This is a genomic window from Terriglobales bacterium (assembly GCA_035567895.1).
Classification (GTDB): domain Bacteria; phylum Acidobacteriota; class Terriglobia; order Terriglobales; family Acidobacteriaceae; genus Gp1-AA112.
The window spans coordinates 1-57,671 of record DATMPC010000076.1 but is presented as its reverse complement, the minus strand read 5'-3'; the positions used below and the strand labels follow the sequence as shown (position 1 = coordinate 57,671).

Sequence of the window (57,671 nt, the reverse complement as noted above, 5' to 3'; positions counted from 1 at the left end):
CAGGTTTTTAATCCAGTTGTAGGCTTCTCCCTTATTGGGAACACCGCGAATCCGTCGAAGTATCCCTACAATCCTTTTTACGGATCATTCAGTCCCCGTGTCGCTGCCGCCTGGAACCCGCACTTTGGTAGCGATAGTTGGATGGGGAAGATCTTTGGCGACGATAAGAGCGTTTTCCGCGCAGGCTACGGTCGAATCTATGGTCGTTTGAATGGCGTGGACTTAGTGCTCGTTCCGCTGCTGGGTACCGGCCTCATTCAGCCGGTTCAGTGCAAAACACCCAACCGGAACGGACAATGCGCTGGACCGCTTGATCTGACTAGCGTTCCGAATTGGCGTTGACGGGAACAACGCTCCCTTGGGCGTAGCTAAACAGAACCTTCCCCAACCCGTATTTCCCGGCATCAATGATATTGCTGCCGGCGCTGGCGAATCGCTGGATCCTAACTTCCGGCCCAACGTCGTGGATTCGTTTGACGTCACCATCCAGCGTCAGCTAACGAATCGGGTGACGATGGAAGTTGGATACATTGGGCGTTTGATTGACCACGAGTATCAGCCCATCAACATTAATGCAGTTCCCTACATGATGACAAAAGGTGGGCAGACCTTTGCTCAGGCCTATGCAAACGTTGAGACCGCCATGAAATGCAACGTCTCAGCAGCGGCTTGCGGCGCAGCTGGTGTGCCAACCGTAGCGGCACAACCGTTCTTTGAGGCAGCACTTTCTGGTACCGGTTTCTGCACCGGCTTTGCAAACTGCACAACTGCTGTCGTCAACAAGCAATTCGGCAACTTCCAGAATCAGGCAGTGTGGGATTTGTGGTCTGCCCTGGACCAGGGAGGAACGAGTCCAGGATTCAACTTTGGCTGCAGCATGCTTAACTGCCCAATCGCCACTTCTGCCTCGGGTCAGCTCACCAGCGGCGTTGGCGTTAACGCCAGCATCGGCCACGGGAATTACAATGCCGGTTTCGTTTCGCTGCGCATGAATGATTGGCGTGGACTTACTTTGCAGCAGAACCTCACTTACAGCAAAGCGCTGGGAACTGGAGCTTTCGTCCAGGCCACGAGCGGCTACACCGCGGACGATCCCTTTGATCTCGACAAGATGTACGGCGTACAGGGATTCGATCGCACCTGGGTCTACAACATTTTTGCCGTATATCAACCGCCGTTCTACAAGAACCAGCAAGGCCTGGTGGGACACCTTCTAGGTGGGTGGGACATTGGCACAATCTTCACCGCAGGCAGTGGAGAACCACTGTTCTGCAACACTCTCACCGGAGCTGACTTCCAAGGTGGGTCCGGAGCCCAGGGCTTTGGGGGAGCCGACAACGTTGACTTCAACGATACCGAGAACTGCATTTTCACGGGCAAGTCCAGTCCGAGCAACTCGGTCCATAAGAATGTTGCAGGCGGCACCGATTCATTCGGAAACAATGTGGGAACATCTACGGCGGGCACCGGCAATGCTGCGCTCAACATGTTCTCGAATCCCGTAGCGGTCTATAGCCAGGTTCGTTCTCCGATTCTGGGAATCGACAACCGGGCTGGAGGCGTGGGATCGTTCCGCGGCATGCCCTACTGGAACATGGATCTGAGCTTGAAGAAGAAATTCAGAATAACGGAGCGGTTCAATAGCGAATTCCAGGTTGTGTTCACGAATGTCCTGAACCACAACCAGTTCTTTGACCCGTTGCTCGACCTCCAGACACCGAGCGCCTTCGGCGTCCTCAATTCTCAAGGCAACAACCCGCGTCAAATGGAGTTTGGTTTGAGAGTCAGCTTCTAACGAAGGCCTCTTCTCCAGCAAATGGCCGGTATCGGAAGATTCGATACCGGCCTTTTTCTTCCGGGTACCTGCCTCACGCCCGCTCTGGATCAAACCCATACCGGGGACGAGACCACAGAATCTAGGGACTTATTGTTGTTACAGATACGACTTATCCAAATTTTGACGCCTTTCGCCCCTTTCTGCCTCGCTTAGTCCCTGACAGCCACTATCAGCTTGTGCTAAGCTGCGCGACCAAATAAAGAAGCCAAGCCTTGTTGATCGGGTTTGGTTGAGGCCCCCTTCATAAGTCGTCTGGAATTTTGCTCGGCGCCACAAGCCGTCCGAGATTTTCTGGAGGGACGCATGACAAGCCAAGTCTCGCCATGTCAGAGGCCACTTCTGACAGGCAGAGGAGTTTTTTACACCCCAGTCACGTTTAAAGACGAAGTATCTAAAACGATCGTCCGATTCCTCGCGTGGGCAGGTTTCCTACTTGCGCTTTGCGCGATGCCGCTGTTCGCTCAAGTCGGCTCGTCGGGCACCATCGTTGGCGTCGTAACCGACAACTCAGGAGCGGTACTCGTCGGCGCCAACATCACGGCCACCGACACTACGACGACCGAGAAACGCGCCACGTCCACCAACACCGCGGGTCGCTATGTGTTTGCGAACCTTCCGCCCGCAACGTACGAAATCACTGTCACTCAGCCCGGCTTCAAGGCTGTAAAGATCAGGCAGGACGTAAACGTTGGTTCCGTTGCAACTACGAATATCTCGCTCGAAGTCGGAGCTGTCAGCACAGTGGTCGAGGTGCAGGCTAGTGGCGCTCAGCTGCAGACGATGAACGCCACGATCGGCACCACCATGAACTTCGACATGGCGCAGGCGCTGCCGGGGCTTAGCCGTGATGTTTCCGGTTTGGCACTACTACAGCCTGCTACAACGCCTGTTAATGGAACTGCCGGACAAGCGGGTTCAGTGGCTGGTTCCAATGCGGACCAGAACATGTTCGTGCTCGATGGCGGCAACAACTCCAGCGATATGGACGGCACAAACACGGTTTACCTAAGCGGCTTCGCCGGCAATCCGATCACTGGCGGCGGCAGCGCAGTCCCCAACGGGGTTGTGCCCACTCCGATCGAGAGTATTGAGGAGTTCAAGGTTGGCATCGCCGGACAAACCGCCGACTTCAACTCTGCGGCAGGCAGTCAGGTCACGATGGCGACTCGACGCGGCACGAACACGTGGCATGGCACAGGTTACGAGTACTATTACGGAACGAATTTTTCGGCCAACAGTTGGGCGAACGGCCATACACCCTCGACCGATCCCGCTACCGGCGGCACTCGAGGTTTCACACCGCTACCTTCGCGTCACCAGAATCGCTTTGGCGCTTCTGCGGGCGGACCAGTTCTGCCTTTCAACTTTCTTGGTGGAAAGACTTACATCTTCGGCTTCTACCAAGGGGTTCGCTTTCCCAACATCACGACTTTAGAGAAATCAACTCCTTCTCCCCTACTGCGAGCGGGTGTTATACAAATCCAGAACAGTAGCTCCAACCCGATCACTCTGAACGGGGTGAGTTTCGCGCCGAATGCCTGGATGCCGTTCAACCTCAACCCGAACCCGGTTACGGTAAACGGCGTCACCTACCAGCCGGCGAACGTATGCGGCTCTGGTGGCAATCAGCCGTGCGATCCACGCGGCATCGGAATCAACCCAATCGTCAACCAGATTTGGTCGCAGTTCATGCCGGTAGGCAACGACCTTGCTCCGACTTCAACGGTCGGCGATTCGTTTAACACGATTGGCTACAGAAATACAATCAGACTGCCGCAGAGCGACAACAACTGGGTTGTCCGCCTAGATCACGACTTCGCAAAGAACTGGCATTTCATGGGCAGCTACCGCTACTACAAGCTGAGCCAGGCAGATCTTGCTCAAGCTGACGTAGGCGGCATTCTGGGAGGAACCAAGGGCCAATATACTTCGACCCGCAACTTGCCGTCGTATCCGTCGATCCTCGTCTTCGGGCTCAACACCACGATTGGCTCAAACCTGACAAATGACTTCCACTATAGCTACACCTACAACTGGTGGCAGTGGGGCGATGCGGGAGCTCCTCCCCAGCCCATTGCTGGTTTGGGCGGCGCTGTAGAGATTGGTGGCGAGACCACGGCAGCCGGAGGTGGCCGCAATGCCTTGATTCCGTACAACGTCAATACGCAGGACGTCCGTACGCGCTTCTGGGATGGCCAGGATCATATGTTCCGCGACGATTTGAATCTGCTGAAAGGCAACCACCTGTTCCAATTTGGTGGCCTCTATCAGCGCAACTTCGATTGGCACGATCGCAATGACAATGGCCAGGGAACCATGGCCGCGAATGTGTATCAGGTGACCGATGGTGCGGGAATCTCCTGGTCGGGCTTCCTGCCACCGACGAGTATTGTGCCTTCATCGCAACAAAGCAACTTCCAGACGCTCGTCGCCGACGTGCTTGGAATCGTGAGTCAACCGCAGACCCTCTACACCCGAGCTGGATCGGATCTTCATCTGCTTCCGCTGGGTACGCACGCGCAAGACAAGAGCATCATTCCCTATTACCAGGGCTATTGGAGCGATACCTGGCACATGAAGCCCAGTTTCACCGTTACGTATGGCCTCTCGTACGCGGTGGAGATGCCACCATACGAGACATCCGGCAAACAGGTGATGCTGACGGATCAGGGTGGGAACGCAATCCGCATGACGGACTACCTTGCCCAGCGAAAAAGCGCCGCTCTCGCTGGACAGGTTTACAACCCGGTTCTCGGCTTTGCTCTCGTGAACAACGTGACCGGCGGGCGCAAGTATCCGTACGATCCGTTTTACAAGGGCATAAGTCCACGGGCCTCTGCAGCCTGGAACCCGCATTTCACCAGCGGCATCCTTGGCTCACTTCTCGGTGACGGCAAGAGCGTCATTCGTGGCGGTTACAGCCGCATCTACGGCCGGCTCAACGGCGTAAACCAAGTGCTGGTTCCACTTCTGGGTACCGGCATCATGCAGGCAGTTGCTTGCGTGGGGGCGTCGAGCAACGGTCAGTGTTTAGGAACGGGTGGCGTAAATCCATCGACTGCGTTCCGAATCGGGACCGACGGCCTGGTCGCACCTCTCGGCGGCGCTCCTTCCAGCACGCTAGCGCAACCTTACCTCCCTGGCGTTAACGGCAATTTAGCGGCGGCGCCGGGCTCGGGACTCGATCCAGATACGCGACCCAGCGTTAACGACTCGTTTACTTTGTCCATCCAACGCGAGGTCTCATCAAAGCTCTTTGTTGAAGCTGGGTACATCGGAAAGATCATCAACAACGAGTTCCAGGAGATTAACGTTGATGCGATCCCGTACATGACTACGCTCGGCGGACAGACCTTCGCTAACGCTTACGCCAGTATGTACACGGCGATTTGCGGACTGAATGTACAAGTATGTCCCGCTGCGAACGTGACCACACCTACGCCGCAGCCATTCGTTGAGCAGGCATTAGGCGGGCCAACTTCTAACTTCTGCAAGGCAGCGGCCAGTTGTACCGCCGCGCTAATTGCAGCGCAACGTTCATTGATTGCCTCGAATCGCGTGTATGAACTATGGAATGCAATGGCGACCTCTACTTCATGGACGTTAGGCAGGACCAATCCGGGAATGAATCCACCGGGCGGGTGTGCGGCCAATGTCATTGTTTGCCGCCAATTCCAGGCATTTGAGTTCGACACCAGCAACGGCTACGGCAACTACAACGGGCTGTTCGCAACTGCTACTTTCCGCGATTGGCACGGAATCACTGCGCGCTCGAACTTCACCTGGGGCCGCTCGTTCGGAACCGGTGGAGAGGTTCAGGCCCGCAGCACGCGCACGGTTCTCGATCCCTGGAATCTGGAAAGCGAGTACGGACCGAACGGATTTGACGTGAAGTTCATTTACAATATGGCTCTCAATTACCAGCCATCGTTTTACAAAACCCAGCAGGGAATTCTGGGACACCTGCTCGGTGGCTGGTCGATCTCACCATTATTCACTGCGCAGAGCGGTTTCCCGCTGAATGTGGTCCAACAGGATGGCTCGGGAACGAGCACGAGCCGGGAAGCGTTCGGTCAATCTGATCCGAGCCAAAGCTCCATCTACAACGTGGTCCTCACCAACGGTAGCTTCAACGGCGGCAACTCTCTCAACTACTTCAAGACGTCGCCAACCGGAACAGTTGGCACGACGGCAACGTCGAAGGGCGCTACCGGCACCTCTACGGAGTGGCTCAACATGTTCGGCGATCCAACGGCAGCTTATGGCCAGTTCCGTCGGCTCATTTTGGGAGTTGACGAGCGCGGTAACGGCTTTGGCATCCTCCGGGGATTCCCGCGTTGGAACCTCGACATGACGGTGACCAAAGACATCCGCGCAACTGAGCGGGTTGGTCTCACCTTCACTGCGATGATGACTAACGTGCTGAACCATTTCCAACCGGACGATCCGTCGATGAATCTCAACAGTCCGGCAACTTTTGGCCGAGTCAGTGCCCAGGCAACGGGATACGACTCACGCCAGATTGAGTTCGGGTTGCGCTTAAGATGGTAGAAATGTTTGAGTCTAAAAGGAGGGCTTATCGGCCCTCCTTTTCTTGTTTGAGATCTAGAATTCGTGAGTGGTGCGGCTCACTTCGAAGTCGTGGTCGTGGGTGACGATCCTTTGTTTCTGCACAAGGTATTCGTCCACCAGCACGGCAACCAGCGCGGCTGTTGGAACTGCAACCAGCGCCCCGAGAATCCCGGCCATCGTGCCTCCGATCATCAGGGCCGTAATCACGCCAAGTGGAGGCAGGTCGATGGTGCTCTTCATGATTCTCGGCGCGAGGAATGCGTTCTCCAACTGGTAGTAGATGCCGTAGAAGATCAGCACGCCAAGTAGCTTGTGCCAGGAATCGAAGGCAGCCACCATGCTGGCTAGCGCGAGTGAACTCAGCGCTCCCACAACGGGAACAATGTTCGCCAGCGCTGCAAACGCAGCAAGCACGTAGTAGTATTTCACGTGCATCAAACCAAAAACTACGAAACTGCTCGCTCCTATACTCATCATTAGCGCACCCTGGCCTACCAGCCAGTGCCGCAGCCGCTCCTCAGCCCGCAGCAGCGTGCGCGAGAGTCGCTCGCGCTGATCGAGCGGGAATAGTGTGATTGCCCAAGTAAATACACTTTCCCCATCGATGATGAAATACGAAGTGAGCACGATTCCGGTGAACAGGCCAAACATGCTGCCTGCGAGCCCGGTGAAGAATCCGAATGCGCCACCTGATGCGGCTGCGATGTAGTCGTCGATTTTGGTTATGTCGATGCTTTCCACGAAAGGCACGTTGCGAGCGCGGTTAGCAAGTTCGGCTAAACGACGCGGCCACTCCGAAGCCATCGAACGGGCATCATGAAAGATCGGTGGCAGAGCGAAAACCAGAAACAGAGTCAGGACGGTGGCGAGTCCCACGATCAGGATTAGCAACGCAATGCCATGCCCCGGACGCCATTTCCCAATGTGAATTCTCGCAATGAGCTGAATCAGAGGTGAGAGTACTACGGCAAAGAGAGCACTTACATAGATCAACAACAGCATGTGGCGAACGACGTAGGCAGCGTATAGTCCGCCGAGCACCGCCACGGTAAAGAGGATGTCGGCGCGACGATTCGGAGTGGCATGGAGAACGGGAGACATGGGTATCGGGTGATCGGGTCATCGGGTGATCGGGTGAAGTAACAGCCAAGACTTCTCCGCGTTCGGCCTGCCAGCGTATAAATGCAAACCGTTTACTGGAGGAAGTGGATAGCCAATCGCTTCTACTTCACCCGATGGCCCGATGGCTCGATTCTTCTAGTCTCGCACGACCTCCAGGCCGGAAGCTGAGGCCGCGATTCTCACGACCTTTTGTTGATCGTCGATGTAAACCAGAACGTTGCTTTCATCGGTGTGAAGGCGAAAGCTGTTGCACTCGACATCCTTCCCTTTCAGCGAGATCTTTTCTTTGCCTTTGAAGTCGACCGTCACTATTTCCGTTGCGTGCTGAGTCGGTATGAGCACGCCAAACTGCTGGGGAGCGGGGTTGCACCTCAATCCTTCCGGCTTCAACGTACATCCGAGTGCAAGATATCGCCAAATCAGGATCTCGCGATGCAGGAAGAAGTTGTCGTCGAGAATTGGCGTCGAGTGCGGCATCAGATGGGGCACGTTAAACGACTTTTGGTTTGGCCCGGCATTGATGATCTCGCTCAGGAACTCATCTTTCGGCACTACGGAAAGCTCGGCTTTAACCGGTCTATCCTGCTGCCAGCCGTAACGAACAATCTCCCCGCGGTCCGTGAGTTCCATTTCGGAACGCTGCATGGAGCCGTCTTCGACCTTCAGCTCAGATTTCGCCGTGCTTCCCCCTGCGCGCTGTTCGATCTTGAAAGTCTCGGTGGCGACCCTCCGGCCGTTCACGAAGACTCCGAAGCTCCCTGAATCAACGATTTGAGCGCTCGGAGCTTTCGCCTGCAAGGCGCAGACAACTGTCACCGTGAGAACGAAAGTGCTGAGGGTAAATTTCATTCCGCCTCCTGATTTCCCGGACTCAACTGCAAAGTCGAAGCAATCTCCTGAGCAACCGCTAGCGGCGTTTTTCCGTCGGTCCGCACCGTCGCATGCGCGGTGCGATAAAACGGCAGCCGCTCTTCGTACAAAAACGTAATCTGATCGCGGTCCTGCAGGAGCGGACGGTAACCGGGAGCTGAGGCGCAACGGCGCAATGCCTCTTCCAGGCCCACGTCCAGATACACCACAGAGGCGGAATGGTCGCGGATAATCTGCCGGATTGTTTCCTGCACGAAGGCGCCGCCACCCAGAGCGATAGCGGCCGGCTCGTCTTCGAGCGTTTTGAGAAGTTCACGCAGCGATTGGGCTTCTAACTTGCGAAAACCTGACTCGCCTTGCTCGGCAAACAGCGCTGGAACCGTCCGACCAGTGCGGCCTTCGATGAGCGCGTCAAGATCGTAAAACGACCAATTCAGCACTCGAGCAAGTTCCCTGCCGACTGTAGTCTTGCCGGCCCCCATGAATCCGACGAGTACAACTAACTCCGATTCACTCGTCATATCCGGACTCTGCGGCTGCTAGTGCCTACTTTCTCAGCTCGCCTGAGCTTAGAAGACCACAGCACTCATTCGCTTCTCGGGCGGATTCTATCACCGAAGGTCAGTGCCCAAGCCCACCGACGGGGTATCTGCGAAGGTGCACCTTGGTAACGCGGGGGACAGGTTACAGGGGACAGGGAACAAGGAAAACCGGGGGGGGTGCAAGTCAGACGCGCGTAGGAGCGCACAAGGAGTTTCCGATTTATTTTGTGACGATGGGAAGCGTTACTTCACATCGTGATCTCGTCGTGTGGCAGAAATCGATGGACTTGGCTGTTCTCGTCTATCGGCTGAGTCAGAAATTTCCTTCCAGTGAGGCGTATCGTCTTGTCTCTCAAATGACGCGCAGTGCGGTATCAGTTCCAGCCAATATTGCAGAGGGGCACGCGAGGAGCAGCAGGAAAGATTATTCGCACTTTCTTTCGGTCGCCAAAGGTTCCTTGATGGAAACCGAAACCTACCTGATGCTTTCAGTTCGATTGAGATACATTACTGAAGATGACGCAGGATCAGCGTTGAGTATCATCACAGAACTCAGCAAAATGATTACCGCAATCCGATCGAAACTAGCCGATAACTAACGCAGGAGACCGAATTGGGGCCGCTTGAGCTTCAACGCCCCCTGTAACCTGTCCCCTGTTCCCTGTCCCCTGAGATTTCAGCTACTTTTTTTTTTCCGGCGCTATGCGCCTTGGCTTGTGGGCGAACTAAGCCTTCCCGTTCCAGCGAATCCTGAATGTTGTCCCAAACCTTAGGACTGGGATCGCGTAAGGGCAGAAGCAGCTTTGCCTGGTCGGCGATGTAGCGCAGGTCCTGTACCAGATCGGAACAGATCTGGCAGGTCTTCAGGTGTTCCATCTCCCCAGCGTCCCCGCCACCGCTCTCGAACGTGTATGGCAGGACTTCTTGAAATTCGGCGCATGTCATTTTCTTCCGCTCTCCCGTCCCGCTCATCGCCGCACCGCCTTCTCTGCCTTGCTCTGCTTTAACAGGTCGCGGAGCTTCATTCTTGCCTTGTGCAGCTGTGATTTGCTGTTGCCGATGGAACATCCCATCATCTCCGCGATTTCATTGTGCTCATATCCTTCGATGTCATGTAGCACAAAAATGATGCGATACCCCGGGGGAAGATTCTCGATTGCGCGCTCCAAATTCACGCGGTCAATCGATCCGGCGAGCACGTTATCTCGAGCGCCAATGTCCTTCTTGGGCCCGTCTTCCTGCTGCGGCTCCAGCGTTTCTTCCAATGAAACTTCGGGCAGCCCCTTCTTCCTAAGGTGCATCAGCACTACGTTTACAGATAACCGATGCAGCCAGGTGGAGAATGCCGACTCACCGCGAAAGGTTCCGATCTTGCGGTAAAGCTGAAGAAACGCCTCTTGCGTCAAATCCTCGGCCTCAGCGGTATTTCCCGTCATCCTTAAACACAGTGAATATACCCGGCGCTTGTGAAGTCCATAAAGCAGCTCAAAAGCATACGCGTCGCCGCCCTTGGCCTGCTCGATAGCTTCGGCTTCGTTGAATCCTGCCGCAGCTCTCTTGGCGGTAGACTTCGGCTGCGGCGCGGGCTTTTCTTTTAACTGTGCTGGGGCTGTAATGGATTTTTCCTCTCAAACTTCGATGCGCCCGAACTGCTGTCCGTTGTATCAGCTTGGAATGATTGGAGATACCTGTGGAAATCTCATGAGGCCCGCCCTTCCACCTTCAGGTTTCGGGAAGGACTTTCCAGAATCTGCCATGCAGATACGCTAGCTTACAAGACGCTCCCGGACGAGCAGGGAGAATAACAGGGGAGCTTCCGAATTCGAGCTCGAAATCGTCGAATTCTGCCCGAAATGCGCAGATTTCGTTCTAAACCAGGGAATTAACAGCGAGTTCTGTGGATTTCTCCCTACGCCGCTGTCAACAAAGCGCTTAACGCTGTTTAGCCCGGGACTCAAAAAAATAACAAGGAACGATCAGGGATCTTCCGTTTTTACGAAGGCATTTTCCGCAGTCTTGTTCCGTCCAACTCAGTAGCGAACTCTAGTCTCTTTCTCCTTGCTATAGTCGGGGCAGTGGAACCAGGCACTCCCAGTCCAAGCCCAGAAGAACCGACGTCGGATCCCCGCCGCTCTCTCTTCTGGATGTTCATCTCATTCATGGGAATCTCCATCCCGAAACCAGGGCAGGAGAATCGTGCCCTGCGGCTACTGATCATTGGAGTGATTCTGGTGCTGATCTTTGTTGCGGCAGGAATGCTTACACTCTTTCGGCTCTGGTGAAAGCCGGAGTAGCTCTGTTCCGATCTAAATCTGGATGAAACGATCCGGTCCTGGCAGAGCATCACAGCCGGGCACACGCGCTGTGGAACTGAGATTACTCAGGTTCTCCCGAGTCACGAGCCTCAGCGCATCCTGGACTACCTCTCTGAGCAAATGCAGTTGTCCACTTCTAATTAGTCGGGACCGCTTGCGGGCATTTTGAAGCGCTTCATTGCTCTCCCTCTCCGGCCTCTTCTATGATTGAGAGTTCGGCTTCCATACGTGCGTGAACGCCGCGAGGTGCGGCACTGGGGATCTATGTCCGCTGAAAAGCAGAGTAAGAAGAGCTCTCGAAGCCTCGCTGAGAGCCCGATCCACGACACATTCGACCAGCGCCATCCCTCTCCCGCCGAAAAGGAATGGGCCGAAGAGACACTTCTTCCCGCCCTGGAAAAGGCGCCAGAACAACCGATCGGAGCAGCGTCCGGCGTAAACCTTGACGAGAACGGCAACGCCCGCTTCACGACCATTTCGGGAATGCCGGTGCGGCGCCTACATACGCAGGCCGATCTCCCTGAGGACTGGAGCGCAGAGAAGTACCTCGGCTACCCAGGACAGCCACCATACACGCGCGCGATCCACGCCTCCGGTTATCGCGGCAGGCTATGGACGATGCGCCAGTTCTCCGGCTTCGCATCTCCCGAGGAAACGAATCAGCGTTACAAATATTTGCTCGCCCATGGGACTGGCGGACTCTCGGTTGCCTTCGATTTGCCCACGCTGATGGGATTCGATTCCGATGCTCCCGAAAGTGAAGGTGAAGTCGGTAAGTGCGGCGTCGCCATCGATTCACTCGAGGACATGGAGATTCTGTTCAACGGTATCGATCTCGAGAAGACCACGGTCTCGATGACCATCAATTCGCCCGCTTCAGTGTTATGGGCGATGTATCTCGTGGTGGCGGAGAAGCAGGGCGCCAACTGGAAGAATATCTCGGGAACGATTCAGAACGACATCCTGAAAGAGTACATCGCGCAGAAGGAATATATCTATCCGCCGGCTCCTTCCATGCGCCTCGTGATCGATACCTTCGAGTTCGGCACGCACTTCACGCCAAAGTTCAACAGCATATCCATCAGCGGATACCACATTCGCGAAGCCGGTTCGACCGCTCTTCAGGAACTCGCCTTCACAATTTATGACGGCGTCGAGTATGTCGAGTGGGCGCGGCGCCGTGGACTTAACGTCGATGAATTTGGTCCCCGACTGAGCTTCTTCTTCAACTCGCACAACGATTTCTTTGAAGAGATCGCCAAGTTCCGCGCTTCACGCAAAATCTGGTATCGGCTGATGAAGGATCGCTTTGGCGCGAAGAATGCCCGCACCTGGCTGATGCGCTTTCATACGCAGACGGCTGGCGTATCCCTAACCGCGCAGCAGCCATTGAACAATATCGCCCGCACAGCTGTTCAGGCCCTCGCCGCGGTGCTCGGTGGAACTCAGTCTTTGCATACCGACAGTTACGACGAAGCTCTGGCCCTCCCAACCGAAGACGCTGCCCGCATCGCGCTGCGCACGCAGCAGGTGATCGCTTACGAATCGGGAGTCGCGCAAACGGTCGATCCTCTCGGTGGTTCGTACTTCGTCGAAAAACTCACGCTCGACATGGAGAAAGGCGCATTCGACTACTTCGACAAACTCGACGCGATGGGCGGGATGGTGAAAGCCATCGAGCGCGGATATCCGCAAAAAGAAATTGCAGAGGCCGCATATCAGTACCAACGTGCCGTGGAGAACAAAGAGAAGCTGATCGTCGGCGCTAACGAGTTCCTGATCGAAGAAACCCTTCCAAAAATCCTTTACATCGACCATGAGGAAGTGGCCAATCACCAAACCAGAAAGCTCAATGCCCTCAAATCGCGCCGCTCAAACGAACAAGTAAAGCGCTGCCTCGAAGCGCTGAAAAAGGCTGCCGCACAGGAGCCCGTAGTAAAAGCCGACGGCAGGATGTCCGACGCGAACACCATGCCGTACATCATTGACGCGGTGCGAGCTTACGCAACGGTAGGCGAAATCTGTAACTCGCTGCGGGAAGTTTATGGGACGTATGAGGAAGTGAGCGTGACGTAAGACTGCAGCAATAAGCAATAGGCGATAGGCAATAAGCACTTCGCCTTCGCTAACAATTCAATCGTCCATAACCAACAAACGGGGCGAGGGGCGCCCGGCGCTCCGCTCTTAGCCTATTGCTTATCGCCTATCGCCTATGGCCCCACGGTTCGTGGTACAACTTTGCTCATGAAAATCCGGTTACTCATCCTCTGCACCCTTCTTCCCTGCTTGGCTGCCATTGCTGCTGACCTTCCACAAAAAGAAGTTCACGGAGGTCATGGAATTACTCTTCCGGCACCGCCGCCAACGGAGGCCAAGCCAGTGACCGATACCGTTTCGGGACACTCGCTCACCGATCCGTATCGCTGGCTTGAAGATCAATCGAGTCCGGAGACGCGCGCGTGGATCGACTCGCAGATGCGCTACACGCAGCAGTACTTGTCGCAGGTGAAGGTGAGGCCAGAGCTTGTCAAACGGCTCACCGAACTCGAGCACGTCGAGACGATTGGGATCCCAATCGAGCGCAATGACACGTACTTCTATACCAAGCGGCTGCCCGACGAGAACCAGGCATCAATCTACATCCGCAAGGGTCTGCATGGAAGCGATGAACGGCTGATCGATGCGACGAAGTTGAGCGCCGATCAAAATACGTCGGTGCACGTGAATGACGTTTCCGAAGATGCCTCGCTGCTCGCGTACGGAGTGCGTGAGGGCGGAGCCGACGAACAAACCGTTCACTTGATGGACGTACCAAATCGCAAGGAGCTCGCCGACGTTCTGCCCCGCGCGCGTTACAGCGGCGTGAACCTGTCTCCCGACAAGCAGGGACTGTACTACGCAAAATATGAACCCACGGGCACGATCGTCTATTACCACCACATCGGGAGTCCGCTGGATTCCGATCAGCTTGTCTTCGGCAAGGAATACAAGGGCGAGAAGTTCGGACAGATGGAACTCATCTCTCCCGACATCACCGAGAACGGACGATATTTACTAATTTCTGTAGGTCACGGTGTGCCAGCCAAGCGCGTGGACATCTACGCCAAGGATCTGCGCAAGCCCGATTCTGAACTTCGCGAGATGATCCACGGCATCGACAGCCGCTTTACGCCGGTGAACTATGACGACGATCTATATGTCCTGACCGACTACCAGGCCGAGAATTATCGAGTTCTCAAGATAACCATGAGCGATCCGGTTGCCGACAAGTGGCAAGTCATCGTTCCCGAGGGCAAGGATGCCATTTCGGGAATCTCGATCGTCGGCGGCAAACTCTTTGTCACCGGACTGCACGACGTCGTCACCGAGACGCGCATATTCACCCTTGACGGTAAGCAAACCGGCACCATTACATATCCTGCTTTGGGCTCGGCATCGGAGGTCTTCGGGCGCGAAGATTCCAAACACGGTTTTTACACATTCGATTCCTTCAACATCCCTCCTGTGATTTATCACTACGACATTGCGACTGGAAAGGCTGATGTTTTTGCCAAACCCAAGGTCCCGTTCAACTCCGACGCATACGAAGTGAAGCAGGTCTTCTACAACTCGAAAGACGGCACGCGCGTGCCCATGTTTATTTCGTCGAAGAAAGGTCTGAAGCAGAACGGGAGCGTACCGACCTTAATGTACGCATACGGCGGTTTTCTGCTTTCGCAAACTGCGCATTGGAATCCTGAGTACGCCTGGTGGATGGAACAAGGCGGCTTCTACGCGCAACCTAACCTGCGCGGTGGAGGCGAGTACGGTGAAGCCTGGCACAAGGCGGGCATGTTCGAGAAGAAGCAAAACGTCTTTGACGATTTCTTCTCCGCGGCCGAGTACCTGGTCACAAACAAGTACACCTCGCCTGCGCGTCTAGCCATTCGCGGACGCTCCAATGGCGGCCTGCTGATGGGGGCTGCGCTCACGCAGCGTCCATATCTGTTCGGAGCGATTTGGGTCGGCTATCCGTTGCTCGACATGATTCGCTTCCACAAGTTCCTCGTCGGGCGCTGGTGGACGTCGGAGTACGGCTCTGCTGAAGAACCTGAGCAATACGCATACCTGATCAAGTACTCTCCGTATCAGAACGTGAAGGCGGGCACGAAATATCCAGCGATCATGCTGAATACCGGCGATTCGGATACGCGTGTGGCTCCGCTGCACGCACGTAAGATGACTGCATTGCTTCAAGCCGAGGACGGAAGTGATCGCCCTGTGCTGCTGCATTACGAGCTCAAAGCGGGACACAGCTCCGGAGTCTCGCTTCAGCAACTGGTCAACGACACAGCAGACGAGCTGGCTTTTCTCTGGAATGAAACCAGTGGGAAGTAGCCAGCCAAAACTCGTCTAGTTTCCAGCGATGTGTTTAGGGAGGGGCATCGGCTTTTAGCCGTGCCGTCGAGGGCACCGCCAATTTGTCCGGCTTTAGCCGCTGAGGTAAGTCTTTCGTTTGGTCCGAAGTATTCGCTGCCCGACGGAACCAGCGGCTAAGCCGGAGTCTTGATTGTTCGTTAACGGCACGGCTGAAGCCGATGCCCTTTCCTACTGCCTCAATCCTTGTAGCACTCTTAAGGATGGATTCTCGCCGCCCAGCCTCCGCCGGGTGCGAGCTTGATCGTCACCTTTGTGCCTTTATTCACGCGCGTCGTCTTCTTCTTGTAGTCGCTCGCCCATCTATCCGCGTTGATGCCATCCTGGTAGGCGTCCATTGTGAAACTTCCCTCGGGCAAGAAGGACAAGTCAATATCAAGGCTGCGCGGAGTCCAGTCAGTCATCGCCCCGATATACCAATCGAGTCCGTTTCGTTTGGCGACCACAACGTAGTCGGCGATCTTCGCATCGAGCACTTTCGTGTCATCCCATTCCGTCGGAACCGCCGCGAGGAATTCCATCGCTTCGGGCTCTCGCAAGTAGTTTGACGGAGTATCCGCCAGCATCTGCAATGGGCTCTCGTAGACGACGTACATTGCGAGCTGATGGCAACGCGTACCGAGCGACATTGGCTGGTTGTGGATCGGAGCAAAGCTTTTCTTCGATGCGTTGCGCATCGCTCCGGGCGTGTAGTCCATTGGGCCGAGGAACATGCGCGTGAAAGGCAGCGTAACGTTGTGCTCTGGCTCGGTCTCGGCGCTCCACTTGCTCCACTCAAGCCCACGGACACCCTCCGCGTTGATCAGGTTGGGCCACGTGCGCGTCATCGAAGCTGGTTTCTGGTCGCCATGAAAATCCACCAGCATCTTCCGCTTGGCAGCTTCCCTACACACCTTTGCGTAGAAGTTCATTACAGGCTGATCGCTACGCTGCATGAAGTCAACTTTGATCCCTTTGATTCCCCATTTTTCGTATTGATCGAGCGCCGGAATCAGTTGATCGTCGAGCGTCTTCCAGACGACCCACAGAACGATTCCGACGTTCTTCTGTTTCGCGTAGGTGGTAAGTTCCTCCATATTTATTTCAGGAACTACGTCTAGCACGTTACCCCGCTTGTACCAGCCCTCGTCGAGGATTATGTAGGGAATACCGTACTTAGCGGCGAAGTCGATGTAGTACTTGTAAGTCTGAGTATTAATTCCCGATTGGAAATCGACACCAGAAATGTTGTTGGCGTTCCACCAGTCCCAAGATACTTTTCCCGGCTTGATCCAGGAAGTGTCCTGCAGTTCCGACGGTTTCTGCAGCAACCAGACCAACTCGTTTGTCAGTAGATCGCCATCCTTCTCCGCGATACCAATCACTCTCCACGGGAAGGTTCGCGTCCCGGAAGTGACCGCGATGTAGTCGGCACTCTCGACAACCCGAAAGTCACGGTCACCTTCCAGCTTTTCTTTCAATGGATACGGCGGAAAAGCCGCAGCGAGTCCGTTGCCGCTAGTGCCTCGCAACCACATGCCCGGGTAATCTTCTACATCGGATTCCGCGATCGCTACCTTTGTGCCTCCTGCGTCTACAACGGCAGGCAGACTCGCCAGCGATCCTGTCCCAATTCCGCTCAGGAACTGCGGCAGATATTTGCGTTCATTGTGGGAGAAGAAACTGTCTTCCTGCGGATAATAGGCCACCAAATTACTGGGGAAGTTCCAGTTGTCCTGCTCGCCATAGACCTTCACCTGTTGCGTTGCCTGAGAGGTTTCGAGGCGATAGGCGATGCCTTCGTCGTAAGCGCGGAAGACTACCCCGTACCCGCCCTCCATGCTGAGGCGCAATTCCTTGTAGTGGTCACGAATCTGCGCAAACTTTTGGCGTACCGTGGGCTTGATTATCTGATCGTTCTCCCGCTCCTTCGCCTCGACCACCTTCGGCTGCAGACCCAGCGGTTTATGCTCGACATCGAGCGAAAACGTGCTGTTCTCAAGCAGCGTTCTCCCGCCTAACAGCACGTCATATTGGATCTTCTCGCCGACACGAATCTTGATTTGGATTCGACCATCGGGTGAACGCAGCTCGTGGTTCGACTGTGCGCTCATCATTCCCCAGAACCAAAACTGCAGCGTGAATAAGAGGAGGCTCTTTGCAAGTTTGCCCAAAAGGGTTCACCTCTTTGTCGGCCATGTGCCGGAATTGAAAAAGATCAACTATCCAGTTTTTGATGGTTTTGAGAGTTTGCCATCATAGTCGGCGGCAACAGGAATCCGCGCTCAATCAGTTGGCGGACCAAAGGCATGATTGCCGGAACGAGCCGCTCGACCGCAACTCCTAATCCATCGCCCATTTTGGTCATAAGTTCGGCCAGGGTGGCCTGTCCGTCGCAATGGGCAATCAGGGTTGCAACTGGAGCATCGATATTTGCGGTGTAGGACAATTCCTGAGCCAACGCGATTTTTGATTTCACAGTCTGCCATCCATTCGGCGACCACTCGGCTTCCCGCAAAAGACGCGTTTTGGGTGAAGCTTTTAACTTCGTTTGCAGCAGAGCCTCATCACTGCGCGTGACTTCGAGGAAGTCGCGGGTTGCGAATCCTAACTCGATCGACTCCCCCGAGTTGTCAGCGATGTCCCCAACCGGATCATCGACCCGTACCCAGTTAGGCGGCCCACCTGTGCGATGGAGACAAATGAAGCCGGTGCTGATGGCCTCAACATTCTCTTTACGGTAAAACTGACTCCACTCCTCGCAAAGGCGCACGGCGGTCGTATGGTCGTCCTGCTCCGTGGAGCGAATCCAGGCTTCCGCGTAGACGGGCGGAGCCAGCGTTTGCTGGCGAATGATCCAAGCATCACAGCCGGATCCTTTCACCCAGCCTGAAAGCCGTTCCTGCCAGTTGCCTCCCGCGAGGTGCACCCAGTCGCACTGGCATTGAAAAAATCCACCTTCCTCAAGAAACTCCGGCGCACGGCGAACCAGTGCTTCGGCAAATCCATCCAAGTGCATTCCGCTGTCTCGATAAATGTATCGCCGCTCAGGAGTAACGGCGAACGGCGGATTGGCAACGATGAGGTCAAAACGTAGTCCCCGGACTGCGTCGAATCCGTTGCCTTCGATAAATTCAATATTCGAGATGCCATTCAGTGCGGCACTGAAGCGCGCAAAATTCAACGCCCGACTGGAACAATCAACGGCGTAAATATGGTCGCTGTGCGCAGCGGCCAGAAACGCCTGAATCCCACTGCCAGTGCCGAAGTCCAGCGTCTTCCGTGATGATCTTCGTATCGTTATGTTGCCGAGCTCCAATGTGCTTTGAGTCATTCCCATGACTAGGTCGGAGGGAGCTCCGTTGTAAACTTTCTCGTGTAGATCTACTGCCACCACAAGATTCCCGAACGGCACAAGTGAAACCTTTGCAGTAGCAACCCCTCCTTCTACCTGCAACAATCCCATCTGCTCGAGCGTTTCCAGTGACACCGGGTGTACCGCCTCGCGTGCCGCCGCAGTGTCGGTTGGCATTCCAAAGAGAAACATGAGAACGAGGGTCTTAAGCTGCGATTCGGGCGCCGAGATTCGCACCAGGTGAGGCAGATTTCGCGGTGCCACGAGTTCAAACGGTGTAAGAAACTCCGTGTGACGAGGACCTGTATAGTTCGCAGCCGAAAGCACTTCCCTGAATTGACGAAGGTCTTCAGCCGAGGTCGCTTTCAGTTCGCCGCTCTGGAGAGTCGTTGGCATGCGTCAGCGTTCCACGTTGGTTCCCTCGATTTCGACAACGACGACGGTTGCCATTGGATCCAAAATGGGACGAGACAAGACGAGCTGCTTCTTCCCGCTTTCCTCTTTGATCTCCACTGCCTTACCGTCTGCGAGTTGATAGGCACGCTTCACAGTGTTCTTCATTGGCGGCAGCTCAAATGGCACGCGCGGCTCCTGGAAAAACGTGAAGTAAACTTTTCCTGGCTTGGTAGTTGCCCGCCATTCGTTGTGCGGAAGCACAAGCGGCTGGCCGCGCAGGTCCTTGGTTCCCCTGCTGCTCGGCTCGCCCATCTCGTCGCCCCACGGAGATGGTCCGGCTCCATACACCGCCTGGCCGTTTGCCTTCAGCCAGCGCCCGACGGTCCTTAGATTGTCTTGGCTCGCCTGTGGAATCACTCCATTCGACATCGGTCCAACGTTCAGCAGATAGTTGCCGCCCTTGCTGGCGATGTCGACGAGCTTGAATGTGATTTCGCCGGGTGACTTCCAATCCTGATCGTCCTTGCGAAATCCCCAGGTGTGATTTGTGGTGGCCGGCACCTCCCAGTACTCAGTCTGAACGGCCGACGGAATCACGTTGTCGCCGGTAGAAACATAGTCGCCGGCCGCACCGAGGCGGCCATCAATCAGTGTCTTCGGCTGCACAGTGCGCAGGATGCTGGCGAACCGCTGAGCGCGCTCAGGAGTCATCATTCGCGGCGTGTCGAACCAGATAAGCGCAACCGGACCATAGTCTGTGAGCAGCTCGCGCACCTGCGGCTCGGCTTTGCCGCGAAGGTATCCGTCATAGTCCTTTAGCTCTTTCTTATCGGGTCCCTGATCCGGACCGAAGTCCCAATCATTGCCTGCGCCGCCCGGCTCGTGCCAGTCCTGCGATTGGGAGTAATAGAAGCCGAGCGGCATTCCACGTTTCTGGCAAGCTGCGGACAGCTCTTTCAGGATGTCGCGATGAAACGGCGTCGCCGCCACCACGTTGTAGCGGCTCACTTTGGAATCGAAGAGAGCGAAACCGTCGTGGTGCTTCGAGGTAATCACGATGTACTTCATGCCTGCGTCCTGGGCTAGCTGCACCCAGGCATCGGCGTCGAACTTCACCGGATTCCACTGCTTCGTCAGTTGCTCATACTCTTTGACCGGAATGTGGGCGCGATTCATAATCCACTCTCCCAATCCGGGAATTTGCTTGCCCTTCCATTCACCGGCAGGAATGGCATAGAGCCCCCAATGGATGAACATCCCGTACTTGGCTTCCTTGAACCAGGCGAGCCGGGCCTGCTTGGCCTCCGGCGATTCTGGATCTGCAGCCTGGGTCTGTGCAATCACACGGACAGTACTAGAAGCGAGCACAAACAAAACAATGAGCCTGGAAAGGTGTCGTTTCATGGGTGCTCATATTACAAGACCGCAATCAGATTTCATTGGATGAGACGTATGGGCGATGCGGCGAGCACCACAGCCGCAATCGGCCTTAGCTGGTGGATCCCGGCAGCTCAACTCGACGCGCAACATGGTCTTTGATCCAGTGCGCGTCCCACCACTCCTTGGGATCGATCTGAATGCCTTCTAGCTGCATGCTGAAGTGGATGTGATCGCCTCCGGCCATGCCGGTCATGCCGCTCTTGCCCATTACCTGGCCGCGCTTCACCATGTCGCCTTCGTGCACATCGATCTCGCTCAAGTGGCCATAAATCGTCTGCAGACCATAACCGTGATCCACTACGATGCAGTTGCCGTAGATTCCCAACGGCGCGGCCCAGACTACACGCCCGTCATTCGACGCCTGCACGCCGACATGCTGGGTGCTCGAAAGATCGTACCCAAGGTGCGTCTGCTGGTCGATCTTCTTGCCGTTGTGGATGTAATTGCGCACATCGGCGAAGTTGGCCTCAACCTTGGTGTTGGGCTGCTGCTGAAACGGCTGCGACCACAGAAACCTTGGCTCTGTCTTGTTTTTTAGATCAGCAAGCGTCTGATTGTTCGATTTGCGCATCTCGCTGTTAATGCGGACAAAACGCTCAACCATATCGCCGGAGCCGTTGGGATCCAGTTCGTTCACGACCTTCTCTATGAACTTATCGTCGATCTGGAGGTCGCGCACGCGATACTTCGGTTGCTCCCGTTTCGGGAAGTTGATCAGCATCTTCCCATGCGCCTCGTCACCTCCGGGCCCTGTGGCATAGACCACCGGCTCGGTGTTCAAGGGCATGTTCCAGGAGAAAGCGAAGAGAGAGAACTGGCCCGGCTTGCCACCCGGCATCGGCCAGCCGCGAAAGGTCTCGTCACCTACGCGTACGCCCGAGGCCGTCGGAGAGCCCGACACGTTATAGGTGACTAGATCCGCCATGCCGACGTACAAGTAGTGCTGGTCGGAATCGACGCTCACCTTCACCGGCTGCGTCACCACAGTCACATCGCGGGCAGCCTCGACTGTCGCGCCGCGAAAATCGTTCGACGTGGCTTCAACGATCAAGCGAGCGCTGCCGTCTTTCAGCTGCGGAGTGCTTTTCACTCCAGCCGTGAACTTCAGGGTGTGCTCAGGCGCTCTACGCAGCCAGCGAAAGCGCCGCGCCGGATGTTCCACATCTGCGAGCTTGTAGCGCTCGCCGTTCTGCTCTACGTATGCAACAGCCATGCGGATGCCATGGGGAGCAGCGATCGTCGCAACAACCGGCGTCGCCTGGCCGATCGTGTTGAGCGTGGTTGGAAGCGTTACAACCGGAGTCGCGGAGAATGTCAAGAGAAGGAGCAGCGCAACAACAATAAGAAGGAGGAGGATTCCTATAAAAGCTCGCATGAGAAAAATCAGAATAGCAAATGCAAAACCCTACCCAGACTGATCCTCAGGTCGCTCACCCCTTTAGTAACTATGGCTCTCTAATCTCTCGGGGTTAAACTTCTGGAAGGCTGAATTTCGACTCGTCACGACGGGAGAGACGCATGTCAAAACAATGGTTCGGAACGATCTTGCTCTTCGGCGCCTTCGCGATTGCGTTACCGGCCGCAGCCGACCACGGCAACGGAAAAGACAAGGGCAACAAGCACCAGAACCAACAGGGCGACGACCGCGATGACGATCGTTGGGAACACCGCGGCGATTACGAATATCGCACCTACGACAAACACGATGGTCCACCGCCGGGATGGAGCAAGGGCAAAAAGACTGGCTGGGGAAATTGCGGAATGCCTCCGGGACAGGCGAAGAAGTACGGCTGCCAGAGCTACCGCTACCAGGGACGCGACTATTACTATTACCACGACGACGCCGGGCGCATCGTGATTCGTCGGCCAGTGATTCACATTCACGGCGGCGTCGACATCCACTGACAGTTTTCGGGTGCAAAGTGACGGCCATTCGTCCCACTGGGTTACGCTTCGCTTAGGTGAGCGTCAAAGTGTAAGCTGAAGTTGAAGGACGAAGATTAATTGCCGAGCGAAGTTGATGCACCTGGGCTGCCGGTATCCGTCAAGCCGTCCATTCTGACGCGCGTTTTCAAGGCATTTTCCTATCGCGATTTCCGTCTGATGTGGTTCGGGGCCTGCATCTCCAGCATCGGGACCTGGATGCAGATCGTGGCCCAGAGCTGGCTGATCTATCGCCTCAGCCATTCCCCATTTCTGCTCGCACTCGATCAGTTTCTCGGCGGAATCCCCATCTTTCTTTTCTCCCTGATCGGGGGCGTTGTCGCCGATCGCGTGGAAAGAAGACGAATTCTTCTCGGGTCGCAGTACGTGCAGCTCGCAAGTGCGGGCCTGCTGGCGATTCTGGTTGCCACGGGCGCGGTCCACATTTGGCACATCCTCTGTCTCTCGGTCGTCTCCGGCTTCGCCCAGGCGTTCGGAGGTCCCGCCTACCAGGCGCTGATTCCCACTTTGGTCAAGCGCGAAGACATGCCCAACGCCATCGCGCTCAATTCGATTCAGTTCAACATGGCAGTGACAATCGGACCGGCGCTCGCCGGACAGGCGCTGGCACGCATCGGCGAAACCTGGTGCTTCGGGCTGAATGCCGCTTCTTTCATCGCACCCATTATCGCCCTGCTTCTCATCTCCAACCGCTTTGTGCCTAAGAGCGCGAACGAATCCGTACTCACCAGTCTGAAGCTGGGTATCAAGTTCGTGCGCCGCCAGGAGTCCATGGCCGCGTTGATTGTGCTGGCCTTTTGCATGACCGCGCTCAGCATGCCACTGCGTACCTACATTCCCGTCTATGTGAACGACATCTTCCACGCCGGCCCACGAATCTATGGCGATCTGCTGTCGCTCATGGGTGTGGGTTCCATCTGCGGATCGCTAGCCATCGCGAGCCTCGGCAACGCATCGGGGAAAGGACGCCGGGCTCTCCTCATGCTGCTTTGCCTCGGCGCCACGATCGCCGGCTTTGCCATCTCCAGGTCATTGGCCTTCAGCTGTGCTGTTTTGGTACTGTTTGGATTCGCGATCATGGCAGTGTTTGCCAGTGTGAGTTCGCTGGTGCAGCTCATCACCACGGATGAAATGCGCGGACGCGTGATGAGCGTTTACAACTGCGCTTTTCGCGGCGGCATGCCGTTCGGCAATCTCGTATCCGGCTGGATGGTCCCCGTGTTCACGGCTCCCGTCGTGCTTACGGCCAATGGTTTGTTGCTGATCGGCGTAGCTCTTTATTTCCTGCTGGTCCACAGACGAGTGACAGCCTTGTAAGCCGACCACGCGAACCTTCGCGGGAATTGCAAAGCATTGGGCCGATCCATCCTCATTTATTGGCGGCGATTCGCCCGAACTTCCAGAATCAGAAGATGGTGGAGCTAGTCGGGATCGAACCGACGACCTCATCGTTGCGAACGATGCGCTCTCCCAGCTGAGCTATAGCCCCACGTTAGGCAGGTAGGCCGATTTTATCAGTGCTCTGGTTGGCCTGCCAGCGCGATGCTTTATGCCACGCGACGCGTTGCGTCTTCGAGCACCGATCGCAACTTCTCCTTATCTGGCACTCCACCTTGGGCGAAATCTTTCCCGCCTCCGCCACGGCCGCCGGCTGCTGTGACCAGTTCACGCAACAGGCTTCCCATATCGGGAGTGAGATCCGAGGAACGCGCGAATACCAGCGCTGGAGGTGTCTGTGCCGAGGCTAGCAATGCGATCATGCCTGCCGTGCTTTTCGTCAGCTTTTGTGCAAGCAGCTTCGCGAAGTTCGCATCCCGGTCTTCAAATACCTGCACGATCACTCTGGGGGCAGGCTTATTGGCTGTCTCATGAATCAACTGCGCGGCCTTGAGCTCCGCGAGTTCTTCCAGCAGCTTCCCTTCCCGTTTCTGAACTACGCGCGCCTCTTCGCGTTGCTTGCCTATGTTGGCAGGCAGGTCTCCTGGAGCGCAGGGATAGAGTGCAGACGCTTCGCTCAGAATCTCGAAATCGCGTCGGGCTACCTTGGTTGCGCGCAATCCACAGACGAACTCGATCCGCAGACCCTGCTTAACTTTCTCTGTGCGACGAATAAGCAGCCCACCGATTTGTCCGGTGCTTTGCGCGTGGGTTCCCCCACAGGCATTGAGGTCGAAGTCCTTGATATCGATCAAGCGAATCTCGCCCTCGCGCTCCGGGAGCTTGCGGACGCCCATCTGTGCCGCCTCCTCGCGCGTGGCATAGCGAACAGCGATCGCACGATCCTGAGCGATAACTTCGTTCGAAAGGCGCTCAACCCGCACAAGGTCGTCTCGCGAGGCAGTCGGCAGATCGATGTCGATTGTCGAAATTTCCTCGCCGAGGTGAAATGAAACCGTCTTCGCGTTCAGCAACTGGACGAACGCTGCTGACAGCAGATGCTGACCTGTATGCTGTTGCATGTGGTCGCGCCGGCGTTCAGCGTCGATCAGCCCGCGCACTTTCGCGCCGGGTGGCAGAACTTTTGCCACTCGGTGCCAAACTTCACCCTCTTCTTCGTCTTCAAAGACATCGTCAACGGCAACTTCGAGGGGCACTCCCGATTTGGATTCGGTCGTAAGCCGTCCAGTATCGAAGGGCTGGCCACCGCTCGTCGGATAAAACGCTGTCCGGTCCAGCTTCACCGCCCATGTGGACTGGTTGCCGTCGCGCTTGAGTTCCCGCGTATCGAGAACGCTGGCGCGAAAATCGTAGAGGAAGGAGTCGTTATAGTAGAGGCGTTCGGTCATCTTCTGTCGATCGTCAGCGCGCGTTTATTCTGTCATCCTGAGGCCCGGTGTTGGCCGAAGGATCTCCCGTAATGTTTCAGATGGACTTGCATCGTCGCGGCATTTACACGAAGAGTCTCGTGTAAGAGCCTGGACCGTGCAACGGAGCCCTAAACATCGCGGCAGATCCTTCGGCCAACGGTGGGCCTCAGGATGACAGTGCTTGCCTGATTGACTCCTCACATAGGGCAGCTGGAACCGGAGCTCTTAGTACGGCCCAATAATTCCCCCGATCTTTCGCTCCCCGGAGTTCTGCGACCCTGTCCCGTTCGTCGAACGCGTAATCCCCATCGCCTGCGAGATCACATCGATGTATTTCAGACCGGTTCCGGTGTTGAAGATCACGACTTCATCACTGGGTTTCAAAAATCCGCTGGCCAGTAACTTGTCGTACGCTGCTGTGGCAGCGGCTCCTTCAGGGCATAAAAAGATTCCCTCATCGCGAGACCATTCCAGCAACGAAGCCAACATCTCCTCGTCCGAGATGGCGATGGCCGTTCCTCCACTGCGGCGAACAAAATCCAGGATCAGGTAGTCGCCATAGGCCTTGGGAACGCGTAGTCCGGAAGCGAACGTGTGAGCATCCTTCCACGCCTCAGAAACGTTCTTCCCTTCCTCCAACGCTTTCGGAATGGGCGCACACCCGCTCGCCTGGATCGCTACCATTTTGGGACGCTTCGAGCCGGTAGTGAGCCAGCCAAGCTGCTCCAACTCATCAAAAGCCTTCCACATACCGATTAATCCAACTCCGCCGCCAGTGGGATAGAAGATCGCATCGGGCAGGCGCCATCCAAGCTGCTCGGCAACTTCCAGCCCCATGGTCTTCTTCCCTTCCACCCGGAATGGTTCTTTCAGTGTGGAAATATCGAACCAGCCTTCAGCCTGCTTGCGCTCGCTGACGATGCGCGCGCAATCACTGATCAGCCCATCCACCAATGTGACATTCGCTCCGTAAGCCTTGCACTCAACCAGATTCGCCTCAGGTACGTCCTGGGGCATGAAGATGTTTGCCTCGATTCCGGCAGCAGCCGCATATGCGGCCAGAGCTCCCGCGGCATTTCCCGCCGAGGGAATGGCGAGCTTCTTCAGCCCATAGTGCTTTGCCATGGTCACAGCCATGCAAAGGCCACGCGCTTTGAACGAGCCCGTGGGATTTGCGCCTTCGTCCTTGATCCACAAATTGGGACGCTTGCGACTGGCAAGCATCGGGGTGAAGCCTTCGCCCAGCGTTACCGGTTCGGCGTCGGGAAGCAGTTCGCGGTAGCGCCACATGGTGCTCGTGCGCGAGGCAATCTCATCGCGATCGGCGCGAGCCCGAATTTGTTTCAGGTCATAACGAACCCACAGCGAACCGGCGTCCTTAGGACAGAGCGTCTGTGGAACCTTAGCGTCGAGGCGTTCGCCGCATTTTGAGCACTCGAAGTAGGCGATAGGAGTACCGGAAGGCTGGCTGACAGGTGCCGGCTGGACTTGAGGAACAGGCATACCTTGAGTCTATCAATCCATGAAGCCTGTGCATGGCCCGAAGCCTCAACCACCCCCAGTTCAGGCCGGTTTTCAGCCGCGAAGATACCCAGAATGATTAGGAATAAGGTCCAATTTCCGCCTAAAACAGTGGAAATTGTAAGCTTTAAGGGGTACTATCGCATCCCTCTGAAAAGCTGACACATCCAAGGTTGCAGAACAACGGCACAACGGTGCCGAACGGGGATGTGGGAAACACATCCCAGGAGTTTCAAATGTTCCGTAAGGTTCTACTCTCGCTTGCCTTAATTACATCTCTGGCATGCTTCGGTCAGATCACAACCATGGGTGGATACGCGACAACATCGAGCGCGCCAATGGCTCCCGTTGCTCCGATCATCTCCACTCCCGATATCGCTCTTCCCGGCAGCGGTCCGGCCGTGGGGGCGCCGATATCGAATGCGAACGATCCGAGGACGTCCACCGGCCCCTCGGTCTACGATCCGAATTATGTTTCCCCGGTTTCCGGGAGTTCCGAAGGAGCTTCCTTTGGAACTAACACTTCCGCCAACAGCAGCGAGAGGTTCGAGGTCGGCATCCAGCAGTTCGCGTCAGGAGCACCCGCACCTGCAACTCCGACAAAGAGCCTTGCTGAGATTGCGCGGCTCATCAAAGCGCAGACCCGCAAGGCATCCAAGTCCTTCGACAACGAGACGATTGCAAAGCTCAATGCCGCCGGAGTCAGAACGGGAAATCTGGGGCCTACCGAAGTAGCGCAGGCTCCCGCGGAAGAGAACACGCTGGTAGCCGAGAACCGCATGCCTGCGTTGCCACAAAGCGATCAGCCGGCGGCTCGGGTGAACCCGAGAGAAAACAGCGCCACCGCGGCCCAGCAGCGTCAGCGAGTTGAGGCCCCGTCGGAAACCTCAACGGCGGCTGTGCAGCCGGAACCTGCTCAAGCGCAGGCTTCAGTTCCTGCTCAACAGCCCGAAAGCAGTGCAAAGTTGCCGCAGACCTCCTCTTACCTCCCGCTCATTCTGTTTCTGGGAGCGCTTGGGATTGCTGGAGGAGCACTTTACTTCCTGCGTCGCTAGCAATACTCCGCGAAAAATCTGGTAGGCTTTGAATCCCGGTCGTTAGCGGCCGGGATTTTATTTGCGGCTAGTCGGAGGCGCAGAGCTTGGCCCATCCCCATCGAGAAGTCATTTCACAGCTTCGCCGTGTAATGGGCTTTTGGGATGTTCTCCTCTTCAATATCGCTGCCGTTCTCGGACCTCGCTGGATCGCTGCTGCGGCCCATAACGGAACGTCCTCTCTCAGCTTGTGGGCGCTGGCCGCCGTCTTCTTTTTCTTCCCCACGACGCTGGTAATCACCGAACTATCGACACGCTTTCCTGCAGAAGGCGGCCTGTACGTCTGGACCCGCGAGGCCTTCGGCGACTTCCATGGCTTCGTCGCTGGATGGTCGTACTGGGTCTACTCCTTCTTCTACTTTCCCGGACTGCTGGTAGCAAGCACAGCGATGAGCGCATACATCGGAGGCGCTGGACGTGGCCACCTGGCCAACGATCGCGGATTCCTGCTTACCGGCTCGCTCTTGCTGCTGGCGGTTGCCGTGGGCATGAATATCGTGGGCCTCAACATCGGCAAGTGGCTGCAGAACGCCGGCGGCGTGGGCACGTATACCCCGTTGCTGATCCTTGTCGGAGTGGCTGCGCTGGTCTTTGTGCGGCATGGATCGCAGACTCATATCACCTGGCATAACACGCTCCCGGTTTGGAACTTTGATACCGTGAACTTCTGGTCGCAAATTGCGTTCGCATTCACGGGCATGGAACTCGTTTGCGCCATGTCCGACGAAGTGCGCGATCCGAAGCGAACCTTTCCTCGCGCTATCCTCGGTTCAGGAGTTCTAATCGCGGCCATCTACATGCTGGGCACGATCGCGACGATGGTGCTTGTGCAGCCGGGCGACGTCGATCCCAAGAGCGGAGTGTTTCAGGCGATCGCCCACGGCTCCAATCTGGTCGGGCTTGGCTTCCTTGGAGTTCTGGCGGCGCTGCTCGTAACGGTGGGAAATGCAGGAGGCGTAGGCACCACGGTTGCCGGAGTCGCCCGCGTGCCGTTCGCCGTCGGTATCGACAGCTATCTGCCGTCCTTTTTTGGGAAGATCCATCCGCGCTGGAAGACGCCTTACATTTCCATTCTGATTCAAGCCGTAATCTCGGCTGCTGTGCTCGTCCTGGCACAGTTCTATGAGACTGTAAACGGAGCCTATCAGGTGCTCGTGGATGCGGCCATTATCCTTTACTTTCTGCCCTTCCTTTATATGTATGCCGCTGCGATCAAGCTCGCGTATCGCGGCGACCGCGAGCAGAGCCCAGACGCAGTGCTAGTCCCAGGCGGACGTACTGGCGTCTGGATCGTGGGTTCGCTGGGATTTTTGATCTGCCTGCTGGCCATGGGGATCTCCATGATTCCCCCGGGCGAGACCACAAGCACCGCCGTCTTCGAACTAAAGCTGATCGGCGGAACGGGCCTCGCGATCTTGATCGGGCTGGCGCTTTATTGGCGCTCGAAGAAGACCCGACGCGATTTCGCATAATGGTGCGAGAAGTTTCAGTACGCACTCTCTTTCAAAGACTGTCATCCCTCGCGCGCTTTTTGCGCGGGGGATCTGCTGTTCGCTGTTACATGATTGACGCAAAGAAAACAGCAGATTCCCCGCTCCGCATCAGCTGTTTCGTGTTCGAAAATGCATCGCGGCGGAGCGAGGAATGACAGTTTTTAAGGGTCTCGAATACGCCCATGTCATCAATGCCTTGGAATTAACTGGAAACCCATGCTCGCCGAATGGACAGTCGAACTAGGCGCCGACGATCCCCAACTCGAGATTCCCTGGAGCCTCGAAGATGGCTCTTCACGTTTCCTCGACCTCAAGCGCCAGCCCGAACTTCTGTTGGAGATTCCTGAAGCCTGCGCATACTCTGACCTCGCCGAATTCCTGAAGTGGGCCAACTCGCCGGACTCTCCTTTCGAGACCGCTAAGTGCGACGCTTGGACAAGCCGCGAAATCAATGCGGATGACGAAGTCTTCGGCGAACCCTGCAAGTTCGGATCGTATGTGGATTTATTGTTTGCCGACAAAGAACGCCGCACCCAATTCTCCGAAAATGAGCACTTCGTGCAAGCACTCGCAAAGTTATTACGGCACGCGCCGGAAATGGCAAGTGCTGCTGAGTTTACTGTTCGCCACTGCATCGATCGTCGCGTCGAAGTGCGGGAGTGCTTCTACATCACGTTTTACCTCAATGGATATGGCGAGGATGAAGGTCAGGCCCGGAAACGGTGGGCTATTGCCATGAAAATGATTCAACACGCGATCATCCAGTATTGCTCCCGAGCAAGGTAGAGACGCAGCTTGCTGCGTCTCTACCTTACAACCGAAGCCACTATCCTCTACTCAGGATTCAGGCGAAAGACATAAGCCTCCCCACCGGGATAGCCCTCCACCGGGGGATGCTGACCATCGGCTCCCACGATGAGGGTGTTGTCTTGAATCGCGACGCTGGCGCCGAAGTCTCCTCCTCCAATAGCGTCACTGGCAAAGAGCTCGTCGGTCTGCTGCCATCCGCCATCTCTGTGACGAAATACATATGCCGCGCCGCCCGCTGTAGCGTCTGCGACCGGCGGCGTGTGATTGCTTGCGCTCACAAGCACCGTTCGTCCGCTGACGGCGATGGTGACTCCAAACTGGTCGAAGTCCTGCCCGTCGTTGGAGATAAGCTTGGCTTTCTGTCGCCAGGAATCTCCTTCACCAGCAAAAATGTAAGCTGCGCCCGACTGCGACGTAGCACCCGGTGCGAAGTTCGCGCCAACGACAATCAAGTTGCCGCTGAGGCCGACTCCGTTCCCGAATTGGGCTCCGGACGTCGCATCATCGGCAGCCAAGGTCATTGGGGCAGACCATTGACCGTCGTTGAACTGGAAGACGTAAGCCACTCCGGCGAAAGGAGCGGTCAAGGTATCGCTGATGTTTGAGCCGACCGCCAGCGTCTTTCCATCAAAGGCCAGACTGTTGGGAAAGAACGAGAAATCAGCCGGTACGGTCAGCTGAGTGGTGAAGGTCCAGGTACCGTTTATGCGGTTAAAAACATCGATGCCCGCGGGGATGTTGTTGAACTGGAAGTTGCCGGCATCTGCCACGACGATCGTGTTCCCGCTGATGCCGACGCCTCCTGCAAGGGAGTTGCCCTGCTGACCTCCAAAATTGTCGTGGACATTAGGATTTGGTGAGAACAGCTCCGCTTGCTGAGTCCAGACGCCATTCAGACGCTGAAACACGTAGACAGCCCCGACTCTTGCAGAGGGTCCCCCTATGCCGGGATGGATGTGATCCGGAGCACCGACGACGACAGTATCTCCGCTGATTGCAACGCTTAAACCGAACGAATCAGACTCAAACTTGCCCGGCTCGCTTGGCAAAGGTTGCGCGTGCCCATCGGCCGCGAATATCCTCGCAGTCTGCACCCAGTTGTCGCCGATCTTGTCAAAAATGAAGGCAGCTCCCGCACCAACCTCATTTCCGTCGGCGTTTTCGGCGCCGATAACCATAGTATTGCCGCTAATCGCGACGCCAGTCCCGAACGTGTCGTGCTCGACCGTGTCGCCGCCCGGTTGGAGGATCTGCTCGCTTTGCTGCGTTCTTGTCGCCTGCGCATGAATCAAAGACGAACCGACTAGGAGAAAAAGGAACATGATGGTCGCAACGCCGGCCCTTCGCGAGACCACCGGAAAAGTTTTGTCGTGATGACTGACTAACTGATTCACAATCGCCACTTGCCACCTCCTGGCATTTAGATCGCGTCCTGTCCCAGGCGCGTCGTTTCGGAGGCTACTCGCTTCGTACTCCTGTGATTGTCACCACGCTGTAAAAGTTGAATTACAACCAGTTTGCAAATCGGCAAATGCGATTGGCGCCAATTTTCTAAAACCGGAATGTCCATTTCGGCCCGGTTGAGACGTCGATTTTGTGAGAACGCAGAATATCTATGAACGTGGAGGACGAATGAAGTACCTGTGCACAGTCTTTTTTGATGAGAAGAAACTGACTGCCTTATCGAAGCGCGAGTCGGATGCTCTAACGGCTGAATCGCTCGCCTATAACGAAGTGCTGCAGAAAAAAGGCCGATTTATCGTCGCTCAAGCGCTTCAACCCGTTCGAGCTGCCAGCACTGTACGGATAAAGAGAGGCAAGATATCGGTAATTGATGGTCCTTTTGCTGAGACGAAAGAGCAAATTGGCGGATTCATCCTGATTGACGCCAAGGATCTGAAGGAGGCCATCCGCGTGGCATCAAAGATCCCCATCATTCGTCTCGGTGGCGTCGAAGTTCGCCCGATACAAGAACTATCAGTGTAGAGGTAATAATGGTGCGCCCGGCAGGATTCGAACCTGCGACCCTTTGCTTAGAAGGCAAATGCTCTAGTCCAACTGAGCTACGGGCGCGTAGCTCCATTTTAGCTTAGGGTCACCGCACGCAATCGCGAGCGGATTCTGTTACGCACTAACCGGCTTTGCTGGTTTCCGGCTTCAAAGCGGTGGAAGCGTTCTCAGCGATCCATTGCTCGAGCCGTTTGCATAGCGCATCGCGAGAATCAAGGGAGGCCTTGCTCATGTCGGACACCACACGCCACAGCCACGGACGAACAGCGATGTGGGCTATGAACCGCCAGGCACTGAACTGGCCACTGCGATTGAATTGATTCATATCGGGCAGGCGTGCGTCGTGAGCGTCGGAGATCGCCTTGAAGCAGTGGAAAGGAATCTTAGCTTCCTCGGCACACTCCGCAATCGCGGCAGCTTCCATGTCCACATAGTCGCCTCGGTATTGTTCACCCAGCCGCCGCTTTTCCTCGAGACCCGCAACGAGTTGAACCGTAACTAACGTGCCTCCGCTGCCTCCAGCAGAATATCGCTTCCCGGAAAGGGAATCGATGACCGTGGCAGGATGGACGACCTTGCCCGCTGCAGCGCTCGGATTTAATCCTCCTGCCCATCCGACGGACGCTAGCAAGCTGATCTCTCCTATGGACAACACCGCACGAGCTGCGATCATGGCTGGATCGCGTCCCATTCCGGCATAAGCGATCACGGCATTCTTGCTTTGATAGATTTGCACTCGGCCATCGGGCAGATACTTGAGGGGCTGCATGTTGCGCACCAAAGGATGGACCTCGCGAAACATTGCCGCGATAATTCCCACGCGCGCCATCAGCTCGCAACTCCCATTGCAGCCGGTACGGGCTGGCGCACGTATCCGTGGTGTGCGAACCACTTCGAGGCCCGGCGCAATGCGTCCTCCACCGGCGCTGCGCGATATCCCAGTTCGCGTTCTGCCTTGGCAGAGGAGGCAAACATTTTCTTGCGTCCCATGCGGACGGCCTCCACGGTTGCCCGCGGCTCCTTGCGGCGCAGCGTGCCGGTAAAGAATTGATCAAATGCAGCGAAGCCGAGTGCCACAGCGTGCGGTACCTTCATACTCGGAGATGGCAATCCGGTGATCGCCGACAGCATGTCTAGAATGTGCTTCAGCGTAAGGTTCTCCCCACCCAGAATGTATCGTTCGCCAGGTTTGGCCTTCTCCATCGCGAGCAGGTGTCCGCGCGCAACTTCCTTCACATCGACGAGATTGAGTCCGGTATCCACGTATGCGGGAAAGTTACGATTGAGAAAGTCTACGATGATCCGCCCAGTCGGAGTCGGCTTGATGTCGCGCTCACCAATCGGTGTTGTCGGATTCACCACCACTACCGGCGCTCCTCCCCGGCCAGCTGCCAGCGCAGCTTGCTCCGCCATGAACTTCGAACGCTTGTAATGGCCGATCATGTGCGAAATATCGACCGGCGTGTCTTCGTCCACGACCGTACCGTCAGACAAAAATCCCATCGTCGCGACTGAGCTCGTGTAGACAACGCGCTTTACACCCGCCTGGCGCGCGGCATCGATCACCGAGAGAGTTCCGTCAACATTAGCGCGGTACATCTCATGGGGATTGCGCACCCACAATCGGTAATCGGCAGCAACGTGAAACACAACTTCGCAGCCCGACATCCCGCGACTCAGAGAAGAGAAATCGCCGAGATCACCCTCAACGCGATCGGCGCGAAGAGAGTCGATGTTGTCCGTTCGACTGCCTCGGCGCACCAGCAGGCGCAGCTCCGCCCCCTGCTGTTGAAGCAGCTCAGCAACATGGCTGCCGACAAATCCGGTTGCACCTGTGACGAATACTTTCATGAAAGAGAGCACTCAGCATTCAGCTGACCAACGACTTTTGAGAATACTGACATTATCGCGGGTTTTGCGGATCGCAGCGACGTTGTAGGAAGCCCATGAAGTACACCGGCTGAATACTGAGTGCGCAGTGCTGAGTGCTTTTTCTACCTCAGGCTCTCCATCACCTCGTCCAACGCGCGCTTGGGTGGACGCACAACCTCCTGCGGCAGATGCGCAAGCGGCGTCTCCGTGATGTGCAGCAGATCAACGAAGTTTGGCTTCTGCGTATCGATATAGAACACTCCAGTGAGAACCTCGCCTTTCTCATGCGCTTCCATCAGGTTCTTCACTGCGTTCGTCTTGTTGGTGGGATCGTAATCCTCGTGCAGCTTGCGCAGACGCAGATGGGAACCGTCGTGCATTTGCACATCGAATGTCGATCCGGGATCGTAATCGACCGCGATATCCTCGAAGTGCGGCACAAATCCGGCCTCAGAGATCGCCTCCTCGTGCTCCTGAACGTATTTGTAGGACTTGGTCGAGCCCTCATGGTCATTGAACGTGACGCAGGGCGATATCACGTCGAGCATCACCGTTCCCCGATGCGCAATAGCCGCCTTCAGCATCGTGAGCAATTGCTTCTTGTCGCCCGAGAAGGATCGCCCAACGAAGGTTGCGCCCATCTGGATCGCCAGCGCACATGTGTCGATCGCAGGCAGATCATTGATCACTCCCGACTTCTGTTTTGATCCCAGGTCGGCGGTTGCGGAGAATTGACCTTTAGTCAATCCATATACGCCGTTGTCTTCGATGATGTAGATGATCGGTAGATTGCGCCGCATGAGATGGATGAACTGTCCCATGCCGATCGACGCAGTATCGCCGTCGCCGCTTACCCCAATGGAGAGCATGCTGCGATTCGCAAGCACTGCGCCGGTCGCGACCGACGGCATGCGACCATGCAGGGAATTAAAGCTATGCGCACGGCTGATGAAATAAGCCGGGGTCTTCGATGAGCAGCCGATTCCAGATAGCTTGAGCACGCGCTCGGGCTGCACGCCCATTTCGTACATGGCGTCGATCACGCGCTCGGAGATCGCGTTGTGACCGCAGCCGGCGCATAGAGTAGTCTTGCCGCCGCGATAGTCGATAACCTGCAGTCCGAGCCGGTTCGTCTTCGGGGCCGGAGTGGATGTTGGAGTGGTCGCCATGAACTACTTCCCTTCCTGGGAAATGATGTCGTCGGTTACCGAGCGCGCGTCGATCGGCAGGCCGTTGAAGTGACGCACGCTCCGCAGCTTCGGAGTCTGCGACGTATTTAGATCAAGCTTCAGCAAACTCAGCATTTGCGCGTCGCGATTCTGCTCCACGACATAAACCCGCTCGTGCTTCGCCACGAACTCGTGCACTTCGCGGCTGAACGGAAACGCCCGAATGCGTAGATAATCGGTCCTAATTCGGTACTCGTGCTCGAGCTGATCGCGGCTTTCGCGCACCGCAAAATCGCTGCTCCCATAAGCGATGATCCCGGCCTTTTCTCCGCGATCCGCTACAACTTCAGGACGAGGCACATAGGAGCGTGCGGTTTCGAACTTGCGGTTCAAGCGCTCCATGTTGTTCTGATAATCGTCCGGACGCTCGCTGTACTGCGCCTTGTCATTGTGCCCGGAACCACGCGTAAAGTACGCCGCCGCCGGATGGTCCGTGCCGGGCAGCGTGCGATAGGGAATTCCGTCTTTGTCCACATCTCTGTATCGCGCGAATCCGCCGAGGCGAGTCAGATCTTCCGCGCTCAGCACCTTTCCGCGCTGCAGCGGCTTCTCCGGATACGCGAACGGCTCAGACATCCAGTTATTCATTCCTAAATCGAGATCCGAAAGCACGAAGATCGGAGTCTGTAACTGCTCCGCTAGATCAAAGGCCTCCGTTGCCATCGAGAAGCACTCAGTCACGCTTCCAGGAAAGAGCATGACGTTCTTGGTGTCACCATGGCCGAGAAACGCAATCGACAGGACGTCGCCTTGTGCAGTCCGCGTTGGGAGTCCCGTGGAGGGCCCGACACGCTGGATATCGAAGATCACCGCTGGAATTTCCGCGTAGTAGCCCATGCCGGTAAACTCGGTCATCAACGAGATGCCAGGACCGGAGGTCGAAGTCATCGCCCGCGCACCGGCCCAGCTAGCGCCCAGCACCATGCCGATCGCGGCGAGTTCATCTTCCGCCTGCACGATCGCGAATGTGGCTTTTCCATCCGGACCGATTCGGTACTTCTTCATGTAGTCGATCAACTGCTCGCAAACCGAAGAAGACGGCGTAATCGGATACCAGGTAACAACCGTTACTCCGGCAAACATCGCACCAAGCGCCGCGGCGGCGTTGCCGTCGATAATGATCTTGCCTTCGTTCTCGTTCATCGGCTCGACGAAGAGCGGATCTTTCTTCGTGAGCGACGCAGCCGCATAGTCGAAACCCGCCTTCGCGGCATTCATGTTCAGGTCGGCAGCTTTTACCTTTTTGGCAAACTGTTTGCGCAGCGCGGCTTCCACCTGCTTCATGTCGATGCCGAGGATCTGCGCGACCACGCCGACATAAATCATGTTCTTGACCAGCTTGCGCAGCTTGGCCTCAGGACAGACCGCGGCAACCAGCTTGTCGTAGGGGACAGAGTAGAAGATCAGATCGGAGCGCAGCGCATCGAGCTTCAGCGGCTCGTCATAAATGACAGAGGCGCCCGCCGCCAGCGACATCACGTCTTCCTTCGCCGTCTCCGCATTCATCGCCACCAGCATGTCGATCTCTTTCTTGCGGGCGACATAGCTGTGCCTGCTGCAGCGAATGGTGTACCAGGTCGGCAGCCCAGCGATGTTCGACGGAAAAAGGTTCTTTCCGGAAACGGGAACGCCCATACGAAACAGGCTGCGAAGAAGAACGGTATTCGCGGACTGCGATCCGGACCCGTTGACGGTGGCTACCTGAATGCTGAAGTCATTGACGATTCGATCGCGCTCGGGACGCTGGGTAACGTCCTGAACCGCTAAGTCCCCTGATGCCATCGATAGTCCTTGAGTGTGATTCCTGCCGCGTTCATGTTGTACAGGTGAACCTGAAATTATAAGACGCTTAAGCCCAGGCGGAGCAGCAACTTTCGTCTAATGCAAGTCGGGAAGGATGCGTTGGGAATGGCGAAAAGTTCCACTATTGTCATCCTGAGGCCCTCTGTTGGCCGAAGGACCTGCCGCGATGATTCGGACTTGTTTACACCGTCCTGGCTTTTTCACGAGGATTCTCGCTAAGGAGCCGGGACAGTGCGACGAAAACTGAAGTATCTCGGGAGGTCCTTCGGCCAACAACGGGCCTCAGGATGACAGGTTAGAAAGGGTCAGCAGGTTGCGAAACCCCCAGCTTCAGTTCCTCACATCCGCCATCAGCTTCTCCACCTCAGCCCGCTGGTCCGCTGTCAGTGGCAGCAGTGGCAGACGCGGTGGACCGCCGTAGTAGCCATTCAAGTCGAGCGCGTACTTCAATGCTGGAATGCCAAGCTGACTAGCAACCCGCGTCGCTGGTTCGACGATGCGCTGCTGCTTCAGTTGCGCCAATTCCTTGTCGCCTTCTTTCCATGCGGTGTACACCTCGAAGCACGCCGTGGGCGCGGCTGCTGCGAAGGCGAGCACAGCTCCAGCGGCTCCCGCCTCGAGCGACGGCAGCAGCTTCTGCGCCGATCCGGCAAGCAATTGAAAGCCTACTTCTTTCTGACGCATGACTCTCACGCTGGGCTTTGGCGGCTCAATTGAAGAAACTCTCGGCGATCCCGAACCCGCCAGCGCCGCCACGCTCACCAGCTCTTCCGTATTCTTGAGCACTCCAAGCAGCATGCGCCCCGTCACCGCGTTGAATACTTCGGTCGCATTGGCTTTGCGCTTGATGTGACGAGTTCGCGCAACCACATCCGCGATCTTCTCAATTACTCCACTCGATTCCTTGATGCCGATGATGTTCGGATGCTCGGCCAACTCCTGAATCACTTCCGCCGGCAGATCGTAGGCGGTGAACGGCGGAACGCTGTACAGCAGCACCGGAATCGGCGAACGATCGCCAACAAAGCGATAGTAGGCCAGCAAATTCTCCGGCTTCATCTGCGGACGGTAGTAATGTGGAGTCCGAACCAGCGCGACGTCGTAGTTCAGCTTCGCCGCATATTCCGCGGCTTCCACGGTCTTGATCGCCGACTCGTGCCCAACACCGGCGAGCAGGACCTTCTCCGGCGCGGCGACCTCGACGGCAACGCGCAGTACCTCACGCTGTTCCTCTTCCGAGAGCATGACAACTTCACCCGTGGATCCCAGAATGGCCATGCCGGCGATGGGAGTGCGCGAATAGCGATCGACGTTGTGCTCGAGCTTTTTCAGGTAGAGGCGTCCGTCGGGATAAAAGGGAGTGGTTAGTGCAGGAAAAATGCCGGTGAGGAGCATGTTTCATGATATGTCATTCCGACCGAAGGGAGGAATCCCTACCGTGCCCATGCTGCTTGGGTTCAATAGGGATTTCTCGCTACGCTCGAAATGACAAAGGAAAGACTACTGCCCAGCCGCCGTCTCCAACGGCTGCTTCAGCAGATACGTCTTTACAAACATGATCGTCGAATAGAACTGGAAATCCTGGTTCTTCTTCTTCGAGAATCCGTGGCCTTCGTCCTTGGCTTCGAGATACCACAGCGGAGCTCCATTTCCCTTCAGCTTGTCAGCCATCTGCCGCGACTCGCTAACCGGCACTCGCGGATCATTCGTGCCGGCGACAACGAACGTCGGCTTGGTGATCTTCTGCGCGTTGTTCATCGGTGCAATACGTTCCATGAACTCGCGCATCTTAGGATCACGCTCGTCGCCATATTCGACACGTCGCAGATCGCGGCGATAGGGTTCGGTGTGCTCCAGCAGTGTAACCAGATTACTCGGACCAACCACCGGCAACTGACAGCAGAGATCGTTTTCGTAGAGCGTCGCGATCGCCCAAGTCATGTGACCGCCATAGCTGCCGCCGGTGACCATGATGCTGCCTCCGTCCAAATCGGGACTCTGCTTGACCCAATCGATCAGCGCTCCGATGTCTTTATAAGTTCCCTCGCGCAGGAATCCATTGTCGAGCTTGACGAAGCTTTTCCCATATCCGGTGGACCCGCGAACATTGGGAAAGATCACGGCCACACCAAGTTCATTCACGTAGTAGTTTGTTCGCCCTGCGAACCCAGGACGCGACTGCCCTTCAGGACCGCCGTGAATATCGATAATCACCGGCCGTTTGCCGCTGAACTTTGCAGAATCTGGTTTATAGAGATATCCCGAGATGGTACGAGCATCGAAGGTCTTCCAGTGGATCATCTCCGGCGTAGCAAAGTTCGCCGGATTCAGGCCTCCGGTTTCGCTCGTAGTCCAGCGATCAACCTTGCCGGTCTGAGCGTTGAACGAATAGGTATCGAGCGGAGACTTGGCTGAGCTGAGGCTGAAGGCAACATCCTGTCCGTTCTTGTGCCACTTAACTCTGCCAACTACGCCCAGCGGAATCTTCGGCCCTGCTTTTTGCCGCCCCGACGCTGTATCGAGTAGGCGGATCACGCTGGCTCCATCTTCGTTGGCGATGAAGGCAATCGTGCGCCCGTCCTCGCTGATGTCGAAATCGTCCACGTCCCACTTGATGTCGCTCGTCAAATACTTTGGCTGCAGTGAACCGAGATCGAAGTAGGCCAGACGCTGGAACTCCGAGTCACGATCCGTAGTGGCGTAGAACCCCTTGCCATCTTTGCTGAACTTCGCGTCGCTGTAAGCAATCTGCTCGGATCCTTTTTGGGTAAGCTGTCTCTTCTGTCCCGAGGCGACGTCCACGAGCCATATGTAGGACTCGTTCACCGAGATGCCCTCGATGAGCAGGAGCTGCTTGTCATCTGGAGACCAGTCGGTAGTCTGCCATCCGCCGCCTTGAAGCTGCAGCAGCATGCGGTCCGTTTTGGGATCGCTGGCATCCATCACCCAAAGATCGGTGTCCTGGCCGTTGCGCCGCGTCGAGTTGTAGGCAAACTGCCCGCTACGGTTAGCGAAGACCGCGCCCAGGTTGCGCGACTTTCCGTCAGTCAGCAGCGTTATGTCGCCCGAATCGACGTCATAGCGGTAGTACTGGAACCACTCGCCGCCGCCGATATCTTTCGAGAAGATGAAGTACTTCCCATTGACCGGATCGTAGTGCGCTGAAGTCACGCGGTCAGGAAAGAACGTAAGTTGCGTGCGGTCAGCCCCAGGAGCCGCTACACGATGCACCTGCGGCACATCGCCGAAGCGCGTGTTGATCAACATCTCGCGTTTGGTCGGATTCCAATCCAGAAAAGCGGCAGTACGGACTTGCGTATAACGATCCGCCTGTTGCGCGATCGACGTAGGAACCGGCGGAATGCCTTCCACGATTAGGGCTGAGTTTGGCTGCACGCTTTGCGGCGCCAGCGGAGGACCGCTAGGTGCATGCTGGGCGAGGGCGAATGAGGTAAAGATAATGAGGGGCAGAAAAGTTAGTGTGCGTTTCATGGCTCTCCTCTGGATGCAAGAGTTTTATCAGAAGAAGGCCAGATTTGCAGCTGGGGGCGGGGGGCTTGACTTGTCATCCTGAGCCGATGTTGGCGAAGGATCTCCCGAAATGTATCAACTGAATTGCACTCTCCCGGCTTTTCGGCCCAGGTTCTCGTGAAAGAGCCCGGACACAGCATTCGAGCCCTATGCATCGCGGGAGATCCTTCGCCAACATCGGCTCAGGATGACAAAATCCTTGGGCTGTTTGGAAGTAGGGACGCAGCATGCTGCGTCTCTACCTTGCTGCATGCTGAATCCGAGATGCGCGCAGGTCCCGCGCTACGCCACCAACGGATCGTCCTTCTTATCGCTCTGGTTGTTCTTCTGACGCATTCCAGGGTCCATCTCCTGGCCGCTATGCTCTGGATTCTCTCCCGGTTCAGGAAAATCCGTATCGCGGCCCTTTATGCGCGCGTCTTCAGTGCGGTGCCCAAGCTGTCCCTCGAGCGAGGTCTGGCTGTGCTGGTCGCGGTTTTCGGTCTCCACCGCGCCTTTCTTCAGATCGTTGTCCTGGTCCGGCATGTATGACTCCTCAGTAGAGGAGATGGAGTTTTGCCGCGAGCGCGTTGTATAGGAGGACATAGGGCACTCCGTTCGTGTGGGGAGCATTGTAGTGCTGAAGCGTGGGCGGCTGGCACTCGATTTTTTTGATAGCAATCAGAGGCCTTTACAATGTCCCCATCCCATGAGCACTCCCGGCCCCCTATATCGTCCATTCGACGAACTAGTCACCATCAAAATCCTCGGCAAAGAATTCCAAGTCCCAAAGGGCAACATGCTGCTGCGAGCCATGCAATATCTTTCGCCCGAGAATGTCGCCATGGGACGCTTCTGCTGGAACGAAGAATGCCAATACTGCCGCGTCTCCTACAAAGCCACGCCTGACGGCGCACCACGCCAAGCGCTCTCCTGCAAGCTGATGGTCGAACCGGGAATGGAAGTTGTAGAGGTTGCGACGGAGATTAAGTATTGTTTGCGGGATTTGGGGTTGAAGTAAAGCAGCATTCAGCACTCGGGCAATCAGCATGGACGCTGTCTTGGAATGTTTAGCTTAGCCTTTTGTCCCTATCGTTCGAGCACTTTGCTGCCTTCAGCTTCATTCGCTTGATGACCTCTTCATGCGAAACCGTGCGGCCGGTTCGCATCTGTTCAAGTCCCTTCGCACGAGCGCATCCTGATATTCACACAACTTTTTCTTAGGGAGGGCTTTCATAGAGTCGGTGCGCGCCTAAGGCCTACCGTCGTCGAGCCTCATTCATCTTCTTCATCTTCGTCTGAATGAGCAATTTTGACAGTTGAGCGGAATAGGCGCCGATGCGATCGCTATTTTCGTGGACGTAGCGGTCTCGAGGCCGATCGCTTCACAGGATTATCGGCTTCTCTTGCCTTTAGATCGGCAAAGATTTTGTCGAGATCATTGTCGAATTGAGCGGCATATTGGCTTCGCCACGCGTGAATTTCCTCGACAATCGCGTCGCTCTGATTATTCGTCAGATCCCATGAGCTCGTCGGGTGTGCAGATCGTTGTCGGCTCATACCCAAACTCCTCGATAATTCTCGCGCTGTCCCGCTTCAGCCTGGCGTTATTGATGTGCTTGAAGTTCCAGGTCAATAGATATTCGCACCCGTAGGCAGTCGCGGCTGCAACGTGAATCGCATCGGCAACTGCCTTCTGGGGGAAGGCACGCGACCTGATCAACTGTCGGGTCAACTCAAGTATCTCATCCGTCAGGGGCAAGAGGGTTGCATTTTCAAGAAAGACCATTCGGCTTCGAATGCCTTCAGGATCACCTTGCTGGCATTCTAAAAAGACTGCTTCTGAAGCAACTAGCTGGAAGTGATCGCGCTTTCGCTCCCACCACGCCTGACTGCTTAACTGGCGTTGCAACGTCGGGAGATCCGAACTCAGGCGACGAGCCAAATAGCTGATGAACGACGTCTCCAGGTAAACCTTTGGCTTCATTTCCTGATTTCCGGAACCTCGGAGATTTCACCAGATCATCAAGCTTCTGTCCAACCCGCCAGCGATTGAAATCGGAAGCGGAGATCAGGCCTCGCGCTGCTGTGCGTCTGCTGGATGCTTCCAGAATGCTTCAAGGGCTGAATGCTGAGTGCTGACGGCCGAGCACTCGCGAGGAGCGCGCCGCGGTTTACCGCGGCCGGGTGGGGCTGGGCTTGGAGGCCGTGGAGGTGGCCCCCAAACTGTTCAGGCGGTCGCGGGCTTGGCCCGCTTCGAGTGACTTGGGATAACGAGCGATCAGTGAGCGCAGTTCGCGCACTCCGGCATCGCGCTGGTTGAGATTGAGGAGTGCATACGCCTTCTTCAATTGCGCTGCAGAAGCCTTGTTGCCGCTGGGATATTGCTCGATGACTCTGTCGTAATCCTGCACCGCCTGCTTGTAGTTGCCTTGCTTGTACTCGATGTCGGCAATGTAGTACTGCGCATTTCCAGCGAGATCGGTGTTGCCGTAGTACTTGATGTAGTCGGCAAACTCCTGCGCCGCCAGGTTGTATTTCGCGCCGTTGTAGTCGCTGAGCGCGTTGTTATAGAGAACATCGGGCGGCTGAGCTTGCGCCTGCGGAGGCAGTTGCGGATTCTGCCCCGGCCCACCTTGCGGAGCCTGCAGGTTCTGCTGCGCTGCGGCCATGTCGTCGAGCTGCTTGCTCACCTTGGCCAATCGCGCCTTCAGCTCATCGACTGCATCGTGCAGCGACTGCACCTGCGCCGACACCTGATCGACCTTGCCGCCTTGATCTGCTGTGGATGTCTGCAGCGAATGCGAGATGGCATCGAGCGAGTTGGCAACGCGGTTGATGGTGTCGGTGTTCTGCTCGATCAGGCTGCGCATTGCGCCAAAACGCTCATCGTTGCTCTGCTGCAGCCGTGCAACTTTGTCCTGCAGATCCTGGATCTGGGTCTGCAGTTGCACCATTTCTTTGTTGGCGCCAAAAGCAACCGGCGCGAGTAAAAGCGTTAGGCCTACGGCGTACGTGATGAAACGATGGAATTTGATTTTCATGGTGTGCTCGTAATTCGTGAGCTTCTTATTTACTGACGTAAGCGCTTAGTAACTGTCATCTTATTCAGACACTGTCGTGCTTCGTTAGACGCGGTCACTCTGTCACAACTGTCATCCTGAGGCCCGATGTTGGCCGAAGGATCTCCCGCGATGCTCAGGACTTTGTCGCCCTTTCCTGGCTTTTTGGCGAGGGGTTTCTGGGCCAAAGAGCCAGGAGACGGCATTTTAAGTCCGACACATTCCGGGAGATCCTTCGGCCAACATTGGGCCTCAGGATGACAGTGTCTAAACAATTTCGAAAAGTAGAGACGTCCGCCGCGGCGGGCGTCTCTACCATTGCACCAGACAACTTCCTACTGCCCCGCCAGCACCAAATGCCCGCGCCGATTCTGCTGCCAGCACTGTTCGTTCGACTCGGTGCAGAACGGCTTCTCCTTGCCGAAGCTGGTCGTCGTCAGGCGATTGGCGGCGACGCCTGCCGAAACCAGCGCCTGCTTCGCAGCCTGGGCACGGCTGTCTCCGAGTGCCATGTTGTATTCGGTCGATCCGCGCTCGTCGCAGTGCCCTTCAATCAGCACTCTCCAATTTGGATGCTGATTCAGGAACTGCGCGTCGGCTTGCAGTGTCGATCCATCCTGCGGACGAATCTCATAGCTGTCGTAGTCGAAATACGCGTCCTTAATGTTGTTATCGAATAACTGCTGATCGGTCAGCGTCGGCTCCTGCGGTGGCGCCTGCACCGGCGGAGGACGATTCACTGTGACGCGCGTGGTCGCTTCCTGCGATCCGCCCGGACCGCTTGCTGTCAGGCGGTAATTGACCGAATCGGTCGGAGTCACAGTCTGTGATCCGCTGGCCTGCACCTTGCCGATTCCATCAATGGAAACGTCGGTAGCGTTCTCCGTCGTCCATGAAAGCTGCGTGGACTGACCGGCGTTGACGGTAGATGGATTTGCCGAAATCGACGCGGTCGGCGCCGGTGGCGGGGGCGGGGGCGGCGGTGGTGGCGCTGGCTGCTTCTTTTTACAACCGGCAATCACCAAAAGTACGGACAACGCTGCGATCTGAGTCGCATGCATCCACTGACGTTTGTTCACTGTCTCCTCCGAAAGTCTGAATAATGAATGCCCTGAAAACTTACTTCACCACGGAGACACGGAGTCACAGAGAAAAGCAAAAGCGGGATTGAACACGAAGGGCACGAAGGACACAGATGTGTGCGGCTTTTTTGATCTCACATCGACACTCTGAGCAATCAGCAGAATCTGTTTCTCACGACTGAAAACCTCCGTGGCCTTCGTGTCCTTCGTGTTCAATGCTTTTGCTTTCCTCCGTGTCTCCGTGTCTCCGTGGTGAAATGGCCTTTTGATCTTACTTCCAACTCCAGTTGGGTTGAGTGTTCTGGCCCGTATGAGTTAACTGGTGCTGCTGGGTGCCGTCGGCCAGCATGGTCCAGATTTGGGTCGTGCCTGAGCGATTGGATTGAAAAGCGATGTGCCGACCATCGGGCGACCACGACGGAAAATCGTTGGAGCCCGCGTCATGCGTCAACTGTGCCCAGGTTTTGCTGGCCACGTCCATTATATAAATGTCCTGCGCACCGGGGACTCCGGGACCGTACTTGCGCGACCACGCAAAAACCAGGTATTGCCCATTCGGGGACCACGATGGCGAAACCGCATATCCCGTATCGGTCATGCGCTGCACATTGGTTCCGTCCGACGCCATGATGTAGAGCTGCGGCAGTCCCGAGCGCCCGCTGATCCACGCGATCTGCCCTCCCGTTTTGGGATTCCATACCGGCGAGACGTCCGGGCCATGGGCCTCAGTTAAGCGAGTAAGTTCCCCTCCAGAAGCATTCGAGACGTAGATTTCCGGATCCCCGGTGCGGGAAGACGAAAATGCCAAATGCAGCCCGTCAGGCGACCACGCCGGAGAAATCGTGGTGCCCCCGATCGCCGGAAAAGACACGGGACGGTTCAGGTCGAGTGAAAACATGCGGATATTCACGCTGCGCTTGCCAAGTTCCACAAACGCAATACGGGAACTATCCGGCGAAATGCGAGGCGAGAGCGCGATGCTGCCAAGCTTCGTGACGGCGTGCTCACCGTTGCCATCGTAGTCCATCATCCAGATTTCTTTTGTTCCCGTGCGATTGCTGACGAAGACGGTCTTGCTCTCGGCAATTCCCGGAATGCCTCCGCCCAGCCGGAAGATGATCTCGTCGGCAAAGCGATGCGCGATCAGGCGTGCGTTGTCCTGCGTAGCATCTTCGCGGTATTGCTTGCCCAGTACTTGGGGCGAGACGGTGTTCTTAACGTCGTAGAGCCAGCCGAAGACGGAGACCTGCCCTCCGCTGACTCCTAAGTTTCCGAAAGCCAGCATCGCCGCATTGGTTGGAGGGTTTGCCCAGGCATCGAGTGTGACTTCCTGAGGTGTGCCCGGCACCTGCAAGGGATTGAAGCTCTTCGAAACCACATCGAAGATTCCGGCATTCTGCAGGTCGGAGAAGAGGACGCTGTTGAAGGTCGTGAGCAACGGTCCCGTATTGGGATCGGCATTCGCAGGCTTGAAGTCAGCAACGGCGATGCGAACGCGCTCGACGCCTTGGGTGACTACGCCTTGGAATTTGTCTTGTTGGGAAAAGGCCGACACGCATAGCAGGAGTGTGGCAACAATTCCCGCAAAACTTCTCGATCGAAATACACCTTGCCTAGTAAGCCTTCTAAACTCTGTCATCCTGAGCCCCTCTTTAGGGCGAAGGACCTGCCGGAATATGTCGGACGTCGTCGCTGCATCCAGGCTTTTTGGCTGGGGGCCCTTGGCAAAAAGCCTGGACGGCCCAATAAAGTCCGAAGCATCGCGGGAGGTCCTTCGCCCGAAAGAGGGGCTCAGGATGACAGAGTTTAGAAGTTTTGAGCGAACTGGACGGCCTGAAAAATTCTTCATCAATATCGTCATCTCTTAATCGGCGTATACCGAAACTCGAACTCCGCCCCCACACTACCGCCGCGATAATCCGAAGGCAGCGGCCCGAAGCTGTCGATACGCTGCAGCGTTCGCACTGCCGAAGTATCGAGCGAGGGTATGCCACTCGACTGCGTAATCCTCACATTCGACGGCGAGCCATCGCGCGAAATGTCGAACGCTACAGCGACGGACGCATTCGGCATGGCATGGGGATCGACCTCATACTTGAGCCAGTTCTGCGACAGGAGCTGCGCCACCTGGCGCACATAGTAAGCGTAGCGGCTGCCGAAATCCCCGCCGGTAGTCATAGCCACCGCGCCTACGCCGAGAGCGCTGCTGAACGTCGTAAAGTTCTGGTGAACCTGTCCGCCCTGCCCGTACTGCACTTGATTCGTCGCCTGTTGCACCGGTTCCGGACGCTTTTCCACACTCTGCCGCGGTTTCTCTTTGGGCTTGACCTTTACCGTTTCGGGAATCTTCACAGCTTCAGGCACAGGTGGAGCAAGTTCCTTCGGCTGCGAGTGGGTGACCGCCTGAGACTCGTTCGCCACAATATTCTCTGTAGGCTGCTCGCGGGGAAGCGGAATAGCACTGGCCCCCACCAATGTCGCCGAAATTGCTTCGCCGGAGACCCGCTCGCCGCTCCCCCATTCATTTCGGGAAAAGCCCATATAGGCGCCATAAGCGAGGATCGCTGCCACTATAGCTCCGTGAAACGCGATGGAGGCCGTAATCGGCCCCTTCCACGATTCCCGGATGTCGAAAATATCAACGCGTTGCGACATTCTTGGTCTGATAGGGCTGCGTAACGATAGCGATGTTGGTTATGCCGCTCTGCTTCACGATGTCCATCAAAGCGGCGAATGCGCCGAAAGTCACGTTCTCGTCGCAACGCAGATAGATGGGATGATGCTCAGGATCCTTCACGCGGTCGTGCAGAATCTTCGGAAGCTCCGCCAGCTTGACTGTCTCGCTGCCCAGAAAAACATTCTGATCGCGATCCATAGTGAGCACCAGCCGTGGCTCGGTGATTTCCCTCACCGTCTGCGTATGCGGAACGTTCACCTCGATGCCCGACTGAATGATAGGCGCAGTCAACATGAAGATGATGAGCAGCACCAGCACCACGTCGACAAACGGCGTGATGTTGATCTCAGAGAGCGAACTCTGCGTGCGACCTTGGGAATTTGTAAATGCCATAAAAGCCTATTTCACCACTGGGTCACGGAGTAGGCACCAGGATGAAACCACGGAGGACACGAAGGAGCACGAAGGAAAAACAGATCCAAACGGAGAGAGCATTTATCCAATCCTTCCTTCGTGTACCTTCGTGTCCTTCGTGGTTTCACTATCGGTGGTTTTTCCCCGTGACTCCGCGTCTCCGTGGTGAAGGTTATCTCTCTTCTAGAACGACAGCTTCGCGCGTTCTTGCCGACTGCGGCGGTGGCGCGGAGCGATCGACTGTATTCAGGAGTTCGAGGCCGAAATCATCCATGCGCGCGCCGAATTCGCGGATCTGCTGCATGTACTGGTTATAGGCGATTACGGCCGGAATCGCGGTAAAGAGTCCGGCAGCGGTGGTAATCAGCGCCGCGGAAATTCCCGGAGCCACTGCACGCAACGTCGCGGCGCCAGCATTGCCCAGTCCCTGAAAGGCATCGATGATGCCCCAGACAGTGCCAAACAGGCCGACAAATGGTGTGATCGCACCGGTGGTCGCGAGCCAGGGAAGACGCGACTCCATCTGCGTCATTTCTTCAGACGACGCGATCTGGACCGCCCTTTGCACCGCAGGAAGATTGCGCGGCGAACCTGCACCGCTCTGGCGGCGATATTCCTCGTATCCACCCTCGAAAACACTTACGAGAGGGCTGGGCTTGAACTGTTCCGAGACCGCGGAAACGTCCTGCAGACGTCCGTTAGCTTTGCGGAATGCGCGCAGGAAGCGTCCACTCTGCGCACGCATGCGCCGGAACTTCGCTCCCCTCGAGAGAATGATTGACCAGGAGAGAACGCTGAACAGCAACAAGAGCGCTAAGACTGTGTGTGCGACCGGACCGGCCTGGGCAATCAAATTACCGATCTCGGTAGTAAATGCAAGGAGGGCGGGGGGAGACGTCATTTACACCTCTGCTAAAAGGTAGCAAACCGCAACTCTGTGTGGCAAAGTCTTAGAACCACTTGAGTACATGAACTTGTGTTTCACCCACGGAGCAATCTTTTGTCATTCCGAAGGCGGCGCGGTTTGTGCGCCGACGAGGAATCCCTACCGTACTGATGCGCTTTCATGAGACGAGATTTCTTATTTCGTATCGCCGATCACCTTCGCGCTGTGAGATCGGTCACAGAAGAGTCTTCACGAGCAGCGTCCTCCGCAGATCTTCCCAAGACGGATTCATGCTGTTGATGAGAGCAATCTTCTTCTCCCTTCGCCAACTCTTTATTTGTTTCTCACGCGCGATGGCTTTGACGACATCGCTGAAGGTCTGGAATTAACCAGGCGATCGACTTTGTACCGCGTGGTGAAACTGCCTGATTCTCCGATCCAATGCTCTGCTGAACGCCGTTGCACGTTATTGCTGATTCCGACGTATAAAGTTCCCGACAAACTCGCGAGGATGTAGACGAAGTAAACCTTCGGGCTTCCTGGCACGGGCTGACATTCTAGCCGTCGATAGGGATTCCTCTCCGCCCAAAATCAGGGCGGCTCGGAATGACAGAGACGGCGCGCTCTGAATCCGATTGATGGGTTTTTCGAATGAAGCTATGCTTCGCTGAGACCCGAGGATGCCTTTGCTAGTCGAGCTCACCGTCGAAAACTACGCCGTGATCGACCACGTAACCGTCGAGTTTGGGCCCGGACTCAACCTCCTGACCGGTGAGACCGGCGCCGGAAAGTCCATCCTGATTGACGCACTCGCGCTGCTTATGGGTGACAAGGCGTCCCCGGAAGTGGTGCGCCACGGTGCAGAAAAGGCCGTTTTAAGCTGTTTATTTCACGCCGAAAGCGCGCAAATCGACCGCATACTTGACGCAAACGGCCTCGAAAGCGCGTCGGGAGAGCTGATATTGAAGCGGGAAATCGGCGTCAAGAGCCGCGTTTGGGTGAATAACCAGCCCGCAACTGTCGCAGTATTGAAGCAATTGGGGCCCGAACTGGTCACTATTCACGCGCAAAACGAGACCGTATTGGCGTTTGATCCGCCGGCCAGGCTCAAATTGCTGGATTCTTATGCCGGAATTAGCGTCGAATTAGTCGCCATAAAGTACGCGGAATGGCGCGAACTGCGCGCGCGAATCGAAGAATTAGAGCGCAGTGAGCAGGATAGGCTGCGTTTAGTCGACTTGTGGAGCTTCCAGAAGAAGGAAATCGACGCCGCTAAGCTCGAATTAGGCGAGGATTTGCGCCTTGAAACTGAGCGCAGAGTCCTTCAAAACGCCGAAAAACTGTATTCAGCAGCCATGGGAGCGTACGACTTGCTGTACGAATCGCCCAATTCTGCGCTCGCAACGCTGCGTTCTGCTGCGCGTCAGCTAGAAGAATTAGCGCGTTTTGATCCTCAATTCAGCGAATCAGTGAAGGTTATCGAGTCCGCAAGGGCGGATATCGAGGACGTTAGCGCCACAACTCGCGACTACGCCGACGGCATTGATGCCTCTCCGGAGCGCTTGGCAGAGCTTGAAGATCGCCTGGAAACCATCGATAGGCTGAAGCGAAAGTACGGAAATAGCGTCGAAGAAGTACTCGCTTACTGCGCCGATCTGATGCAAAAGCTGGACGAAGTCGAGAATCGTGACGAGATTTTGCGCGCGTTGAAGAAGCAATTAGCCACTGCAGCGCAGGATTACCTCGCCGAAACACAGCAAATTTCGCGCAATCGCGTCGCCGCAGCGCGCAAATTAGAGAAATTAGCGGAAACAGAAATCAACGAATTAGCGATGAAAGCGCGCTTCCGAGTCGAAGTAACGACATCGGAAGATGACGCAAACTGGTCGCCTTCGGGCCTTGATTCCGTCGCATATCTGATCGCAACCAACCTGGGAGAGCCGCTAAATCCGATCGAAAAGATCGCTTCTGGAGGCGAATTGTCGCGAGTAATGCTGGCTTTGAAGGCTAGTGTTGAGGCTGGACACTCACGAACGAACGGCAACGGAAAGCCTAAACGCCGAGCGGCTGAGCGTACTTTGGTCTTTGACGAGATCGATACCGGCATCGGCGGACGCGCTGCAGAAGCTGTCGGCAAGAAACTAAAGGCCTTAGGTAGTCATAATCAGGTGATTTGCGTAACGCACTTGCCGCAGATTGCGTCGTTTGCTGACCATCATTTGCTGATCGAAAAGCACGAATGCGGCGGCCGAACGCAAACGAGCATTCGCCAACTTGACACCACAGAGCGTCGAGAAGAGATCGCCCGCATGTTGAGCGGTGCGAAGTTGACGGACGCAAGCTTGAAGCACGCCGAGCAAATGCTGAAGGCAAACGCCTAATTTCACCACGGAGCCACGGAGAAGAAAGGTTTTGAGCTTGGACAACGTGTTTTACAGGGAGCCTCTGTCCCAACGTCAACAATGAGATAACCTAAACATTTACAACACTTTACTAACTTATTTTACCTTGTCCCACTGTCCCAAAACCCTATACCCGATGGGACAGTGGGACAAGCGTGAACTAGCAGCCTTAGCGGAGAATCTTTGGCAGCTAGCGATCTGCATTACCTCCACCGAATCACCACCTGTTTCCCCACGAGATCGTCGACTTAGCTGTAAGCAAACCCAGCCTTACTCCGTGGCTCCGTGGCTCCGTGCCTCCGTGCCTCCGTGGTGAAAGGTTCTCCACTAAGGGCCTTATAACCCCCGCCCAATGCTAATCCTCGCCATTTCAGGAAGTTGCATTGACTGGCCAAGTTCCGCCTTGTAGTTTTGAAATCGGATTATTGCGTATTCGCGTCTATACTTAGAGACAGGTAATGACCCCCAATTCTGACAAGACAGTCCTGCTGCTGAAGCCCAGGGGATTCTGCGCCGGTGTGGTGCGCGCGATCGACATCGTCCGCATTGCGCTGGAGACCTTCGGCGCCCCGATTTACGTCCGCAAAGAGATCGTTCACAACCGCTATGTCGTCGATGATCTAGCGGAAAAAGGGGCAATTTTCGTCGACAGCGTCGAGGACGTTCCGGAGGGAGCGCGGGTCATCTACAGCGCCCATGGCGTAGCTCCTGAGGTTCGCGAGGCCAGCAAGGCGAGAAAGCTCAAGGTTATTGACGCAACGTGTCCGCTTGTAACCAAGGTCCACGTGGAGGCCATCAAGTTTGCCAAGCAGGGTAATTCGCTGATCCTCGTTGGACATCGGGATCACGATGAAATTATCGGTACCCTTGGCGAAGCTCCTGATGTGACTCAGGTTGTGAGTTCCCCGGCGGAGGTCGAGCAGGTTCATGTCCCCGATCCAGAGCGCGTTGCTTATCTCACACAGACCACACTCTCGCTCGACGAAGCCAAAGACATTATCGAGGCCCTGAAGCGCAAGTTCCCAAAGATTCATGGTCCCCACGCACAAGACATCTGCTACGCAACCGAAAATCGGCAGATTGCCGTGAAAAACGTAGCACCGCAGGCGGATCTATTGCTGGTTGTCGGCTCCGAGAACAGCTCGAATTCGAACCGACTGGTAGAAGTTGCAACTCGGCTCGAGACTCCTGCGTATTTGATTGAGAACTTCCGCGCGATTCGTCCGGAGTGGCTCGAGGATGTAAAAACGGTCGCGCTCACAGCCGGAGCCTCGGCTCCGGAGTGCCTGGTGGAAGAAGTGGTTGGGTATCTCTCCACAAAGGAGGGCTTCAACCGCGTCGAGGAAGTCGAAATTATGGCGGAGAACGTTCGTTTTGGACTCCCGCCGGAGATCGTGGCCGCAATTCACGCCGCGCCCTCCACGACTGCCGTCGCTGCGGAATAAGTAAGCTATGGACGAAATCCCCCGTCGCCCTGTGCAGATGGTGTTTGGCAAGATCGATGACATCGCCAGCCGCGTAGCCGCGGCGGTGGACGGCGCGCGAAGACTCCTCTTCGCAGCTCAAGAGCCGGAAGGATACTGGTCCGGCGAACTCGAAGCCGACACAACCCTCGAATCCGATTACATCCTGCTGCATACCCTTTTGGGAACGCGCGATGAAGTGCGCCTGCAAAAGGCCGCGCGTGAGATTCTGCGTCACCAGAACGAAGACGGCGGCTGGCCCATTTACTATGGCGGGCCGTCCAACGTAAGCGCCACCGTGAAAGCTTATTTTGGGCTGAAACTCACAGGCTACAAAGCCGATGATCCCATTTTGGTACGAGCGCGGGAGTGCATCGAGAACCTTGGCGGCGTAACCGCAGCCAACACCTTCACCAAGATTTACTTATGTTTCCTCGGCCAGTACGACTATGATGCGGTGCCGGCAATTCCTCCGGAGATCGTGCTATTCCCGACTTGGTTCTGGTTCAATATTTACGAGATTTCCTCATGGTCACGGGGAATCCTCGTGCCGCTGTCGATCGCTTACGCAAAAAAACCATTCAAGAAAATTCCCGACGAAATGGGGATTGACGAGCTATTTCCTGCCGGCCGTCACAATACTGATCTCCATTTGAAGTGGAGCGAAAAGCTCGTCAGCTGGCGTAATTTCTTCCTCGTGCTGGACCGTCTCACTCACTGGTTCGAGCGAGTGCATGTGCGCCCGCTGCGCTCGATCGCGCTGAAGAAAGCAGAGAAGTGGATGCTTGAGCGCATGGAGATGAGTGATGGCTTGGCAGCGATCTATCCGGCGATCATGAACTCCATCATCGCGCTGCGCTGCCTGGGTTACTCGACCGACGATCCACAAGTAATTCGCGCCATCGACGAGTTCGAAGCGTTGGGCATCGAGGAAGAAGATACATTCCGCATGCTACCGTGCAAGTCTCCAGTGTGGGACACAGCGTATGCCGCGTTCGCGCTCGGCGAAGCTGGCGTGCCGCCCACCGATCCGCGCATGGTTGCAGTGGGTGAATGGCTGCTGCAGAAACAGGTAACACACAAGGGCGATTGGGCGGTTAAGGTCAAGAACATTGCGCCCGCCGGTTGGTACTTTGAGTTCAACAACGAGTTCTATCCCGACGTCGACGATACGGCGATGGTCGTTCTTGGCTTGAGCAAGATTCAGGTGCCGAACGAGCGCTATCAGCACGAATCGGTGCAGCGTGCGATCGACTGGATGTTCTCCATGCAGTGCAAGAATGGTGGATGGGCATCGTTTGACAAAGACAACGACAAGATGGTGTTTCAGAACATCCCGTTCGCCGATCACAACGCGATGCTCGATCCGGCAACGGTGGACATCACTGGCCGCATTCTTGAGTGTCTGGCGACCTATGGCTACACACAGAACGATGCACGCGTCAAACGCGCAATTGAATTCCTGAAACGGGAACAAGAATCCGACGGCTCCTGGTTTGGGCGCTGGGGTGTCAATTACATCTACGGCACTATGCTGGTGCTGCGTGGACTCGAAGCCATCGGAGTCGATAATCACGAGCCTTGCATTCAGCAGGCTGCAGAATGGCTGCGCATGTATCAGAATCCCGACGGTGGATGGGGCGAGAGCTGCATGTCGTATGATGAGCCCACGACCAAGGGAATTGGCGCAAGCACTCCATCGCAAACGGCGTGGGCCATTATGGGACTTCTCGCGGCAGGCGACACGCGCAGTGATGCCGTGGCTCGCGGTGTAGCATACCTGCTGCGGACTCAACGGAAAGATGGAGGGTGGGACGAGCCTGAGTACACAGGAACGGGCTTCCCGCGGGTGTTCTATCTCGCGTACCACCTCTATCGTGCGTACTTTCCACTGATCGCATTGACCGCGTACGGGAAAACGGTGAGCAGCGAGCGGCTACAAGCAGACTCGCTGTTGACGTAGGTTTTTTATTTCGGGCGAGCGGATGCTCGCCGAGAACTTGAGGGCACTTTGGCGGGACCAATTTCACAGATGTGGACGGTTTCAACTTACGTCCTGAAGCAGAAGCTCGCTGGACGCAAGCGTTATCCGCTCGTCCTCATGCTCGAACCGCTCTTCCGCTGTAACCTCGCTTGCGCTGGATGCGGCAAAATCCAATATCCGGCACACATCCTGAAGCAACAGCTCACGCCGGAAGAATGCTTCCGCGCAGTCGACGAGTGCGGAGCACCGGTCGTTAGCATTCCGGGCGGCGAGCCGCTCATGCATACCGAGATCGAGAAGATCGTCGACGGCCTGATCGCTCGCAAGAAATACATCTATCTCTGCACCAATGCCCTCTTGCTGAAAGAGAAGCTCGATCTGTTCAAGCCGAGCAAGTACCTGACGTTCTCAGTCCACGTCGATGGACAACGCGAGCATCATGATTTCTCTGTCTGCCGCGAGGGTGGATACGAAATCGCGATTGAAGGCATTAAGGAAGCTGTCAAGCGTGGATTCCGCGTGACCACGAATACGACGCTCTTCGACGGCGCCGACCCGAACAGCGTCCGCGCTCACTTTGACGAAATGATGCAGCTCGGCGTCGAGAGCATGATGCTCTCACCAGGCTACTCCTACGACAAAGCACCCGACCAAAAACACTTTCTCGGACGCGCCCGCATCCGCCGCCTTTTCCGCGGAATTCTGTCGAACCGCAAAAAGAGCTGGCGCTTCAATCAATCACCGCTGTTTCTAGAGTTCCTGATGGGCAAACAGCATTACGCCTGTACACCGTGGGGCATGCCGACCTTCAACATCTTTGGCTGGCAGAAGCCTTGCTACCTGCTTCAGGACGGCTACGCCGATACTTTCCAGGAACTGATGGAAGCCACTGAGTGGCACAACTATGGTACTGAATCGGGAAATCCACGCTGTGCGAACTGCATGGTACACAGCGGATATGAGGCCTCTGCGGTGAGCGACACCTTCGGCTCCCTCGCCGGATTCATGCGAACGATTCGCGCCACCTTCTCGCACTACGACGACGAGAGCGCGCTCAAGCTCTTAAATGAGCCGGTGCGCCCAGTTCATACTTTCAACCCTCTGATCCAGATTGAAACTGACGCAAGCGAACTGGAGGAGAGCCGGGCATGAGCGGAGAGCCCCAACCAACAACTTCCGAGCAGCAGCAAGCCCCCATGAATCCTGAGGCGCTCGAAGTATCCCCGGGTACAGCGCACGAGCGACTCGAAGGCTGGATTCCGCAGCTTGCCAGGGAGAACGACATTCGCCAGGCGCTGGAAAAAGCGTTCGACTACCGCGGCGACATTACCATCACTCGCAAAGATGGAAGCAAGCTCGAAGGCTACGTCTTTGATCGTCGGACCAGTACCTCATTGAGGAATTCCTTCGTGAGAGTAATTCCTGCGGGCGCCCGCGAAAAGGTGTCGGTTCCCTACTCCGATATCGCGGCGCTCAAGTTCAGCGATCGTGATCCCGCGGCCGGTAAGAGCTTCGAAGCGTGGGTTAAGAAGTATTGGGAAAAACGCGCCGCCGGCGAGAAAAATATCCAGATCACGCCTGAAGTTCTCGAATAGTCTGGACTGAGGACCGACGCGCGCCCCGCGCGGGTGTTTGAACCCGACAAAGCACGCAGATCCCTTAGATTTTGAGTGTCCGGAGACCTAAACCCGGCCGAGGCCGGCCGCAGGTCCTGACTTCTTGCCTGATTTCTTGTCTGCTTCCGAACAGAAATTCCCACCACTGCACGCTAACTCCGAAGCGAACACGCATCAGCCTTCCGCCGATCTCGCAAAATCAATAGCTTGCTGAAGCGATCCTAGGGGCTCACACGTGCTCACTTTATCTCCTACCTCCAGTCAGGAGAAGAACACCGCATGGGACGCCTTCTACAAGACTTGCGTTTTGGCTTTCGCACGATCCTGAAGTCGCGCGGTTTCGCGCTTGTGGCAATTGCCACGCTGGCGCTTGGGATTGGCGCCAACACGGCGATGTTCACCGTTGTATACAACGTCCTGCTGCGTCCTCTTCCTTTTCCAGAACCAGAGGGGCTGGTCGCCGTCGAAACACTGAATATACGAGGTGGAGTGCCTACTCCATCCTCTTTTTCCTATCCTGATTTTCGCGACGTGCGTGACCGCAATCGCTCATTCACCGATGTTGCCACCCACACCAATAATGACTACACACTGACCGGCGTAGGTGAACCAGTCCACGTTTCTACCGAGATTGCTTCGGCTGGTTTCTTCAACGTCCTGGGTGTGCAACCCACGCTAGGCCGCAGCTTTGCCCGCGACGAAGATCAGCCTGGCCATCACGTGATCGTTTTGAGCCACCAATTTTGGGCAAGACAATTCAACTCCGATCATGGAGTCATGGGACGCTTTGTAACGCTGAGCGGGCGCAGCTACACCATCATTGGAGTGATGCCAGAAGGCTTTCAGTTCCCCATACGGTCGCGCGCAATCGATCTCTGGACGACTTTCTCCAAGCTCTCGGAGCCAGATGAGCCGGGAGAATCTGTCGTGACTGAGCAGCGCGGCGCCCACTTCCTCGAAGTAATCGGACGGTTAAAGCCGGGCGTAAGCAGAGTCCAAGCCACAGCGGACGTGACTACCATCGCGCAAGACTTATCTGCACAGTATCCGAATTCAAACAAGAACAACGCACAAATGGGCGCGCGCCCACTGGTGGAATACATGGTCGGAGACAGCGCGCGTGCTCTAAAGCTTCTGCTAATGGCAGT

The 57,671-nt window shown here is 56.1% G+C and carries 46 protein-coding genes and 2 tRNA genes (1 of these 48 running past the window's edge); 20 read left to right on the top strand and 28 right to left on the bottom strand.

The window, feature by feature from the left end; all coding sequences use genetic code 11:
- The 3 genes from VNX88_15875 to VNX88_15865 all read left to right on the top strand — a co-directional run.
- Nucleotides 1-22 carry the 3' end of a carboxypeptidase-like regulatory domain-containing protein gene (locus VNX88_15875; GenBank protein ID HWY70146.1) on the top strand. Its footprint begins 2,153 nt before the window's first position, so the window shows 22 of its 2,175 coding nt (coding positions 2,154-2,175); its start codon lies off the left edge, out of view; the stop codon is at nt 20-22.
- Between the two features lie 336 nt (nt 23-358).
- Nucleotides 359-1,795 (top strand): hypothetical protein, encoded by a 1,437-nt coding sequence (locus VNX88_15870; GenBank protein ID HWY70145.1) that lies wholly within the window; start codon nt 359-361, stop codon nt 1,793-1,795.
- 345 nt (nt 1,796-2,140) lie between these two features.
- On the top strand, nt 2,141-6,388 hold the full coding sequence (locus tag VNX88_15865) for a carboxypeptidase-like regulatory domain-containing protein (protein HWY70144.1): 4,248 nt from the start codon (nt 2,141-2,143) through the stop codon (nt 6,386-6,388).
- Between the two features lie 54 nt (nt 6,389-6,442).
- Here the strand turns inward: VNX88_15865 and VNX88_15860 are convergent, their stop codons facing one another.
- From VNX88_15860 to VNX88_15850, 3 genes are all read right to left on the bottom strand, one after another.
- The gene (locus tag VNX88_15860; protein HWY70143.1) at nt 6,443-7,510 is read right to left on the bottom strand and encodes an AI-2E family transporter; all 1,068 of its coding nucleotides are present in this window, start codon (nt 7,508-7,510) and stop codon (nt 6,443-6,445) included.
- 156 nt (nt 7,511-7,666) lie between these two features.
- Complete coding sequence (locus tag VNX88_15855) at nt 7,667-8,380, bottom strand: hypothetical protein (protein ID HWY70142.1); 714 nt, start codon at nt 8,378-8,380, stop codon at nt 7,667-7,669.
- The gene (locus VNX88_15850; GenBank protein HWY70141.1) at nt 8,377-8,922 is read right to left on the bottom strand and encodes a shikimate kinase; all 546 of its coding nucleotides are present in this window, start codon (nt 8,920-8,922) and stop codon (nt 8,377-8,379) included. The genes VNX88_15855 and VNX88_15850 overlap by 4 nt, the downstream gene beginning before the upstream one ends.
- 254 nt (nt 8,923-9,176) lie before the next feature.
- Between VNX88_15850 and VNX88_15845 the strand changes: the two genes are divergently transcribed.
- Nucleotides 9,177-9,542, top strand: coding sequence for a four helix bundle protein (locus VNX88_15845; protein HWY70140.1), 366 nt, complete (start codon nt 9,177-9,179; stop codon nt 9,540-9,542).
- A gap of 31 nt (nt 9,543-9,573) precedes the next feature.
- Here the strand turns inward: VNX88_15845 and VNX88_15840 are convergent, their stop codons facing one another.
- Together VNX88_15840 and VNX88_15835 are read right to left on the bottom strand one after the other, a co-directional pair.
- Nucleotides 9,574-9,888, bottom strand: a complete 315-nt coding sequence (locus VNX88_15840) for a hypothetical protein (GenBank protein HWY70139.1) — start codon at nt 9,886-9,888, stop codon at nt 9,574-9,576.
- A gap of 23 nt (nt 9,889-9,911) precedes the next feature.
- Nucleotides 9,912-10,427, bottom strand: a complete 516-nt coding sequence (locus VNX88_15835) for a sigma-70 family RNA polymerase sigma factor (protein HWY70138.1) — start codon at nt 10,425-10,427, stop codon at nt 9,912-9,914.
- Nucleotides 10,428-11,102: 675 nt separating this feature from the next.
- Here VNX88_15835 and VNX88_15830 point away from each other — a divergent pair.
- The 3 genes from VNX88_15830 to VNX88_15820 all read left to right on the top strand — a co-directional run bounded on the left by VNX88_15830 (nt 11,103) and on the right by VNX88_15820 (nt 15,635).
- Nucleotides 11,103-11,225 (top strand): hypothetical protein, encoded by a 123-nt coding sequence (locus tag VNX88_15830; protein ID HWY70137.1) that lies wholly within the window; start codon nt 11,103-11,105, stop codon nt 11,223-11,225.
- Between the two features lie 297 nt (nt 11,226-11,522).
- Entirely contained in the window at nt 11,523-13,334 is a 1,812-nt protein-coding gene (locus tag VNX88_15825; GenBank protein HWY70136.1) for a methylmalonyl-CoA mutase family protein, read from the top strand.
- A 168-nt stretch (nt 13,335-13,502) separates the two neighbouring features.
- Nucleotides 13,503-15,635, top strand: coding sequence for a prolyl oligopeptidase family serine peptidase (locus VNX88_15820; GenBank protein ID HWY70135.1), 2,133 nt, complete (start codon nt 13,503-13,505; stop codon nt 15,633-15,635).
- Between the two features lie 236 nt (nt 15,636-15,871).
- On the opposite strand, the gene VNX88_15815 is transcribed toward VNX88_15820, so the two are convergent.
- The 4 genes from VNX88_15815 to VNX88_15800 form a co-directional block, all read right to left on the bottom strand.
- Nucleotides 15,872-17,827, bottom strand: a complete 1,956-nt coding sequence (locus tag VNX88_15815; GenBank protein HWY70134.1) for a glycoside hydrolase family 97 protein — start codon at nt 17,825-17,827, stop codon at nt 15,872-15,874.
- A 44-nt stretch (nt 17,828-17,871) separates the two neighbouring features.
- A complete protein-coding gene (locus VNX88_15810; GenBank protein ID HWY70133.1) occupies nt 17,872-19,404 on the bottom strand; it encodes a class I SAM-dependent methyltransferase in 1,533 nt (510 codons plus the stop codon).
- 3 nt (nt 19,405-19,407) lie between these two features.
- Entirely contained in the window at nt 19,408-20,808 is a 1,401-nt protein-coding gene (locus tag VNX88_15805; protein HWY70132.1) for an alpha-L-fucosidase, read from the bottom strand.
- A gap of 85 nt (nt 20,809-20,893) precedes the next feature.
- On the bottom strand, nt 20,894-22,219 hold the full coding sequence (locus VNX88_15800; GenBank protein HWY70131.1) for a M23 family metallopeptidase: 1,326 nt from the start codon (nt 22,217-22,219) through the stop codon (nt 20,894-20,896).
- Between the two features lie 143 nt (nt 22,220-22,362).
- Here VNX88_15800 and VNX88_15795 point away from each other — a divergent pair, with 143 nt between their 5' ends.
- Both VNX88_15795 and VNX88_15790 read left to right on the top strand, forming a co-directional pair.
- A complete protein-coding gene (locus VNX88_15795; protein ID HWY70130.1) occupies nt 22,363-22,749 on the top strand; it encodes a hypothetical protein in 387 nt (128 codons plus the stop codon).
- 99 nt (nt 22,750-22,848) lie between these two features.
- Nucleotides 22,849-24,105, top strand: a complete 1,257-nt coding sequence (locus VNX88_15790) for an MFS transporter (GenBank protein ID HWY70129.1) — start codon at nt 22,849-22,851, stop codon at nt 24,103-24,105.
- Between the two features lie 96 nt (nt 24,106-24,201).
- Here the strand turns inward: VNX88_15790 and VNX88_15785 are convergent.
- From VNX88_15785 to VNX88_15775, 3 genes are all read right to left on the bottom strand, one after another.
- Nucleotides 24,202-24,277, bottom strand: a tRNA-Ala gene (locus tag VNX88_15785).
- Nucleotides 24,278-24,335: 58 nt separating this feature from the next.
- Nucleotides 24,336-25,574, bottom strand: coding sequence for a DHHA1 domain-containing protein (locus VNX88_15780; protein ID HWY70128.1), 1,239 nt, complete (start codon nt 25,572-25,574; stop codon nt 24,336-24,338).
- 246 nt (nt 25,575-25,820) lie between these two features.
- Nucleotides 25,821-27,098, bottom strand: a complete 1,278-nt coding sequence (locus VNX88_15775; GenBank protein ID HWY70127.1) for a threonine synthase — start codon at nt 27,096-27,098, stop codon at nt 25,821-25,823.
- A gap of 254 nt (nt 27,099-27,352) precedes the next feature.
- Here VNX88_15775 and VNX88_15770 point away from each other — a divergent pair, with 254 nt between their 5' ends.
- The 3 genes from VNX88_15770 to VNX88_15760 all read left to right on the top strand — a co-directional run bounded on the left by VNX88_15770 (nt 27,353) and on the right by VNX88_15760 (nt 30,489).
- Nucleotides 27,353-28,171: a hypothetical protein gene (locus VNX88_15770; protein HWY70126.1), complete on the top strand. Its 819-nt coding sequence runs from the start codon at nt 27,353-27,355 to the stop codon at nt 28,169-28,171.
- Between the two features lie 86 nt (nt 28,172-28,257).
- Nucleotides 28,258-29,682 (top strand): APC family permease, encoded by a 1,425-nt coding sequence (locus VNX88_15765; GenBank protein ID HWY70125.1) that lies wholly within the window; start codon nt 28,258-28,260, stop codon nt 29,680-29,682.
- A gap of 237 nt (nt 29,683-29,919) precedes the next feature.
- The gene (locus VNX88_15760; GenBank protein ID HWY70124.1) at nt 29,920-30,489 is read left to right on the top strand and encodes a hypothetical protein; all 570 of its coding nucleotides are present in this window, start codon (nt 29,920-29,922) and stop codon (nt 30,487-30,489) included.
- A gap of 47 nt (nt 30,490-30,536) precedes the next feature.
- Here VNX88_15760 and VNX88_15755 read toward each other — a convergent pair whose 3' ends face one another.
- Nucleotides 30,537-31,916, bottom strand: a complete 1,380-nt coding sequence (locus VNX88_15755) for an FG-GAP repeat protein (protein ID HWY70123.1) — start codon at nt 31,914-31,916, stop codon at nt 30,537-30,539.
- Between the two features lie 229 nt (nt 31,917-32,145).
- On the opposite strand from VNX88_15755, the gene VNX88_15750 reads away from it, so the two are divergent.
- Nucleotides 32,146-32,499 (top strand): YciI family protein, encoded by a 354-nt coding sequence (locus tag VNX88_15750; protein ID HWY70122.1) that lies wholly within the window; start codon nt 32,146-32,148, stop codon nt 32,497-32,499.
- A 9-nt stretch (nt 32,500-32,508) separates the two neighbouring features.
- On the opposite strand, the gene VNX88_15745 is transcribed toward VNX88_15750, so the two are convergent.
- The 8 genes from VNX88_15745 to VNX88_15710 all read right to left on the bottom strand — a co-directional run bounded on the left by VNX88_15745 (nt 32,509) and on the right by VNX88_15710 (nt 41,543).
- A tRNA-Arg gene (locus VNX88_15745) sits at nt 32,509-32,586 on the bottom strand.
- Between the two features lie 58 nt (nt 32,587-32,644).
- On the bottom strand, nt 32,645-33,352 hold the full coding sequence (locus VNX88_15740; GenBank protein ID HWY70121.1) for a hypothetical protein: 708 nt from the start codon (nt 33,350-33,352) through the stop codon (nt 32,645-32,647).
- Nucleotides 33,352-34,374: a hopanoid-associated sugar epimerase gene (gene hpnA / locus VNX88_15735; GenBank protein HWY70120.1), complete on the bottom strand. Its 1,023-nt coding sequence runs from the start codon at nt 34,372-34,374 to the stop codon at nt 33,352-33,354. The genes VNX88_15740 and hpnA overlap by 1 nt, the downstream gene beginning before the upstream one ends.
- A gap of 143 nt (nt 34,375-34,517) precedes the next feature.
- Complete coding sequence (locus VNX88_15730) at nt 34,518-35,564, bottom strand: 2-oxoacid:ferredoxin oxidoreductase subunit beta (GenBank protein ID HWY70119.1); 1,047 nt, start codon at nt 35,562-35,564, stop codon at nt 34,518-34,520.
- Nucleotides 35,565-35,567: 3 nt separating this feature from the next.
- Nucleotides 35,568-37,406 (bottom strand): 2-oxoacid:acceptor oxidoreductase subunit alpha, encoded by a 1,839-nt coding sequence (locus VNX88_15725; GenBank protein ID HWY70118.1) that lies wholly within the window; start codon nt 37,404-37,406, stop codon nt 35,568-35,570.
- A gap of 351 nt (nt 37,407-37,757) precedes the next feature.
- The gene (locus tag VNX88_15720; protein HWY70117.1) at nt 37,758-38,822 is read right to left on the bottom strand and encodes a dihydrodipicolinate synthase family protein; all 1,065 of its coding nucleotides are present in this window, start codon (nt 38,820-38,822) and stop codon (nt 37,758-37,760) included.
- Between the two features lie 105 nt (nt 38,823-38,927).
- Nucleotides 38,928-40,919, bottom strand: a complete 1,992-nt coding sequence (locus tag VNX88_15715) for a S9 family peptidase (GenBank protein HWY70116.1) — start codon at nt 40,917-40,919, stop codon at nt 38,928-38,930.
- Nucleotides 40,920-41,240: 321 nt separating this feature from the next.
- Nucleotides 41,241-41,543, bottom strand: coding sequence for a hypothetical protein (locus VNX88_15710; protein HWY70115.1), 303 nt, complete (start codon nt 41,541-41,543; stop codon nt 41,241-41,243).
- A 103-nt stretch (nt 41,544-41,646) separates the two neighbouring features.
- Here VNX88_15710 and VNX88_15705 point away from each other — a divergent pair, with 103 nt between their 5' ends.
- A complete protein-coding gene (locus tag VNX88_15705; protein HWY70114.1) occupies nt 41,647-41,958 on the top strand; it encodes a 2Fe-2S iron-sulfur cluster-binding protein in 312 nt (103 codons plus the stop codon).
- A 486-nt stretch (nt 41,959-42,444) separates the two neighbouring features.
- On the opposite strand, the gene VNX88_15700 is transcribed toward VNX88_15705, so the two are convergent.
- The 7 genes from VNX88_15700 to VNX88_15670 form a co-directional block, all read right to left on the bottom strand.
- The gene (locus tag VNX88_15700; protein ID HWY70113.1) at nt 42,445-42,924 is read right to left on the bottom strand and encodes a type II toxin-antitoxin system VapC family toxin; all 480 of its coding nucleotides are present in this window, start codon (nt 42,922-42,924) and stop codon (nt 42,445-42,447) included.
- Between the two features lie 187 nt (nt 42,925-43,111).
- On the bottom strand, nt 43,112-43,981 hold the full coding sequence (locus VNX88_15695; GenBank protein ID HWY70112.1) for a tetratricopeptide repeat protein: 870 nt from the start codon (nt 43,979-43,981) through the stop codon (nt 43,112-43,114).
- A 353-nt stretch (nt 43,982-44,334) separates the two neighbouring features.
- Entirely contained in the window at nt 44,335-45,078 is a 744-nt protein-coding gene (pal, locus tag VNX88_15690; protein ID HWY70111.1) for a peptidoglycan-associated lipoprotein Pal, read from the bottom strand.
- Between the two features lie 274 nt (nt 45,079-45,352).
- Nucleotides 45,353-46,720, bottom strand: coding sequence for a Tol-Pal system beta propeller repeat protein TolB (tolB, locus tag VNX88_15685; protein ID HWY70110.1), 1,368 nt, complete (start codon nt 46,718-46,720; stop codon nt 45,353-45,355).
- Between the two features lie 218 nt (nt 46,721-46,938).
- Complete coding sequence (locus VNX88_15680; GenBank protein ID HWY70109.1) at nt 46,939-47,736, bottom strand: TonB family protein; 798 nt, start codon at nt 47,734-47,736, stop codon at nt 46,939-46,941.
- Nucleotides 47,720-48,151 carry a biopolymer transporter ExbD gene (locus tag VNX88_15675; GenBank protein HWY70108.1) on the bottom strand — a complete coding sequence of 144 codons (432 nt, stop codon included), beginning with the start codon at nt 48,149-48,151 and terminating at the stop codon, nt 47,720-47,722. The genes VNX88_15680 and VNX88_15675 overlap by 17 nt, the downstream gene beginning before the upstream one ends.
- A 193-nt stretch (nt 48,152-48,344) precedes the next feature.
- The gene (locus VNX88_15670) at nt 48,345-49,073 is read right to left on the bottom strand and encodes a MotA/TolQ/ExbB proton channel family protein (GenBank protein ID HWY70107.1); all 729 of its coding nucleotides are present in this window, start codon (nt 49,071-49,073) and stop codon (nt 48,345-48,347) included.
- Nucleotides 49,074-49,738: 665 nt separating this feature from the next.
- Here VNX88_15670 and recN point away from each other — a divergent pair.
- The 6 genes from recN to VNX88_15640 form a co-directional block, all read left to right on the top strand.
- A complete protein-coding gene (gene recN, locus VNX88_15665; protein ID HWY70106.1) occupies nt 49,739-51,439 on the top strand; it encodes a DNA repair protein RecN in 1,701 nt (566 codons plus the stop codon).
- A 479-nt stretch (nt 51,440-51,918) separates the two neighbouring features.
- The gene (gene ispH / locus VNX88_15660; protein HWY70105.1) at nt 51,919-52,905 is read left to right on the top strand and encodes a 4-hydroxy-3-methylbut-2-enyl diphosphate reductase; all 987 of its coding nucleotides are present in this window, start codon (nt 51,919-51,921) and stop codon (nt 52,903-52,905) included.
- Between the two features lie 7 nt (nt 52,906-52,912).
- Entirely contained in the window at nt 52,913-54,886 is a 1,974-nt protein-coding gene (shc, locus tag VNX88_15655) for a squalene--hopene cyclase (GenBank protein HWY70104.1), read from the top strand.
- Between the two features lie 48 nt (nt 54,887-54,934).
- On the top strand, nt 54,935-56,059 hold the full coding sequence (hpnH, locus tag VNX88_15650; protein HWY70103.1) for an adenosyl-hopene transferase HpnH: 1,125 nt from the start codon (nt 54,935-54,937) through the stop codon (nt 56,057-56,059).
- Nucleotides 56,056-56,502 carry a hypothetical protein gene (locus VNX88_15645; protein ID HWY70102.1) on the top strand — a complete coding sequence of 149 codons (447 nt, stop codon included), beginning with the start codon at nt 56,056-56,058 and terminating at the stop codon, nt 56,500-56,502. The genes hpnH and VNX88_15645 overlap by 4 nt, the downstream gene beginning before the upstream one ends.
- A gap of 300 nt (nt 56,503-56,802) precedes the next feature.
- Nucleotides 56,803-57,671 (top strand): ABC transporter permease (locus VNX88_15640; protein HWY70101.1); only part of this gene is annotated, 869 nt, incomplete at its 3' end.

What these genes read in the sequence shown, in the direction of transcription:
- VNX88_15865 (HWY70144.1), top strand. Translation starts at nt 2,141, where the DNA reads ATGACAAGCCAAGTCTCGCCATGTCAGAGGCCACTTCTGACAGGCAGA.
- VNX88_15860 (HWY70143.1), bottom strand. Translation starts at nt 7,510, where the DNA reads ATGTCTCCCGTTCTCCATGCCACTCCGAATCGTCGCGCCGACATCCTC.
- VNX88_15855 (HWY70142.1), bottom strand. Translation starts at nt 8,380, where the DNA reads ATGAAATTTACCCTCAGCACTTTCGTTCTCACGGTGACAGTTGTCTGC.
- VNX88_15850 (HWY70141.1), bottom strand. Translation starts at nt 8,922, where the DNA reads ATGACGAGTGAATCGGAGTTAGTTGTACTCGTCGGATTCATGGGGGCC.
- VNX88_15845 (HWY70140.1), top strand. Translation starts at nt 9,177, where the DNA reads ATGGGAAGCGTTACTTCACATCGTGATCTCGTCGTGTGGCAGAAATCG.
- VNX88_15840 (HWY70139.1), bottom strand. Translation starts at nt 9,888, where the DNA reads ATGACATGCGCCGAATTTCAAGAAGTCCTGCCATACACGTTCGAGAGC.
- VNX88_15830 (HWY70137.1), top strand. Translation starts at nt 11,103, where the DNA reads ATGGGAATCTCCATCCCGAAACCAGGGCAGGAGAATCGTGCCCTGCGG.
- VNX88_15825 (HWY70136.1), top strand. Translation starts at nt 11,523, where the DNA reads ATGTCCGCTGAAAAGCAGAGTAAGAAGAGCTCTCGAAGCCTCGCTGAG.
- VNX88_15820 (HWY70135.1), top strand. Translation starts at nt 13,503, where the DNA reads ATGAAAATCCGGTTACTCATCCTCTGCACCCTTCTTCCCTGCTTGGCT.
- VNX88_15810 (HWY70133.1), bottom strand. Translation starts at nt 19,404, where the DNA reads ATGCCAACGACTCTCCAGAGCGGCGAACTGAAAGCGACCTCGGCTGAA.
- VNX88_15805 (HWY70132.1), bottom strand. Translation starts at nt 20,808, where the DNA reads ATGAAACGACACCTTTCCAGGCTCATTGTTTTGTTTGTGCTCGCTTCT.
- VNX88_15800 (HWY70131.1), bottom strand. Translation starts at nt 22,219, where the DNA reads ATGCGAGCTTTTATAGGAATCCTCCTCCTTCTTATTGTTGTTGCGCTG.
- VNX88_15795 (HWY70130.1), top strand. Translation starts at nt 22,363, where the DNA reads ATGTCAAAACAATGGTTCGGAACGATCTTGCTCTTCGGCGCCTTCGCG.
- VNX88_15780 (HWY70128.1), bottom strand. Translation starts at nt 25,574, where the DNA reads ATGACCGAACGCCTCTACTATAACGACTCCTTCCTCTACGATTTTCGC.
- VNX88_15775 (HWY70127.1), bottom strand. Translation starts at nt 27,098, where the DNA reads ATGCCTGTTCCTCAAGTCCAGCCGGCACCTGTCAGCCAGCCTTCCGGT.
- VNX88_15770 (HWY70126.1), top strand. Translation starts at nt 27,353, where the DNA reads ATGTTCCGTAAGGTTCTACTCTCGCTTGCCTTAATTACATCTCTGGCA.
- VNX88_15760 (HWY70124.1), top strand. Translation starts at nt 29,920, where the DNA reads ATGCTCGCCGAATGGACAGTCGAACTAGGCGCCGACGATCCCCAACTC.
- VNX88_15750 (HWY70122.1), top strand. Translation starts at nt 32,146, where the DNA reads ATGAAGTACCTGTGCACAGTCTTTTTTGATGAGAAGAAACTGACTGCC.
- VNX88_15740 (HWY70121.1), bottom strand. Translation starts at nt 33,352, where the DNA reads ATGGCGCGCGTGGGAATTATCGCGGCAATGTTTCGCGAGGTCCATCCT.
- hpnA (HWY70120.1), bottom strand. Translation starts at nt 34,374, where the DNA reads ATGAAAGTATTCGTCACAGGTGCAACCGGATTTGTCGGCAGCCATGTT.
- VNX88_15730 (HWY70119.1), bottom strand. Translation starts at nt 35,564, where the DNA reads ATGGCGACCACTCCAACATCCACTCCGGCCCCGAAGACGAACCGGCTC.
- VNX88_15725 (HWY70118.1), bottom strand. Translation starts at nt 37,406, where the DNA reads ATGGCATCAGGGGACTTAGCGGTTCAGGACGTTACCCAGCGTCCCGAG.
- VNX88_15720 (HWY70117.1), bottom strand. Translation starts at nt 38,822, where the DNA reads ATGCTCCTCACCGGCATTTTTCCTGCACTAACCACTCCCTTTTATCCC.
- VNX88_15715 (HWY70116.1), bottom strand. Translation starts at nt 40,919, where the DNA reads ATGAAACGCACACTAACTTTTCTGCCCCTCATTATCTTTACCTCATTC.
- VNX88_15710 (HWY70115.1), bottom strand. Translation starts at nt 41,543, where the DNA reads ATGTCCTCCTATACAACGCGCTCGCGGCAAAACTCCATCTCCTCTACT.
- VNX88_15705 (HWY70114.1), top strand. Translation starts at nt 41,647, where the DNA reads ATGAGCACTCCCGGCCCCCTATATCGTCCATTCGACGAACTAGTCACC.
- VNX88_15700 (HWY70113.1), bottom strand. Translation starts at nt 42,924, where the DNA reads ATGAAGCCAAAGGTTTACCTGGAGACGTCGTTCATCAGCTATTTGGCT.
- VNX88_15695 (HWY70112.1), bottom strand. Translation starts at nt 43,981, where the DNA reads ATGAAAATCAAATTCCATCGTTTCATCACGTACGCCGTAGGCCTAACG.
- tolB (HWY70110.1), bottom strand. Translation starts at nt 46,720, where the DNA reads ATGACAGAGTTTAGAAGGCTTACTAGGCAAGGTGTATTTCGATCGAGA.
- VNX88_15680 (HWY70109.1), bottom strand. Translation starts at nt 47,736, where the DNA reads ATGTCGCAACGCGTTGATATTTTCGACATCCGGGAATCGTGGAAGGGG.
- VNX88_15675 (HWY70108.1), bottom strand. Translation starts at nt 48,151, where the DNA reads ATGGCATTTACAAATTCCCAAGGTCGCACGCAGAGTTCGCTCTCTGAG.
- VNX88_15670 (HWY70107.1), bottom strand. Translation starts at nt 49,073, where the DNA reads ATGACGTCTCCCCCCGCCCTCCTTGCATTTACTACCGAGATCGGTAAT.
- recN (HWY70106.1), top strand. Translation starts at nt 49,739, where the DNA reads ATGCCTTTGCTAGTCGAGCTCACCGTCGAAAACTACGCCGTGATCGAC.
- ispH (HWY70105.1), top strand. Translation starts at nt 51,919, where the DNA reads ATGACCCCCAATTCTGACAAGACAGTCCTGCTGCTGAAGCCCAGGGGA.
- shc (HWY70104.1), top strand. Translation starts at nt 52,913, where the DNA reads ATGGACGAAATCCCCCGTCGCCCTGTGCAGATGGTGTTTGGCAAGATC.
- VNX88_15645 (HWY70102.1), top strand. Translation starts at nt 56,056, where the DNA reads ATGAGCGGAGAGCCCCAACCAACAACTTCCGAGCAGCAGCAAGCCCCC.